General features: G+C 35.8%; 55 protein-coding genes (1 of these 55 running past the window's edge). 11 read left to right on the top strand and 44 right to left on the bottom strand.

Going from position 1 to position 57671, the window contains the following annotated elements; genetic code table 11:
• The 12 genes from C7B89_RS04535 to C7B89_RS04480 all read right to left on the bottom strand — a co-directional run.
• On the bottom strand, positions 1-322 hold the 5' portion of the coding sequence (locus tag C7B89_RS04535) for a hypothetical protein (RefSeq protein WP_115673229.1). Its footprint begins 269 nt before the window's first position; the window shows 322 of its 591 coding nt (coding positions 1-322); its start codon is at positions 320-322; its stop codon lies off the left edge, out of view.
• Between the two features lie 106 nt (positions 323-428).
• Complete coding sequence (locus C7B89_RS04530; RefSeq protein ID WP_115673228.1) at positions 429-698, bottom strand: Mor transcription activator family protein; 270 nt, start codon at positions 696-698, stop codon at positions 429-431.
• Between the two features lie 136 nt (positions 699-834).
• On the bottom strand, positions 835-2475 hold the full coding sequence (locus C7B89_RS04525) for a recombinase family protein (protein WP_244205567.1): 1641 nt from the start codon (positions 2473-2475) through the stop codon (positions 835-837).
• A 366-nt stretch (positions 2476-2841) separates the two neighbouring features.
• Positions 2842-3687: a tyrosine-type recombinase/integrase gene (locus C7B89_RS04520; RefSeq protein WP_115673226.1), complete on the bottom strand. Its 846-nt coding sequence runs from the start codon at positions 3685-3687 to the stop codon at positions 2842-2844.
• A 36-nt stretch (positions 3688-3723) separates the two neighbouring features.
• The gene (locus tag C7B89_RS04515; RefSeq protein ID WP_115673225.1) at positions 3724-5553 is read right to left on the bottom strand and encodes a DUF927 domain-containing protein; all 1830 of its coding nucleotides are present in this window, start codon (positions 5551-5553) and stop codon (positions 3724-3726) included.
• An 81-nt stretch (positions 5554-5634) separates the two neighbouring features.
• Positions 5635-6162, bottom strand: coding sequence for a hypothetical protein (locus tag C7B89_RS04510; RefSeq protein ID WP_115673224.1), 528 nt, complete (start codon positions 6160-6162; stop codon positions 5635-5637).
• Between the two features lie 830 nt (positions 6163-6992).
• Positions 6993-7283 (bottom strand): hypothetical protein, encoded by a 291-nt coding sequence (locus C7B89_RS04505; RefSeq protein WP_115673223.1) that lies wholly within the window; start codon positions 7281-7283, stop codon positions 6993-6995.
• Between the two features lie 80 nt (positions 7284-7363).
• The gene (locus C7B89_RS04500; protein ID WP_115673222.1) at positions 7364-7819 is read right to left on the bottom strand and encodes a JAB domain-containing protein; all 456 of its coding nucleotides are present in this window, start codon (positions 7817-7819) and stop codon (positions 7364-7366) included.
• A gap of 54 nt (positions 7820-7873) precedes the next feature.
• A complete protein-coding gene (locus C7B89_RS04495; protein WP_244205570.1) occupies positions 7874-8386 on the bottom strand; it encodes a DUF1643 domain-containing protein in 513 nt (170 codons plus the stop codon).
• Positions 8387-8493: 107 nt separating this feature from the next.
• The gene (locus C7B89_RS04490) at positions 8494-8724 is read right to left on the bottom strand and encodes a hypothetical protein (RefSeq protein ID WP_115673220.1); all 231 of its coding nucleotides are present in this window, start codon (positions 8722-8724) and stop codon (positions 8494-8496) included.
• Positions 8725-9055: 331 nt separating this feature from the next.
• Positions 9056-10333: a DNA cytosine methyltransferase gene (locus C7B89_RS04485; protein ID WP_115673219.1), complete on the bottom strand. Its 1278-nt coding sequence runs from the start codon at positions 10331-10333 to the stop codon at positions 9056-9058.
• An 86-nt stretch (positions 10334-10419) separates the two neighbouring features.
• Complete coding sequence (locus tag C7B89_RS04480; protein WP_167444821.1) at positions 10420-11316, bottom strand: hypothetical protein; 897 nt, start codon at positions 11314-11316, stop codon at positions 10420-10422.
• 102 nt (positions 11317-11418) lie between these two features.
• Here C7B89_RS04480 and C7B89_RS04475 point away from each other — a divergent pair, with 102 nt between their 5' ends.
• The gene (locus C7B89_RS04475; RefSeq protein ID WP_115673218.1) at positions 11419-12795 is read left to right on the top strand and encodes a PIN-like domain-containing protein; all 1377 of its coding nucleotides are present in this window, start codon (positions 11419-11421) and stop codon (positions 12793-12795) included.
• 81 nt (positions 12796-12876) lie between these two features.
• On the opposite strand, the gene rlmH is transcribed toward C7B89_RS04475, so the two are convergent.
• The 9 genes from rlmH to C7B89_RS04430 form a co-directional block, all read right to left on the bottom strand.
• Positions 12877-13356, bottom strand: coding sequence for a 23S rRNA (pseudouridine(1915)-N(3))-methyltransferase RlmH (rlmH, locus tag C7B89_RS04470; protein WP_004233392.1), 480 nt, complete (start codon positions 13354-13356; stop codon positions 12877-12879).
• A 90-nt stretch (positions 13357-13446) separates the two neighbouring features.
• Positions 13447-13611, bottom strand: coding sequence for a CxxH/CxxC protein (locus tag C7B89_RS04465; RefSeq protein WP_004233391.1), 165 nt, complete (start codon positions 13609-13611; stop codon positions 13447-13449).
• A 245-nt stretch (positions 13612-13856) separates the two neighbouring features.
• Entirely contained in the window at positions 13857-15152 is a 1296-nt protein-coding gene (locus C7B89_RS04460; RefSeq protein WP_103119039.1) for a S1C family serine protease, read from the bottom strand.
• A gap of 166 nt (positions 15153-15318) precedes the next feature.
• Entirely contained in the window at positions 15319-16107 is a 789-nt protein-coding gene (locus tag C7B89_RS04455) for an MBL fold metallo-hydrolase (RefSeq protein WP_048395252.1), read from the bottom strand.
• Positions 16107-16931: a two-component system regulatory protein YycI gene (locus C7B89_RS04450; RefSeq protein ID WP_048395249.1), complete on the bottom strand. Its 825-nt coding sequence runs from the start codon at positions 16929-16931 to the stop codon at positions 16107-16109. Before C7B89_RS04450 ends, C7B89_RS04455 begins: the two co-directional genes overlap by 1 nt.
• A complete protein-coding gene (locus C7B89_RS04445) occupies positions 16918-18243 on the bottom strand; it encodes a YycH family regulatory protein (protein ID WP_115673217.1) in 1326 nt (441 codons plus the stop codon). Before C7B89_RS04445 ends, C7B89_RS04450 begins: the two co-directional genes overlap by 14 nt.
• On the bottom strand, positions 18240-20105 hold the full coding sequence (gene walK / locus C7B89_RS04440) for a cell wall metabolism sensor histidine kinase WalK (RefSeq protein WP_048395245.1): 1866 nt from the start codon (positions 20103-20105) through the stop codon (positions 18240-18242). The genes C7B89_RS04445 and walK overlap by 4 nt, the downstream gene beginning before the upstream one ends.
• A 5-nt stretch (positions 20106-20110) precedes the next feature.
• Positions 20111-20824, bottom strand: a complete 714-nt coding sequence (gene yycF, locus C7B89_RS04435; protein WP_036077923.1) for a response regulator YycF — start codon at positions 20822-20824, stop codon at positions 20111-20113.
• Positions 20825-21038: 214 nt separating this feature from the next.
• Positions 21039-22499 (bottom strand): peptidoglycan DD-metalloendopeptidase family protein, encoded by a 1461-nt coding sequence (locus tag C7B89_RS04430; RefSeq protein WP_066038354.1) that lies wholly within the window; start codon positions 22497-22499, stop codon positions 21039-21041.
• Positions 22500-22876: 377 nt separating this feature from the next.
• Between C7B89_RS04430 and C7B89_RS04425 the strand changes: the two genes are divergently transcribed.
• A complete protein-coding gene (locus C7B89_RS04425) occupies positions 22877-23740 on the top strand; it encodes a YitT family protein (protein WP_181574674.1) in 864 nt (287 codons plus the stop codon).
• A 43-nt stretch (positions 23741-23783) separates the two neighbouring features.
• On the opposite strand, the gene C7B89_RS04420 is transcribed toward C7B89_RS04425, so the two are convergent.
• From C7B89_RS04420 to rpsF, 8 genes are all read right to left on the bottom strand, one after another.
• Positions 23784-25073, bottom strand: a complete 1290-nt coding sequence (locus tag C7B89_RS04420; RefSeq protein ID WP_004233375.1) for an adenylosuccinate synthase — start codon at positions 25071-25073, stop codon at positions 23784-23786.
• 244 nt (positions 25074-25317) lie between these two features.
• Positions 25318-26679, bottom strand: coding sequence for a replicative DNA helicase (gene dnaB, locus C7B89_RS04415; protein WP_004233370.1), 1362 nt, complete (start codon positions 26677-26679; stop codon positions 25318-25320).
• Between the two features lie 13 nt (positions 26680-26692).
• A complete protein-coding gene (rplI, locus tag C7B89_RS04410; RefSeq protein WP_004233368.1) occupies positions 26693-27139 on the bottom strand; it encodes a 50S ribosomal protein L9 in 447 nt (148 codons plus the stop codon).
• Positions 27139-29109, bottom strand: a complete 1971-nt coding sequence (locus C7B89_RS04405; RefSeq protein ID WP_004233367.1) for a DHH family phosphoesterase — start codon at positions 29107-29109, stop codon at positions 27139-27141. Before C7B89_RS04405 ends, rplI begins: the two co-directional genes overlap by 1 nt.
• Before the next feature lie 13 nt (positions 29110-29122).
• Positions 29123-30064: a YybS family protein gene (locus C7B89_RS04400; protein ID WP_048395235.1), complete on the bottom strand. Its 942-nt coding sequence runs from the start codon at positions 30062-30064 to the stop codon at positions 29123-29125.
• Positions 30065-30313: 249 nt separating this feature from the next.
• Positions 30314-30550, bottom strand: a complete 237-nt coding sequence (gene rpsR, locus C7B89_RS04395) for a 30S ribosomal protein S18 (protein ID WP_012296211.1) — start codon at positions 30548-30550, stop codon at positions 30314-30316.
• A 40-nt stretch (positions 30551-30590) separates the two neighbouring features.
• On the bottom strand, positions 30591-31157 hold the full coding sequence (gene ssb / locus C7B89_RS04390; RefSeq protein WP_054548816.1) for a single-stranded DNA-binding protein: 567 nt from the start codon (positions 31155-31157) through the stop codon (positions 30591-30593).
• Between the two features lie 43 nt (positions 31158-31200).
• Entirely contained in the window at positions 31201-31488 is a 288-nt protein-coding gene (gene rpsF, locus C7B89_RS04385; RefSeq protein ID WP_016992320.1) for a 30S ribosomal protein S6, read from the bottom strand.
• A 176-nt stretch (positions 31489-31664) separates the two neighbouring features.
• Between rpsF and C7B89_RS04380 the strand changes: the two genes are divergently transcribed.
• Positions 31665-32234, top strand: a complete 570-nt coding sequence (locus tag C7B89_RS04380; protein WP_103119041.1) for a DUF3267 domain-containing protein — start codon at positions 31665-31667, stop codon at positions 32232-32234.
• Between the two features lie 68 nt (positions 32235-32302).
• On the opposite strand, the gene C7B89_RS04375 is transcribed toward C7B89_RS04380, so the two are convergent.
• The 4 genes from C7B89_RS04375 to C7B89_RS04360 form a co-directional block, all read right to left on the bottom strand.
• Positions 32303-33343, bottom strand: coding sequence for an acyl-CoA dehydrogenase family protein (locus C7B89_RS04375; protein ID WP_115673216.1), 1041 nt, complete (start codon positions 33341-33343; stop codon positions 32303-32305).
• A gap of 85 nt (positions 33344-33428) precedes the next feature.
• Positions 33429-34529, bottom strand: coding sequence for a redox-regulated ATPase YchF (gene ychF, locus C7B89_RS04370; RefSeq protein ID WP_016994923.1), 1101 nt, complete (start codon positions 34527-34529; stop codon positions 33429-33431).
• A gap of 97 nt (positions 34530-34626) precedes the next feature.
• On the bottom strand, positions 34627-34827 hold the full coding sequence (locus C7B89_RS04365; RefSeq protein WP_048395226.1) for a DUF951 domain-containing protein: 201 nt from the start codon (positions 34825-34827) through the stop codon (positions 34627-34629).
• A gap of 1 nt (position 34828) precedes the next feature.
• Positions 34829-35701 (bottom strand): mechanosensitive ion channel family protein, encoded by an 873-nt coding sequence (locus tag C7B89_RS04360; RefSeq protein WP_048395224.1) that lies wholly within the window; start codon positions 35699-35701, stop codon positions 34829-34831.
• 91 nt (positions 35702-35792) lie between these two features.
• On the opposite strand from C7B89_RS04360, the gene yyaC reads away from it, so the two are divergent.
• Positions 35793-36425, top strand: coding sequence for a spore protease YyaC (gene yyaC, locus C7B89_RS04355; protein WP_048395222.1), 633 nt, complete (start codon positions 35793-35795; stop codon positions 36423-36425).
• On the opposite strand, the gene C7B89_RS04350 is transcribed toward yyaC, so the two are convergent.
• The 11 genes from C7B89_RS04350 to rpmH form a co-directional block, all read right to left on the bottom strand.
• Positions 36345-37058: a DUF554 domain-containing protein gene (locus C7B89_RS04350; RefSeq protein ID WP_048395220.1), complete on the bottom strand. Its 714-nt coding sequence runs from the start codon at positions 37056-37058 to the stop codon at positions 36345-36347. The genes yyaC and C7B89_RS04350 overlap by 81 nt on opposite strands.
• 78 nt (positions 37059-37136) lie before the next feature.
• Complete coding sequence (locus tag C7B89_RS04345) at positions 37137-37985, bottom strand: ParB/RepB/Spo0J family partition protein (RefSeq protein WP_115673215.1); 849 nt, start codon at positions 37983-37985, stop codon at positions 37137-37139.
• Positions 37978-38739, bottom strand: coding sequence for a ParA family protein (locus C7B89_RS04340; protein ID WP_048395216.1), 762 nt, complete (start codon positions 38737-38739; stop codon positions 37978-37980). Before C7B89_RS04340 ends, C7B89_RS04345 begins: the two co-directional genes overlap by 8 nt.
• A 223-nt stretch (positions 38740-38962) precedes the next feature.
• A complete protein-coding gene (noc, locus tag C7B89_RS04335) occupies positions 38963-39862 on the bottom strand; it encodes a nucleoid occlusion protein (protein WP_115673214.1) in 900 nt (299 codons plus the stop codon).
• A 179-nt stretch (positions 39863-40041) separates the two neighbouring features.
• Positions 40042-40758 (bottom strand): 16S rRNA (guanine(527)-N(7))-methyltransferase RsmG, encoded by a 717-nt coding sequence (gene rsmG, locus C7B89_RS04330; protein WP_066038358.1) that lies wholly within the window; start codon positions 40756-40758, stop codon positions 40042-40044.
• Positions 40759-40873: 115 nt separating this feature from the next.
• Entirely contained in the window at positions 40874-42766 is a 1893-nt protein-coding gene (gene mnmG / locus C7B89_RS04325) for a tRNA uridine-5-carboxymethylaminomethyl(34) synthesis enzyme MnmG (protein WP_048395211.1), read from the bottom strand.
• A 27-nt stretch (positions 42767-42793) separates the two neighbouring features.
• Positions 42794-44179: a tRNA uridine-5-carboxymethylaminomethyl(34) synthesis GTPase MnmE gene (gene mnmE / locus C7B89_RS04320; RefSeq protein WP_054548811.1), complete on the bottom strand. Its 1386-nt coding sequence runs from the start codon at positions 44177-44179 to the stop codon at positions 42794-42796.
• Positions 44180-44428: 249 nt separating this feature from the next.
• Complete coding sequence (gene jag, locus C7B89_RS04315; protein ID WP_115673213.1) at positions 44429-45229, bottom strand: RNA-binding cell elongation regulator Jag/EloR; 801 nt, start codon at positions 45227-45229, stop codon at positions 44429-44431.
• The gene (gene yidC / locus C7B89_RS04310; RefSeq protein ID WP_025115704.1) at positions 45226-45996 is read right to left on the bottom strand and encodes a membrane protein insertase YidC; all 771 of its coding nucleotides are present in this window, start codon (positions 45994-45996) and stop codon (positions 45226-45228) included. Before yidC ends, jag begins: the two co-directional genes overlap by 4 nt.
• A gap of 373 nt (positions 45997-46369) precedes the next feature.
• On the bottom strand, positions 46370-46714 hold the full coding sequence (gene rnpA, locus C7B89_RS04305) for a ribonuclease P protein component (protein WP_048395204.1): 345 nt from the start codon (positions 46712-46714) through the stop codon (positions 46370-46372).
• 100 nt (positions 46715-46814) lie between these two features.
• Positions 46815-46949, bottom strand: a complete 135-nt coding sequence (rpmH, locus tag C7B89_RS04300; protein ID WP_004233310.1) for a 50S ribosomal protein L34 — start codon at positions 46947-46949, stop codon at positions 46815-46817.
• A 590-nt stretch (positions 46950-47539) separates the two neighbouring features.
• Here rpmH and dnaA point away from each other — a divergent pair.
• The 7 genes from dnaA to C7B89_RS04265 all read left to right on the top strand — a co-directional run bounded on the left by dnaA (position 47540) and on the right by C7B89_RS04265 (position 57395).
• Positions 47540-48889, top strand: a complete 1350-nt coding sequence (gene dnaA / locus C7B89_RS04295; RefSeq protein ID WP_004233307.1) for a chromosomal replication initiator protein DnaA — start codon at positions 47540-47542, stop codon at positions 48887-48889.
• Positions 48890-49058: 169 nt separating this feature from the next.
• On the top strand, positions 49059-50195 hold the full coding sequence (gene dnaN / locus C7B89_RS04290) for a DNA polymerase III subunit beta (protein WP_004233305.1): 1137 nt from the start codon (positions 49059-49061) through the stop codon (positions 50193-50195).
• Positions 50196-50308: 113 nt separating this feature from the next.
• Entirely contained in the window at positions 50309-50533 is a 225-nt protein-coding gene (gene yaaA, locus C7B89_RS04285; RefSeq protein ID WP_004233303.1) for a S4 domain-containing protein YaaA, read from the top strand.
• A 3-nt stretch (positions 50534-50536) separates the two neighbouring features.
• Positions 50537-51652 (top strand): DNA replication/repair protein RecF, encoded by a 1116-nt coding sequence (gene recF / locus C7B89_RS04280; RefSeq protein WP_048395200.1) that lies wholly within the window; start codon positions 50537-50539, stop codon positions 51650-51652.
• Between the two features lie 93 nt (positions 51653-51745).
• A complete protein-coding gene (gene gyrB / locus C7B89_RS04275) occupies positions 51746-53680 on the top strand; it encodes a DNA topoisomerase (ATP-hydrolyzing) subunit B (protein WP_048395198.1) in 1935 nt (644 codons plus the stop codon).
• Between the two features lie 25 nt (positions 53681-53705).
• Positions 53706-56171, top strand: a complete 2466-nt coding sequence (gene gyrA, locus C7B89_RS04270; RefSeq protein WP_066038361.1) for a DNA gyrase subunit A — start codon at positions 53706-53708, stop codon at positions 56169-56171.
• 141 nt (positions 56172-56312) lie between these two features.
• Complete coding sequence (locus C7B89_RS04265) at positions 56313-57395, top strand: HD-GYP domain-containing protein (protein WP_054548809.1); 1083 nt, start codon at positions 56313-56315, stop codon at positions 57393-57395.
• Positions 57396-57671: the final 276 nt, after the last annotated feature.

Raw genomic sequence — 57671 nt, 5'->3', positions numbered from 1 at the left:
TTAGACCTTCTATAGCATCGCTAACATTTAAATTTAATTCATTATAATCATAGTTATTTAAAAAAGATCGCTCCCAATAGGTATTTTTAATATAGTCCATACTACTTCCTGCCTGCCTAAAAGCAACATCAAACACCTCATCATAATATTCTTTATCGCTCATCTCCGAAATATCTTTAGATAACCCTGTAATCTGGAAAAACTTTAGAAATTCTTGTTCTTGATTTTTTTGTTTTTCACTAATATCTGATTTCTTTTCATCTTCATTTCCACAAGCAACAAGCATTAAAGCTAACATAACTAAAGCGACAATTTTCTTCATAAAAAGCTCTCCTATTATTAGATATTTACACTGGTGAAGCATTAAAATCATAACATAAACCACTACCCAAAAAAGTATTAAATTACCTTAAAAAGTTACTCTATCCTTATTTACAAATGGCTTTCTTCTTTAATATCTTCCTAATCCAACTATAGGAATAATCATATTTTCTTGCTAATTCTTTAGCGTTTGTCCCATCGTATTCCTTTGCTATTTGTTCATACAAATATTGTTCGGATAATAATCTTTTCGGAAAGGTTACATATTGACCAGCAAAATAGCTATGTACCAACTTGGTATTTTGATACCCAATCAATTCTACAAATTCCTTATATGCCCCATTAAAACATGAACTATCTAACCTACTTGCATCCATTTGTTATCTCCTTTCTCTTTTTTTGTTGTTATAAATATGGCACTTTTTAATGTGACAAGCACTTTGACTATCAAATGGCTTTTCACAATGAAAATCCACTTCGTTTTTACCTATTCTTCCATTAAAATGAATAATTTTAAATTGCCACTAAAACAGAAAAAGGAGTAGAAGAAATGTCCGTAGACACTTCTCCTACTCCTAGTTGTAACTCTTCCAATACTTCATCATTTAGCTTGATTTGAATGCTTTCAATTTCTCTACCTTCATTAATAGTGATTTGATGAATCAATAAATGCAATAATCTTTTTCTTTGTTCCCTTGTCAATGCTTGTGTAAAGGCTTGATGGAAATTCGTCATAATCGCATGGATTTTTTCATAGGTGACTTCACTCGATACTGTTGACTGCAGTTGTCCTAGAATTGGTTCTATTTGTACTTTCAGATTGGTCATGGTTTCTTCCATACTTCGTGATTTTCGTTGGAACACCTCTTTGGAAATCACTTCATCTGTATAAGCATCTAACAAGTTGGCTAACTTTTTCTCACAGCGCTCTAACTCCTGTCGGTAATGCTCATATTCTCGCTGTAAAGGGGCAACTAACGATTGTTGCTTTGTATTAATGTTATCTACTAATTTTTTCGTCAAATGCTCGCTTTTCATCAATGCTTCCAGTTTATTCAACACATAATCATCCGCATATTCAGTACGTACTGAATTGGAACGACAAGCAACTGTTCCTTTATTCTTCCATGCACCACAAACATAATACTCTAGGACACGTTTCTCACCAGATTTTGTTCGATTTGTTGTACGTCCTATCACCATTCCTGCACCACACTGTGGACAGCGCATAATACCTGTGAGGGGAAACACACCCTCATGAATTCGATTGGGTTTACAGGAACGCTCTTTGTAAACCTTTTGCGCTATTTTCCATGTTTCCTCGGAAATAATGGGTGGATGCTCACCTTTCACAATGATTGGATTCGGATTGATATTATTACGACGCTTTTCATTCCAATCTCTTCGAACATTATAGCGAATATAGCCAGCATATACGGGATTTGTTACGATAGTTTTAATTGCATTCAATGAAAAGGTCTTATTCTTTTTTGTTCGATATCCATCCTGATTTATTTTATTGGCAATAGCCTTATAACCATGACCTGTTGTATACATTTGAAAAATTAAGCGTATAATCTTTGCCTCTTGCTCATTAATTTGTAAACCTGTCTGTTTTCGCTTTTTGTTCTCACTATCTTTTTCTACCACATCGTAGCCCATTACCTGACCACCATTCCATTGTCCATCCTTGGCACGAGCAATCATTCCCATTTTGACATTTTCGGCTATGTTGTTACGTTCATACTCAGCAATAGCAGCCATCATCTGAAAATGCAATTTTCCTGTAGGTGTTTCTGTTTCATACTTCTCTGTATAAGAACGAAATGCTATGTTTTTGCTATTGAGTTGTTCGACAATGTTCATCAAGTCTAAACTTTTACGAGCGAGACGATTCATCTTCCAAACAAGCACTATATCAAATTTCTTCTGTTCTGCATCAGCTAGTAATCTCTTAATAGCTGGTCGTCCTGTAATGTTTTTCCCACTAATCCCCCGATCTACATATTCATCATAGACACCATAGCCCTCCTTCTCACAAAACTCTTTGAGCACACGTATTTGTTCATCAATACTATATCCTTCCTCAGCCTGCTCTGTCGTTGAAACACGAGCATAAATTGCTACTTTTTTAGGACTCACTTGTTGGCTCATCTTCTTTTTCATCTCCTTGATTAGTCATATAGTTTTGGCACATTTCTGCAATAATGAGTAGTACTTCATTAGTTGATTCCATCATCATGCACTCCTTGTGAACAATTTTCTGAAATAGTTTTCTCGGTAATACTCATTGATAATATATATTTATAATCATTTTTCAATCCGAACTAAAATTCCCAGTTTCCCAAAAATTTTTTCAAGAGTGAACTTCCAAAAAACAAGACCAACTCAACTAAAAAAATATCTATCTCTCACATCAAAAAAAGTGGGAAATCGGGAAAAAAGATAATTGTACAAATCAACACTCTAAGAAATGAATATCGAATGCACTCTTCAAAATAAAAGGGAATTCGGGACGTTTCAAGTCAACAGATGTATCGCATCACTCATCACATCTTCGTCTAAGTGAATGTATGTTTTGGTTACAACACGATAATCTTTATGACCTAAAAGCTCTGCAACAGTTGGTACGTTCACGCCTTTTTTAACAAGGTTAGTAGCAAAACTATGTCTGAATGTATGGCATGTAATCCTTTGACTCCACGCTAACTTTTTCACTGTAAGAGCCATTATTTTATTCACATAAGTTGCCGAAATAGGAAATAAAAAAGTATCCAATTGCTTTTGTGTCGTATCTAAGGAACTAATATGAACCATTAAGCGTTTTTTCAGTTCTTCATGTAAAGGTAACTTGCGTACATGTTTCCCCTTACCATTACGAATAATTAGCTGATTACGCTGGAAATCTATATCCGAGATTATTAGCCCTAGGCACTCATTAATTCGTATGCCAGTGTACATCAGTGTGTAAAGTATTTTCTTTACAAGTGGATGGGTCACAGCATCTATATAGACCGCTAACTCTTCCTCTGAAAGAACCTCAACTCTTCTTTCAATGATGCTCTCTTTGGCTACAGATTCAAAAGGGTTTGTAGAGACATGTTTTTCTTGTACTAGGTATGCAAAAAAACTTCGTAGTGCGTATATTTTCACATTTATTGTAGCTCCTGTATTTCGTTTTACTTCTTTTAAGTGTTGAAGATACTTACAACTAACGGTATTGTCTACCTTTTGAAAAGTACTAATACCGAATTCATGCTTTAAAAAGGCTATAAACTGCTTACATGTATTCAAATAACTTCGTATAGTTTCGTTACTTTTTCTTTGATGCAAAAGATACAATTGATATTGTTGTATTAATTCCATTATTCTTTACTCCTAAACACCTTATTTTGTAAAACATCATTCATCTTCAAGCATTTCTTCAATCTCTTTTTGAGTATCTCTTTTTCTATCCAATAAAGAGCCTAATTTGCTATTTTTACTGATAGGTTTAGGCTTAGGTGAAGGTATAGCCTCATTATTACTTAAAGAACTTAATAATTCTTTATCTAGTCTCAACACCGCACAAATTTGTGTTTCATCATTTATCTTGCGTTTTCGAGTATGCTTATTTTTTTCAGCATCAAGGTATCCACTAGTTTTTAGTTGTTTCATAACCGTATCAAAACTAGAGAATCCCTGCGCCTTAAGTTCGGTTTCTAAAGTTGATTTAAGAATTCCTACTTCAAGGTACGTATCTTTGGTTTTAATTGTTCCATAGTATTCAAGACCTTGGTGGCTCTGCCCATCCCGTTCAAATCTCACTTGATGACGAACTACAAATTGCTTAATGACATCTATTGCTTTTGCATCTAATGTTCGAGTACCAGCCGTTTCTGAATCATTTTCGAGTACAAATTGAAATAATGCTTCTAAATTTACATCCAATTGATATTGTTTAAAACATTCATTAAATAATTCTGCTGTCAACAGAATTATGGCATACTTTTCTGCTAGTCTTCCTGAGAACTCATCTTTCACTATGAAATTCTCTTCGAACTCCTTTTTCCATTTTGTATACTTTTGTAGAATGTCTTCTTTTTGTTGAGCATGTGCTAAGAGAAATTTCACAAAAAATACACCTGAATGCCCATAATGTTCACTAACGCCTACTTTTAATGCTTGTGCATGGTCTGCTGATTCTGTCCATGTTTTATTTACAAATTCAGGTAAGCGAACAGTAATACCATTATTTTTTGCTGATTTTTCGGTTAACTTATGTTCAGCAGTAGAAATAATCGTAGTATTCCAAGTTGCTTGTTCCTTCATTTCCGATTCTTTTGTTAAACGTGATTTGTCCTGTCCTTCAGCTAACTGATAAATAATAGTGGTAAAATCACCCTGCGTTTTTGAGCTAGCTTCATCCAGTGTAATTGGAACACCAAAGTTATCTGCAACTAGCTTTAGTTGTGCATTCCCCGTACTATTCCAATTTCTAATCAATCCATTATGGTCTGGTTTCCCAAATGAAGAGACCGCAATACGTGTAGCAGTGGTTTTCCCTGTAGACGACTCCCCAGCAATATGCACCATTAAGACTTCCATTGGAGACCACATAGCTAATAAAGCATTCACAGGTGCTGAAAAACCAAGTATCATGGCAAATTCCAATGGTATTTTTCCTTGTACCTCTGCCTTCATTAAATCTATCCATCCCTCTAATGTTCCAGAAGGTTTTATATCTAAAAACCCATTGTATTGAGATGTCTGTTTACTAGCTGTAATGAAGCGGTAATGCTTAAAAGAGAGATTACCTGCTTCATCTTGTTCCCAACCAATAGTGTTATGAGAATATTCAATAGGCACACGCATATCGTCTTCGAGCATAGATAAAAAACTAATAATATGACCTACTTTTTTGGTAGGGACATCTACGCCAAATTCCGTTAATGCTTGAAGCTTTTTATCTGCAAACATACTTCTAGGAATAGTAATCTTAAAATATCTTTTCATATAATGGTAAATTAATTCCAGTTCCACTTGATTGGTTTCCTTATTAACAATAATTCGATTTAACCAAATCAGACGGCAAACATATTCATTGGTTACTTCTCCATCATCATCCTTTTTGAGGACATATAGACAGTTATTCTTCACGATAAAATAGTGAGTAGTTAATTCTTTGCTAAATCGATTTAAAATTGAATCCTTCTTATCAATCAAAGTTGCTTTCATATTTGTAGATACCATTTTAATTTACTCCTTTTAAGTAAGGTTCTGGGGCAGATGAGCTAAAACTGTTGCAACAGTTTTAGCTCCCTCCCTTTATGTTTATTGCGTTATTACAACATATGTCTTGCCCTGACAAATTCTTTGTTCTGCAAATCCAATACTCATAGATGAACGCTCCTGGAAATCCAACTGCCATAATTGTGTCAATTGATTTACACAATTTGAACTGTACACGATTGACTGATTATGTCCCTTTAGTACATGCGAAGATAAGTCTGCACTTGCACTGGCACAAGATGTTAAAATCAATGCATTTAGTTCTTTATGGATGCCAAATTTAATGGCATCAGGGTTTTCTAACAATGCAAGAACCTTTTTAGATAGCGTCACTCGTTTACCACTATCACTATTCACTATATTTAATGCTCCTGTAGTTCTCTCTGATTGAACAAATTCTACACCCTCAAGAAAATCCCCATCTCCCATTTCATTTCCAAACTCTTCTTCAAACATATCCATCCCGTTATTTTGATTGTCTGGTAATCTTTCTTCTAATTCCTCATCCAAAATCTGTTTTGTTTCTTTTTTTAAAACTCCTGACTTTCTAGGCAAAGGTTTCTTAATCATATTAAAATCACTCCAATTCATGAATTAAGATCTGAACTTCCTTCATGGTTAAGAGTTTAAACTCTTAATGATTTTTGCAATTCAAATCTTGAAAGTAATAGTATCAAAATCCGATTAAGTTTGCTGAGCATATAGATATATACAAAAAATATTTTTATCTTAATTTTATTTAAAAACGATTTAAAAAATCATTTTTTTATCATTTTAAACTTTCTCTGGAAAGTACGAAACACTTATCTATAATCATCGATGCTTGGGAAGGTACGATTCTCCTTTACTCCCGAGGACACTGTTTTTACATATATTACAAAAAATAAATTACTTAATGCTTATTTTCACTTATTCAATCAACGTTTATGAGAAATACGTTATATTTAATAAACGATTTAATTCTAATTCTAATTCCTTCTATGCACCTTTATAGTTATTCGCAAAAAAAGAATAATGTTCATAGTGAACATTACTCTTCTACTATTTCAAGCATCATTACAATTTATCTTTTATAATTACCTCAACGATGATGACTGAAAAAATCCCTATACATGTACCAACCACAAAATAATACATATTACTTCTCCTCTCTTTGTTTACTACTAAGCATCACTAAGATGGATATTCCAAAAAATACGCCTTGTTTAAATAATTCAATTGCATCTTGACTATCCTTTTTACAATCAGTCATCCACTCACCTCCTTTTAATCAAAATCTAACTTATAAGAATAAGCCTAGTGTAAAAAACATAGACTCTTCTCTGAAATCCTTATCAAAATTTTTAAATAACATAAAATTAGAAGAAAACTCTCTTCTTAACACAAAGTTATTTCTCTTTTTAGGAGTTAAAATTTGGAACCAATTTATCATTCACTAGCCAAACTTCATATAATTTTTCACCGCCTGTTTCTATTAGCATTAATGTAAAGTAGTTCCCTTCTATATCTGTATAGTTGGCACTATGACAAAGAATCGGTGCTTCTACAAAGGCAATCATATAAGGTGGTACAAGTTCCTCATCTATTTCCTCATGTGTAAAGCTCAGTGTCTCATAGCCTACTTCATGAGGCGGGATTTCCTTTCCTAATTTTCGTTCCAATACCTCTGTTAAACGTTGAATTGCTCTCATTTTCAATATCCTCCTCATTTTTATGAACATAAAAAGCCCTAACATCCATTTCAGATGTTAGAGCCTATTTATTTGAAATTTTATACATTTTCAATATATCCTTTCTCTTTCATTGATATATAACAATCATCACCCAGCACAATATGGTCAAGCATCTCCACCCCAATGATTAAACCCGCTTCAACTAAGCGTTTTGTGACTTCAATATCCTCTTGGCTTGGTGTAGGGTCGCCTGATGGATGTGGATGACAGCAGATGATGGAAGCCGCATTGCTTAAAATAGCTGTTTTTAGTACCTCTCTAGGATGAACGATTGAGAGATTCAAGCTTCCTATATGTGCAATCGTGATGTTTGTTGGCTGATTTTTCACATCAAGGCACATGACTACAAAATACTCTCGATCTACTTCGCCTAAAAATTCCTTGAACAACTCGTAGCAATCTTGTGGACTACGAATACGTCGATTTTTGTACAACATGCTTGCTTCTCTTACTAATTTGACAGATACAATGTCTACTCGTTTTGATGGTTTCATATGATTTCCTCCTAAAATGGATTCAATATATGTTCACATTTTTAGTTGAAACATTTAGTCAACCTGCTCTACAAGCGAAATTTCATAAGGAACTAACTTCCATCCATTTTTCACTGCTGGATAAAGTGGATGAAACCCCCGTCTCCCTTTAGGGCATTCTATTTGAAGAATAGTTGCCTTCTTATCAAGTAAAATAGCCATAATCATACGCAGTCGCTTTTGTGCTTCTTTATTTGTTTCAATGCCTGTACCAACTGCAATGATGACATCATCTACCTTTGTAACTTCTTCTTGAACAAATTTTAAGTTTTCAGTACCCGACCCATTCGTATCATTGCCTTCAAGTGTCGTAAACAAATTCATAATATCAACAGAACCATAGCCTAGCTTTGAGAGATTATTCATGACATACATTGTAGTTTGATCCTGTACAATTTCATCTGTTAAGCCAGCACTTTTCATAAGAATGAGTGCCTTTCTTTTGTTCTTGTCCCACTCCTTTTTAACAACGTACTTATTTTTCATTTCGTCATCATACGTGACCTCTGTTCTAATTGTGCCCTTCATTATTTTCACTGTTTTTGCCCCTTTCAGATATAGCATCTTCCATCCAAACAAACAAAAACCTAAGTATCACTAACGATACTTAGGTTTAAAATATAAATATTCAACATTCAGTTGTGATTAAACTCGTCTACCTCTGCCTGAGCTTCTATCTCCGTTTTAAAAATCCAGCTTCCAAAGAAATCTGAGCTTACCTGAGTTAAATCGTAATCTATTCCTTCATCCAAACCAACAAACACTTCTTTAACGGTCTCTCTTCCATCTTCTACTTGTTCAGCTTTCTCTTTATCTATGAATAATACATCATAAATACGCCACATTCTTTGTACATATTTCTTCATTTCAATATCTCCTCTCTAAATTATATAATGCGCTTTTAAAGTATACTTTATTAACCACTAAACAATAGATGATGATATTTAGGTACTTCCCACGATACCACTTCATCTATAAACTATCTCAGTATGTCATAGCTATGCTTTGTACTGCTGATATTATGATTATTGTACATTAAGCTCAACTCTTTTACAGATGCAATATTTACTCGTTTTGGTGATTCCATCACCCCACCCCTTTACATAAATAAAAGTCCAAGTACTAATATTAGCACTTGGACTTCAATTATTTGAATTCATTATAATAATATATATTCAAAAATACACTCGATACAGATTAAAATAAACTCATTTGTAATTTTTGATCCTTATTAGGACTCTGTTCTAAATGTTTTTTTGCAAACTCTGCAATAGGCTTTGCAATTTCTTTAGCTAACATTACGGGAACGGCATTACCAATTTGCTTATAACACTTGTCTAATCGTCCACTTTCAGACATTTTGTCATTTCCACCATCACTAAATTCAAACCAATCTGGGAAGGTTTGAATACGTGCAATTTCTTTTACAGATAATCTACGATTTTCTCCAACGAGTTCCCATCTATTTTTTTCAATATACTTCATCGGTTCCCCACCTGGATGCAATGGAGCTTGTCTACCAGAAGCCTGAATTGTAAAACTTTGTTCTTCCCACGTTTTTTTACGATTACGAGATAAATAAATTGGTGAATAAGAACCTTCAAAATATGGTCCCGGGGATTCTTTTAAATCACCAATTGCATCTCTTAAAGTTACATATGGTTTCAAACCTTTACCATGTGTAGGTTGCGGTTGTGGATATTTAAATCCATACTTTTCAACAATCTTTTCTTTATGAACACCGATTAAAAACACACGCTCACGTAATTGAGGTACACCGTAATCCCTTGAGTTTACTAAATAAGGTGTAACCTCATAACCAGCAGAAGAGAAGTCTTCCACAATTTGACGTAAAACTTCTCCCTTCCCTAAAGTCATCATTCCTTTTACATTCTCCGCTACAAAAAATTCTGGTTGCGATTGCATTAAAGCCCTAATAAAATGGATGTACAAGAAGTTACGTTCATCGTCGATTAATCGCGGACCTGCTTCTGAAAATCCAGGACACGGGAAACCTCCTAACATTAGATTACACATTGGGAAATTGGCTACTTTACGAATATCTTTTTGATGCTGAACTACATGTTCTGGGAAATTTAATTTATAAGTTTCATTCGCTTCCTTAAACATATCATTAGTATAAACTGTATTGAATACACTCTGATGTCTAATTTTATTAAATTCATCTTTATTCTTGAATGCTTCTAATGCTGCTTCTTCACCTATTTCAGCTATTAAGCCCGCTAATTCAAACCCTAAATCTAATCCTCCACAACCTGAGAATAGTCCAACTAAATTGTATTTATTCGATTTATACTGAACTTGCTTTAAAACCTCTAAATCTTTAGGATCATCTATAATTAAAGATTTTTCTTCATTAATTTTATTTAACAAGACACTTTTAACTGTTTCTCTATCTAAATCCGGAGCAGGTTTAAACTTACCTCTCCCTTTTTCCATACCTTTAATATCCATAAAATCTCTCCCTTAATATATAGATAATTATATCATTTTTTATATTAAAAAAGCGATTGGACAAAGTCCAATCGCTTTTATGTATATTAATTAACAAACTGCAATGAAGCAATGTTGTTTTCATTTATATCACATGTATTGTTTATTCCAAGTAAACTAATACTTTGTTTGAGCTTATCTCTAACAGCGTTACCTTTAACTAAAAGCGGATTAGATAATACTAAATTCGGTACTAATTTCCCACCAACAGCTTCCCAATTAATAAATACTGATAAAGATCGGTTACCTTCAATTTTATCATCAAAACTGCGATAGTTAAGAGCCTTACATACAAAATAAACATCGGGATTATTTTCAGCAAATTCTTCAATTGAAATAATGTTGTCTACCGCATCTTGAATGGAAGGCAGACTCGAGACATTACAATTAATCATGCAATTTGCAACACCTGAGTTAGGAATAATCTTACCATTTACACTTGCATTTTTCTTTTTCACATCCAACTTATTACCAGCATAAACCTCTAAAACTTGTTCAGGAGTTAAATTTGCTAAACCTGATAAATCTCCACCAGGCTTATTCACTAGTTCAAAACGCCAACCTAATGTAATACTTCCAGCTGATGTTCTTCCTTCAGAGTTTTTAAACACATAATTACGATTAGCAAATTTGTGCTCAATTGAAGAAGTAAAAGATTGAATTATAGATTGCCAATTTGGACCAAAAATTTGTTCTGCTCGTTCTGCCGTCATCTTATTTTCTAAGAAATCTGCATTCTCTTGTTTAAAAGATATCTTAAACTCCAACTCTGATATATTATCTAATGACACACTTTTAACATAGATATCTGTTTTAGGCTCTCCCTTAGAAGTCATAGGTTTGCCTGATTCAACAACTTTGAATCTTTCACCGTCATATTCAAATTCATGACTAGGTGAAAATAACGATAAAACATGACTTTCACTTTGAGTAAATTTAACCAAGGAAATCCCTCCAATTTATAATCTATAGATATTATAGACTGTAAATTGGAAATTGTCCCCTGAAATGATATAATTAATTATAAATTTAAAAGGAGGAATAATATGATCCAAGAACATTTTGGTATATATACTGAGCCTCAAAATGAAAATTTAAAAGCATTTTGGTCTGAAGGTATATTTATTTTTGATACATCTGCATTATTATCTCTTTACTATTTACCTAAAGAGCTTAGAAAAAATATTTTAGAAAAAACTTTAACACCTATTAAAGATAGAATATGGATTCCTCAACATGTTCTCTATGAGTTTTTAAAAAACCGAGAAAGTAAAATAAAGGAACCTATTGAAAGAAAATATAAAGATGCATGGAAGGAAAATATCGATCCAATTAATAAACTTTTAAAAAGCTTAGAAAATCATTTAACCTCTTTTCAAAATGCAACTCAGAAAAAAGACTCCCATCCATACATAGAAAATGAGTTCAACCAAAACTTTATGGATAATTTTTCGGAATTTAAAAATGCATATTTAGATTATGAAAAAAATATTAAAAGTGAGTTCACTAAAAGAAAAGAAGAGATATTATCTGTCCTTGAAAATGATGATGTGCTAGAATTTATAACTTCAAATTTGAAAATTGGTGAAGGTTTTACTTTTGAAGAGATAATGGATATTGTTAAAGAAGGCGAACTTCGTTATCGTAATACAATTCCACCAGGTTATAAAGACTTAAAGAATAAAGAAGGTACTCAAATATATGGTGATTTAATTGTTTGGAAGCAAATTCTACAACATACACAAACATATAAAAAACCTGTTATTTTCATTTTAAATGATGTTAAAATTGATTGGTGTTACTCCATTAAACATCGAGGTGAAGATAGAATTGTTCATCCAAGACATGAGTTAATTAAAGAGCTTTACGATTCAACCAATTGTAAACTTTGGATGTACACTTTTAATCAATTTTTATATAACTACTCCAAATTAATGGATCTCCCTGTAGAACAATCACTAATTGATGAAGCTACATTGATGATTACGGAAAATCAACCTGAATTCGAACTATTATTAGATACAGGTTCGACTAACGAAGCAATTGATTTTGTAACTAAAAACCGAGAAAATATTGGGAAATTAAAATACCTTAACCATTATAGAGATATGGATAAAATTGAATACGAAACAACATTAATTGGTGAAAAAGGTTCTCTAAAAATCAAAGGGGGCTTAACTTCAGGTTATGCTGGAGCAGGTCCTAACGGGTTTATTAAGTTACTTACAAGTTTAGGTTTAGATAAAGATGTTGCTCACATGTATGTTAAAGGGAACCACGATAAAACGTACTCTTTTGAAATTAATTTCAATGATTTGCACTTAAACTCTCATAAATATGGAATTCAAACGTGCCCAGTTTGTGGAAATAACAATTGGAATGGAGTTCTTTGTTTATCATGTGGTTCAATGTGTGATGATTAACAACTAATTATAAAAATGGAGAATTGGTTTGAAATCCAATTCTCCATTTCAATTTACTTTAAATATCTAAAAAAACCTCACTTACTTATGATACGGTTCACCCTTCATAATCCTAAAACTACGATAAATCTGCTCGACTAGCACAAGCTTCATGAGCTGGTGAGGAAGTGTCATCTTACCAAAAGATTGCTGCTCATCTGCACGCTTTAACACATCTTCATGTAGACCGAGGGAGCCACCGATGACGAAGGCGATTTTGCTTTTGCCGTAGGTCATGAGGGATTCGATGTCGGCAGCCATTTGTTCGGAGGTTTTCATTTTGCCGTTGATGGCTAGGGCAATTACATAGGCATCTGGACTGATTTTCGTTAGGATGCGTTCGCCCTCTTTTTTCTTGACGATATCCATTTCAGCTTCACTTAGTTGTTCAGGTGCCTTTTCGTCTGGCACTTCAACCAAATCCATTTTTGCATAGCCGCCAAGACGTTTTACGTACTCATCGATCCCCATTTTTAAGTACTTTTCTTTTAGCTTGCCGACTGATACAATCGTTATATTCACACGTTATCCACCTTTACAATTCATTTACAAACAAATTATCCACAAAAGTTATCAACATATCCACAAGCACTCTCTATATATTGTGTAAAGTTATTTACTTGATACAATATATTCTGCTGCCTGTTCACAGTAGCTACACTTTGTGGATAACTTTTTATCCTCTTCGATTTTATCCATAATTGGGAACACTTTTTGCTCTGCTACAAACATGTCTAAAGCGTGATCTATATGGCTTTCACAGCTGTACTTTTCCATTTTTTGATGTCTCCTTATTTTCCGAAATTTCCACAAACTTATTCACAAATCAGTCTATGTTATCCACAATCTATTGTAACAAAGTAATAGCATGTATGGAAGAAGTGCCTTTTACTCCCGATTTGCTGTGCGGAATTAGTATTCACAATTTTCTAGTTATCCACAATATTTCATAAAAGTATTTTCTCCATCCTCATAAAAAAAGCGATGGAGATTGATTAGATCTCCATCGCTTTTCATCTTCTTTACAATGTATTACCATTTGTTAATGTTAGTGATAGATCGACTAATTTACCTTGACGGTACACTTTTAATGTTAGTTTATCACCAATTTTTTTGTCATTATATAAATGTTTGCGTAAATCAATAGTTGTTTCAATTTTTTGACCATCCATCTCTACAATAACATCGTATTGTTGAACCCCTGCTTTTGAAGCTGGTGAGTTATTCATGACATCTGTTACAACAACACCTGTTGTCACCTCTGCAGGTAATTTTAATGTTTGTTGTTGATAGAATGATGGCACATCTGTTAAATCTGCAAGTGAAACTCCCATTGTTGGACGTTTCATTTCTCCATTTTTCTCTAATTCCTCGATAATTGGAATAGCTGAATTAATTGGAATAGAGAACCCTAAACCTTCCACTGAGGATTCAGCAATTTTCATGGAGTTAATTCCTACTAATTCTCCAGCTAAGTTCACAAGTGCTCCACCACTATTCCCTGGGTTAATCGCAGCATCTGTTTGCAATACTTCTTGTTGCCAATCTTCTGTGCCATCACCATTTAAGTCTACCGGTACAGAACGGTCTTTACCAGAAACAACACCAGTTGTAACAGAACCATAGAAGTCTAAACCAAGTGGGTTACCAATGGCAATCACTGTTTCGCCTTGTTTTAATACATCCGAATTCCCGAATGTCGCAACTGTTTTAACATTTTTAGAGTTAATAGAAATAACTGCAAGGTCCGTCCAAACATCGTGACCCACTAATTGAGCTGGTTCTTTTGTTCCGTCTGGCATTGTGACCTCTAACTGCTTTGCCCCTTCAATAACATGGTTATTTGTGATGATAAAGGCTTTGTCACCTTCAATTTTATAAACGACACCTGAACCGCTTCCCGCTTCTTTTGTTGTCGTTGATGGTGGGCTCCAAAAACCTCCGCTTGTGACTTCTTGAATATTTGTGATACCAACAACTGCTTGTGAGGCTTTATCAACTGCAGTTGTCACATCTGTCGTTACTTCTGTAGCTACCTGATTAATTGTTGTGTTATTTTTTCCTGTATTACTTGTTGTTGTTCCAGGCATTTGATTGACAAGTCCCGGTAGCATAAGCCACACAAGTAAAGCACCTATAATGACACCGACCAGACCACTAAAGAAATAGCCGCCTTTACCTCCTCCACCTTTCTTTTTCATGCGCTTAGTCTGCATTTCTTGCTCCTCGCGCTCTAGTCTTTCTTGAAGAGGTGATTTCGGTACTTCATCATTTTTAAGGAAATCACTGTTTTTATCATCATCTTGGAAATAGCTCATGTTCGTCATCCTTTCCTTTGAGTGCTATCTAATTAGTTGTTACCCTAATCTTACGATTCAAACATTAAAATCAGATGAAAAACAAATAAAATAGGCATAAAAAAAGCTGCTCAATGCATTTTTTTATGCGTTGAACAGCTTCAAATTTTGTCTAAATAGCCTATGATTAAACCGTCACCAATTTTGTTGGTTCTTCTGCATCCGTATCAAATAGATGAACATGCTCACCAACAAGGATGCCACAAGATTGTAAGGTTTGTGCGACACTCATACGTGCTAGCTCTTTCATATTATTATCTTTACTTAAATGTGAAAGATAAATATTGGTCGTCTTATCAAATACAACCTCACTCATTGCAATTGCTGCATCCTCATTAGACACATGTCCTACATCACTTAAAATACGACGTTTAATAGACCAAGGATAGCGTCCCATTTGCAGCATATTGACATCATGATTACTTTCAAAGACAAAAGAATCAGCGCCTCGAATAATTCCTTTCATACGATCACTGACATAGCCTGTATCTGTAATAATAACAAGCTTGCGATCATTTTCATGAAAAGTATAGAACATTGGATCTGCTGCATCGTGTGAAACAGCAAAGGATTCAACAGCTAAAGAACCAAAATGCTTCACTGTATCCATTTCAAATTCAAAACGTTGCTCTACAGGAATGTCCCCAATAAGCCCATCCATTGCCTGCCACGTTTTGGCATTTGCGTAAATTGGTACATTATATTTCCGTGCCAGTACACCAATTCCTTTAATATGATCACTATGCTCATGTGTAACAAAGATACCACTGAGCTGCTTCATATTACGGTCGATTTTTGTAAATAACTGCTCCATCTTTTTCCCACTAAGACCCGCATCAACGATAAAAGCATGATCGTCATTCTCTACATAAATCGAATTCCCTGTACTGCCACTTGCTAAAACACTAAATCGCATTATTCAACTCCCCAGTCTTCTTCTTCGCTCTCTTGCTTGTCCTCCTGGATTTCGATGACTTTACCTTCTACTGCATTCACAAAGTACTCCTCTTTTGTCCCATCAGATAATTTCACTTGAACTTCCCATGTTGGCACCAATACCTGAGTACGTGTCAATTTAACAAGCGTTGAGTAACCTAGTTTCATTTGTGTAATGCGAGAATCTGGCTTGAGCGGTCCCTTTGCATACAAAGTTTGAATAATTTGAAGTGGAGGAATAACTGTTTCCTGCTGTTCCATTTCTTCAATATTATCAATCATTGTTTGCTCATACATTGTTACTTCGTTATTAGCATTCCATTTTATTTTTAATGAACCACTATAATAGAACATTCGATTGTTTGTCTTTTGGAAAAAAATTGCGACTCGTTCTTCGCGGTCTATTTTCCATAAAGCATAAGATGCACCTTCAATGATGTTTGCTAGGACAAAATCTGTAAAGCTTGCGTCATCACTTACATTACGTAATTTAACAGGCCTCATAAAGATAACACGAGCCTTTGTATTATTATCATCCTTAAATTTAACTTGCTGGTTACTATTATTAAATTCGGCTGGTGTGAATTTATGCACTTGAGCTGTCATATACGAAGCAGATTCAATATTATTTGGTAACGTGCCATACGTAATATTATCATCCTTTAAACGAGCTTCTATTGTTCTTTCACCTGGTACCTCAATATCTTTTGCTTCATTATAGCGATTGACATAAAGTGAATACAAGAAGATGTTCAGTATTAAAAAAACGAATATAAAAATAGATTTTGTTCTATTCCAATCCATTTTTAACACCTCCTAATACTTCAGGAGTCAGTTTAGTCCATGTACCATTACGAATAACAAACCAACAAGGTTCAAATATAAATATATTCTGTTCTTGATTTTGTGTTAAATAATAGCCTAAGACGATTTCATCGATATCAGACAGAGGAATACTGTTAGCGCTTTTTAATCTCTCTGCGATTTCCGCACCTGATGCTAACTCTTTGATTTCTTTCTCCAATGATATATCCATATCCAATGAGAAGTATGGGCGCTTATAATGGAAAATTCGACTATCTCCCCAAATCGTTGTCATTCGTGTAATGACATGATTGCTATAGACAGGGAAACCTTGCAAATACATTTGATAATCTATTTGATTTTTATTGGTATTGGATGAAGCATAGCGGAAATCTGCGGTAAATCCTCCATGCTCATTAATAAATTCAAAGCTATCCTTTAAAAGCTTGGATGGCTCGACTCTAATACTACTTTCTGCAGCAGGATAAACATAGTTTAATGATTTAAGATTTGTTTCTAAGGTCATTAACGACATACCATCTGTATATTTTTCAGAGGATGCACTTTCCACATTCCGCTGCACAATATTTGGATCTGGGAATAATACATTTTTAAATAGTTCTGGCGTAATATCCTCAATAAAATACGTATATTTTACAGATTCAATATTACTGTTCGCCAAATAAAGAGATGTATGGCCTTCTCTTTCTACTTCTTTAAAAACCTCATATTTTTTGGCAGGCTCTATGACTTCCTGTATAAATTGATTCATGTTTGGCACACTGACATGTGAGCGGAATAATGATTGGTTATTACCACTAATGTAATACAACATCAATTCTTTGCTATTGTAATTACTCCAATCTATAATCATACGATTGAACGTTGTTTCTGGTAATTCCTTATCAGTGAACTGAAAGGTTGTGTTAAAAGCTGAAAATGGAATCTCTCCTGTAAAAAATATTGTCATTCGATGATCAGCGCCAATAATTTGATTCACATAGTTTGCAGAAAGATTATTGTTTACAGGCACCAAATCTAAAACATTCCAGCCTTTAAATACTTTCATCATGTCTTTCATAGCTGCATTAGACACTGTGCCTGTAAACTCTTCTTCAGAACGGAAAATAGCCTTGTATGGTCGAATAATATCCTCCATATCCTTTTGCGGCTTAATTAAAATTTCCTCTCCCTCTGTTTTTTCAATATATTTATAATCAGGTGTATAGGTCCAAATTAAAAAAGTTAAAATCACACTCAGCATAACAAGTAGAAATAATACAACAGATTTAACTGGCTCTATATATTTCATTCCCACTCACCTGCCTCACCAAATTCATCTGCATCATATGGTAATGTGAAGAAAATTGTTGTACCCTGTCCTTCTTCACTTTCAGCCCAAATCTTACCGCCGTGTGCTTCAATCATTTCCCGCGCAATAGCTAGTCCCAAGCCTGTTCCCCCCATGGAACGAGCGCGTGCACGATCCACACGATAGAAGCGATCAAAAATACGGCCTACATTTTCTTTAGGAATACCCATGCCATCATCTGAAATCATGACTTTCAACATGTCATCCTGTCCCGTAAAGCCGAAGCGAATATTGCCACCATCTGGAGAATATTTAATAGCATTGGAAATGATATTATCAATAACTTGTGTGATTTTATCCGTATCAATTTCTACATAAAAGGAGGTTTCAGGGAATAATCGTTCAAAATGTACCTTGTCAGACTTAGACATTTCAAATCGGTCTATAATGCGGTTAAAGAATGAATTAAATAAGACAATATCTTTATTCAACTCGTAATCTGAACTATCCATTCTTGATAACTGCAGTAAATCATTTACTAGACGAATCATACGCTCTGTTTCGGTTTGTGTCACATTTAAAAACGTAGGAGCAATATTTTCATCTTTCCATGCACCATCTGCAAGTGCCTCTAAATAACTACGCATTGTTGTTAATGGCGTTCTTAACTCATGTGATACATTCGATACGAATTCCCGACGATCCATTTCAATCTTTTCTTGCTCTGTTATATCGTGCAAAACAGTAATCAGACCATTAATAAAGCCTGTTTCTTTTTGAATAACAGAGAAATTAGCACGAAGTATATAGGGAGCATCTGCTGTACTGAAGTTTAAATTCACGGCATCATTCATATGAATTAAGTCTTCAAAACTATATTCCTGATCAATCCCCAATACAGAGGCGATAGGACGCCCTAATGTAATATCTCTTGAAATATGCAGTAATTCCAATGCAGGGTCATTGATGAGAATAATACGTCCCTTACGATCTGTTGCAATTACACCATCTGTCATATTACTCAGAACTGAATCTAGCTTTCGACGTTCAGCTTCTGTGGTCGATTGTGCTTCCTGCAAACGGTTGGTTAGATGATTAAAGGTAATGGCTAGCTGGCCGATTTCATCTGTACCATATACACGTACCTTTCGAGAATAGTTCCCCTTCGCCATTGCCTGAGCCTGCTTTCGCATATCAGCAATAGGCTGTGTAATCGTTCTTGCCACAAGAATACCTAAGAAGATGGTAATGACCAAGGACATTGCCGTACCACCAAGGAAAATCTGATTAATATCATTCATTTGTTCAAAAACTGATTCAATATTGGCTTCAATATAGAGTACACCAATGATTTCATCATCTGGTCCTGCACCCGCACGAATGGGATTCGCTAAAACCCACACACGATTTCTCGTCTTATTGTCCAGCTTAATAATATCAAACAGTGTTTCGGCAGAGATCGCTCGACGTACAAGATCAGTATTAGAGCGCTGACCTATTAAATTCTGGTTTTCAAGCTCAGATGTTGCAAGTATTCTTTGTCTATCGTCAATGACACGAATTTCTAAAATATCACCATTTGAAACATCCCTTAAACCAGTAGAAAACTCCATAACAATTGACTTTAGGCTCTCCTCTAGTTTAGGCATGCTTTCATCGCGTTCCTTTAAAATTTCCTCACGAAGACTATATTGCATCAAGTCAACTCGCTGAAAAATGGAATCTTGGAAGTTGCTCTTCAAATTTCTTTCTAATTCACGAGCGAAATAGATACCGATAATTTGTAAAGCAAGCAATATTAATAAAATATAAATCAGCACTAGTTTGACATGAATGGATTTAAAGAAGCTCACTTTCTGCATTCCTATTACTCCTGTTCAGGATTTCGTAAATAATAACCTACACCACGTCGTGTGACAATCCAAGCGGGATGACTAGGATTATCCTCAATTTTTTCACGTAAACGGCGAATTGTTACATCAACAGTTCGTACATCACCAAAGTAATCATAGCCCCATACTGTTTGTAGGAGGTGCTCCCGTGTCATTACTTGTCCAATATGTTTCCCTAAATAATGAAGTAACTCAAATTCTCGATGTGTCAATTCAATTGCTTCATCACGCTTCATTACTAAATAAGCATCTGGTTGAATAACAAGCGAACCTACGACAATCTCATTCGACTCCTCCTCAGCCTCTTCTGCTGCTGGAGCGACTACTTGTAAACGGCGCATATTGGCCTTTACACGTGCAATCAGCTCTCTTGTACTAAATGGCTTTGTGACATAATCATCTGCACCCATCTCTAATCCTAATACTTTATCAATTTCAGAGCCTTTAGCTGTTAGCATAATAATCGGAAAATCATATTTTTTACGTACTTCTCTACAAACTTCCATCCCATCACGCTTTGGCAGCATAATATCTAAAAGCATTAAATCTGGTTGCTCTTCCTCTACTTTCTTTAATGCCTCATCACCATCATAAGCACAAATAACTTTATAGCCTTCTTTTATTAAATTAAATTGCAAAATATCTGCGATTGGTTTCTCATCATCAACAACTAAAATTGTTTTATTCATACATACTCTCCCTTTCGCTTCTTATCTATTCTTAAACAATGTGTATTTGTAAATTCACTACTCTTAACTCTATCATGCTTTCGGATTCTATGCATTAATCGATATTCAATCCCTCTAATACTGTGACAAAAAGCGATGTAATTCAACAATTATTTCTCGGGAAATAATAGAAAAAGACAGTCCATTATTCGGACTGCCTTCTATTCAACATGTTTTATCGGCCTACATAAGATAACGGATTTTCTAATGAACCGTTCTTTTCAACTTCAAAGTGCAAATGTGTACCTGTCGAATTTCCAGTGGAACCCATAATACCAATCACAGAACCTTTTTCCACTACTTGTCCGACTTCAACATTAATTGAAGATAAATGTCCATAAAGTGTTGTAAAACCATTATTGTGATTAATAACAATACGATTACCATAGGTGCCAGAAGTGCCAGCAGCAACAACTACACCATTATCAGCAGCTAAAATATTATAGTTACTTGGTCGAGCGATATCAATACCACGATGGAAGGCTCCCCAACGTTCACCCATACCACTTGAAATATAGCCCCCGACTGCTGGCCATGCAAATTCTCCAGTTCCACGTGAAGAAATAACCTTTGTACCAACTACTTCAATTTCATCTACTGGTTGTTGAAGTATTTTTTCCTCTAAGGCAACTTTTGATGTCTGTGTACCATTTTCAGATGTTAATGCATAAGTTGTTTCTTTTTTTCCATTAACACCTTCTTGCTTGATGACCTTTTCACCTTTATACATAGTAGGATCTTCTTCAATTACTTTTTTAAACGGAATGACTTCCGCAACTTTCTTTTCCTTTTTTACTTCAAGTGTCACAAATGGCTTTGCCACAGTAACATTTAATTCTTGTCCAATTTGTAAAACTGTATCTACTGTGATATCCGGATTTAGAGCTAGTAGTTCACTTGTTGTTAAATTATGTTTTTTAGCAACTGACCCTAACACGTCTCCTGATTCAATTTTATATGTTTCTTGCTCAAGATAGCCTGTCATTAAAAACTTCACGGCTTGCTCAGGTGATAATATATCAGTGGGTGTCACTTTTTGTGATAACCCTGAAACTCCTTGTTTAAAGGAAACATTTAGAAGTCTAGACTCACCATCTTTTAATTCTGGTAGATTATTGCTAGCTTGGCGTTTTGATAAGTTATCTAATTCTTGCTGAGAAACATATTGTAGCTTTAACATTTGAACAGTTTTCTCATAAGCTTCCGTATTCTTTAGTGATACTACTGGTTTGTGATTTACTAATAATGTAAAGGCATCTGATTTGGCCACTAAAGATTGCTTAAGTTTTGATAATGTTTCTGCATCTTTTGTTTCATTTGTAAATACTTGTTCTGGGATTATTTTAACAGCTGAGCTAGCATCAATGGATAAACCTTTGAATTGCTGACTTGCCACTTTTTCTTTTGATGCAATTATTTCTTGAATTGCTTTCTCATCAGATACTGCACCAATATATTCATTCCCCACATATACGTGGTAAATTTTATTTAAGTTTTCTTTGTTATATTCCTTAGCAAATCCCATGTTAATCGTTAGGCTTGTCATTAAAACTACAATGATTGAAGCCTTTTTAAAAGAAGAAAAATTGTAGGTGAATCTATTGTTTTCTTCTTTTCTTTTCCAAAACGAATTCATCAATAAAGCCCCTTCCAACTTTACCCTACTGTAGGATGATTTACCCACAAGGATTTTTTGCACCCCTATAATGTACCATAAAGAAAATGACGTTTGAACGATTTCACTCTTTTGTAATGTAAATGTATTATTTATCTACTTATTGTTACATAGAATATATTTTATATAGTTTATAAATACTGTAATTTTATTCATATATTGGTTCTTAAAATTCAATTTAACTATCATCGGTATACTATTCTCAAATTTTTTCAAGTGAATTTTGACTTAATACTTTTTACTTTTTTAATATTCCGATAAAATATATATAGAAGGTACACTATTTGATTGGAGCGATTAAATTGAGTGATTCACAAACCTCTGAGATCACAACAAAGATGTTGAGACCTCAGAAAAATAGCATACGTAAAGTTTTTGCAAGAATTATTATGGTTTCGCTAGGCGCGATTATAATGGCATTGGGCTTGGAACTGTTTTTAGTACCCAACCACATTATGGATGGTGGCATCGTAGGTGTTTCCATTATCACATCTCATTTATTAAAATTACCCCTTGGTATTTTCATCTTCATTTTAAACTTACCTTTTATTTTTTTAGGCTATAAACAAATTGGTAAAACCTTTGCATTGTCCACAGGTCTAGGTATTACCGTACTCTCATTTTCAACACTCGCCTTACATAATATCCATCCATTTACGGAAGACACATTATTGGCAACAGTCTTTGGAGGAATGATTTTAGGAGTTGGTGTCGGAATTGTCATTCGTTATGGAGGTTCATTGGATGGAACTGAAATATTAGCTATTTTAGCTAATAGCAAAACACCTTTTTCAGTTGGAGAAATCATCATGTTCTTCAATATCATTATTTTTACGGTGGCAGGATTTATTTTTAATTGGGAGCAAGCCATGTACTCCATCATTGCATACTATATTGCCTATAAAATGATTGATATTGTTATTCAAGGATTGGAAGAATCTAAATCGGTTTATATCATAAGTGATGACATTGATGAAATTGGACAAACGATTATGGATCGACTTGGTCGTGGCGTTACTTTCCTTCACGGAGAGGGAGCTTATACGGGGAATGACAAGAAAGTCATATTTACCGTTATTACTCGTTTAGAAGAATCTAAATTGAAAACAATCGTCGCTGAAATAGATGACAATGCTTTTCTAGCCATCGGTAATATCGCCGAGGTAAAAGGTGGTCGCTTTAAGAAGAAAGATATTCACTAAAAAAGGGCATGCCGCATTTGGCACGCCCTTTCATTTTATTTTATTATGCTTCCCAAACGTCCACTAACACGTTTGTTTGCTCACGTGCAGGTCCAACAGAGAAAGTAGCAATTTGAATGCCCGTTAGTTCGCTGATACGCTCCACATAGCGGCGTGCATTTTCAGGTAGCTCTTCTAAAGTTCTGCAGCTTGTTACATCTTCAGACCAGCCTGGAAGCTCCTCATAAATCGGCTCACATTGTTCAATAATATGAAGGTTTGCTGGATACTCTGTGATTGTTTCACCTTTATAGTTATAGGCTGTACAAATTTTTACTGTTTCTAAGCCCGATAAAACATCGATAGAGTTAAGAGCAAGATGAGTAATGCCACTTACACGGCGTGAGTGACGAACAACGACTGTGTCGAACCAGCCTACACGACGTGGACGACCTGTTGTTGTACCATATTCGCGACCAACCTCACGAATTTGTTGGCCTACTTCATCGAACAACTCCGTTGGGAATGGTCCATCTCCTACTCGAGATGTATAGGCCTTAGATACACCAATAACGCTTGTTACGCGTGATGGCCCAACACCTGCACCAATCGCTACTCCCCCAGCAACAGGATTTGAAGATGTTACATATGGATACGTACCTTGATCGACATCAAGTAAAATTCCTTGTGCACCTTCGAATAGCACTTTACCGCCCTCATCAAGGACATCGTTCAAAATTTTAGACGTGTCCGTAACATACTTAGCAATTTCTTGTCCGTAACCATAGTATTCCTCGAAAATTTCTTCGAATGTTACGCCTTCAACTTCATAGAATTTCTCAAATAACTTATTTTTAATGGCTAAATTATGACGTAGTTTTTCCTCAAAGATTTCCTTATCAAGTAAGTCAGCCATACGGATCCCAATACGTGCTACTTTATCTTGATAACAAGGTCCAATACCTTTACAAGTTGTGCCGATTTTATTGTCTCCACGACTTTCTTCATCCGCAATATCTTGTTTAATATGATAAGGCAAAATCACATGTGCACGATTAGAAATACGTAGATTATCTGTATTAATACCACGCTCTTGTAAACCTTTAAGCTCTGTTACTAATGATTTTGGATTCACAACTAATCCATTACCAATTACTGAAGTTTTATCTTTATAGAAGATCCCTGATGGAATTAAATGTAATTTATAAGTTTCACCATCAATTTTAATGGTATGTCCTGCATTATCTCCACCGGCAAAACGAGCGATGGCATCGGCTTTGTGCGAAAGGAAATCTGTAATTTTACCTTTTCCTTCGTCTCCCCACTGTGTTCCTACAACTACTACTGATGTCATAATCAGCACCTCCGTTAGATACCTTTGTATCTCAATTTTCAAGCCTCAATTATTGTAACAATGATAGAAACAACTCGTCAATAAAAAATAGCGAAAAAACACGAACATAAAATCAAAAAATCTGATTCAACGTTCGTGTTTAATAACAGAATGGTATGAATATTATCGAACATTCAGATTAATTTAATCTAAGGGTAATATTTCATTACTAATAGGCAACTTATCTGAATGACGAGTAACTTGACTAATCACGTGGCGGTGGAGGTGGCATTTGTGACCAATCCACATTAATGAATTTATTGAATTCTTTTTTAAAGGCCAATGTAACAGTTCCTGTTGGACCATTACGTTGTTTCGCAATGATAATTTCGATCATATTTTTATTCTCAGATTCTTTATCGTAATAATCATCACGGTATAAAAACGCAACAATATCAGCATCTTGCTCAATACTTCCCGATTCACGTAAGTCACTCATCATTGGCCGTTTATCTTGTCGTTGCTCAACACCACGAGATAACTGTGATAACGCAATAACAGGTACCTTTAATTCACGGGCTAATCCCTTTAAAGAACGGGAAATCTCTGATACCTCTTGCTGACGGTTTTCTCCTGGCTTGCCGCTCCCCTGAATCAACTGTAAATAATCAATTAAGATCATTCCTAGTCCATTCTCCTGAGCTAAACGACGACATTTTGCACGGATTTCATTGATACGTACACCTGGAGTATCATCAATAAAAATCCCTGAATTCGATAAACTACCCATTGCCATAGTTAGTTTACCCCAATCTTCTGTAGTTAAAGCACCTGTACGTAAAACTTGTGCATCTATATTTCCTTCTGCACAAAGCATACGCATGACCAGTTGCTCTGCACCCATCTCTAAAGAAAAGATTGCAACATTTTCACGAGCTTGTACAGCAACACTTTGCGCAACATTCAATGCAAAGGCTGTTTTCCCTACAGATGGACGAGCAGCAACAATGATTAAATCATTGCGTTGAAAGCCTGCAGTAATGTTATCTAAATCACGGAAACCAGTCGGGATACCTGTTACTTCTCCCTTTTGTGATTGCAGTTGCTCAATATTATCGAAAGTTTCCACTAGCACATCTTTAACATGCTTAAAGTCACCTGCATTCTTTCGATTGGCAACCTCCATCATTTTCTTCTCTGCCTCGCCTAATAATGCCTCTACTTCGTCTTCACGGGTATAGCCGTCCTCGACAATTTTCGTAGCCACTCGAATCAATCGACGTAAGAGGGCCTTTTCCTCAACGATTTTGGCATAATGAGCGACATTGGCAGCTGTAGGGACAGCATTGGCGAGCTCTAGTAAATAAGAAAGCCCGCCAACGTCCTCAATCTCTTTTTTAGCTGATAATTCTTCTGTAACTGTTACAACATCTATCGCTTTTCCTTGATCACTCAAGCGCAACATCGTTTCGAAAATTTTCTTATGGGCATTTAAATAAAAATCATCTGCCAATAAAATTTCTGATGCTGTTATTAATGCCTGTGGCTCAAGGAAGATAGCACCGATAACCGATTGCTCCGCCTCCCGGTTATGCGGTGGAACGCGGTCCATCATCGGTTCACTCATGGATTGTCGCTCCTTATTCTTCCGTTACATGTACTTTTAACGTTGCTGATACTTCATGATGTAGTTTTACAGGAACATTTGTAAAGCCAAGTGAACGAATCCCATCAGGTAAAGTCATTTTACGTTTGTCAATTTTAATGCCGTGCACTTTTTGTAATGCATCAGCAATTTGCTTTGTAGATACTGAGCCAAATAAGCGGCCACCATCACCTGATTTTGCTTTTAGCTCAACTGTTAGTGCTTCTACTTTTTCCTTTAATGCTTGTGCTTCAGCTAATTCGGCAGCAGCATTTTTGGCCTCTAATTTCTTTTGCCCCTCTATTTGGCTTAAAGCTTGCGCATTTGCTTCCGCTGCATAGCCATTCTTGATTAAGAAATTTTGTGCATAGCCATCAGCTACGTTTTTAATTTCACCTTTTTTTCCTTTTCCTTTAACGTCTTTTAAAAATACTACTTTCATTAGTCAGAACTCCCTTCAAAGACCTCATTTATGGCCTCTTCTAAATGTTTTTTCACACCATCGATGGATTTAGCATCTATTTGGCAGGCAGCATTCGTTAAATGTCCACCGCCGCCAAGCCTCTCCATAATTAGCTGTACATTGACCTCGCCAAGTGATCGTGCACTTATACCAATTTTGCCATCTGCCCGATGTGCAATGACAAAGGATGCACTAACATCCTTCATCGTTAGTAATATATCGGCTGTTTGCGCAATTAAGACAGAGTCATACACTTTTGATTCCTCACCTACAGCAACAGCTACTCCTGGTTTTACGAACTTAACTGTTTGCACAATTTTGGAGCGCTCTATATATGTGTCCACGTCCTCCTTCAAGAGACGTTGGACCAATACTGTATCGGCACCATTTGTTCGTAAGTAAGAAGCTGCTTCAAATGTACGTGCTCCTGTTCGAAGTGTAAAGCTTTTGGTATCAACGATAATACCCGCTAGTAATGCAGTAGCTTCTAGCATATTAATTTTTGCACGCTTCGGCTGATATTCTAGTAACTCTGTCACTAGCTCTGCTGTGGATGACGCATATGGCTCCATATAAACGAGTGTAGGATTTTCGATAAAGTCCTCACTTCGACGATGATGGTCGATTACAACCACCTTTTCAGCTAATTTCAATAGGTGTGCATCAATTACTAAATTCGGCTTATGTGTATCAACAATAACGAGCAACGATTTCTCAGTCATTTTACCAGCGGCTTCCTCTGGTGTAAGGAAATTTTCATAGAAATCTGATTTACTCTCTATTTCATTCATTAATCGTGTAACGCTACCATTTAATTCATCAAAATTGATAATGACATAACCCTTTACATCATTCATTTGTGCCATTTTCCGTACACCTACAGAAGCACCAATGGAGTCCATGTCAGGATTTTTATGTCCCATAACAAACACTTGGTCACTGTCTTGAATTAAATCGCGTAATGCATGTGAAATAACGCGCGCTCTAACACGTGTACGTTTTTCGACTGGATTTGTTTTTCCACCATAGAATTTAAGTTTTCCAGTAGGTTGCTTTATCGCTACTTGGTCTCCACCCCGTCCTAATACAAGATCAAGACTGGATTGTGCCAACTCACCAAGCTCCACTAATGAGGATGATCCAGCTCCTACACCAATACTTAATGTTAATGATAAATTCTTTTGAGCTGTTTTTTCTCGAATGGTATCTAATATAGCAAATTTTTTCTTTTCTAGCTCCGTTAAAATGGATTCATTTAAGACTGCTAAGAAACGATCTGATGATATTCGTTTGACAAATACACCATGCTCTGCAGCCCATTCATTGACAATTGAAGTAACCATTGTGTTGGTTAAACTACGTGGTTGATCGTCCATGGCTTGCGTGATTTCATCGTAATTATCGACAAACAATATAGCGATTACTGTACGGTCTGCATAGTATTGCTTTTCAATGGCAATCTGTTCAGTTATATCAAAGAAATACAGTAGTCGTTCCTCTTTTTTATAATAAACACGATATTTCCGATCACGTAGTGTAATCGTCGCCTCATTAGTCTCCTCGGTCTTCATTAATACATAGATGTCATCAGATATATTTACAATACCTTCTCCAACTAATGATTCCATATTTAAAATGCCTTGCATATATGGATTAGACCATTCGATTTCATACTGCTCATTAACCAGCAGTATCCCAATTGGCATTTCAAGCAGTGCCTCTTCCCCTACTTTTTTCATACGGAAGGAGATAGATTCAATGTGCTTTTCTGTTTCCTCAAAAGCTATCTTCTCTACTTTCCATGTGTAGGCCATCAGTAAAACAAAACCTACACCATAACCGATACCTATCCCGATATTCCAAATACATAGAAGCACGAACGTCACAGTTCCAAATATGGAAAGAACAAAAAGCGGATAGCGAATTGGTCGTTTTCTAAATGTCCCCATTACAATCAGCCCCTTATTCTTTAGTCTTCCCCTTTACAAGTGAACGTACGTCAAAACCTAAATCAACAATACCGAGTAAGATCATAAAGGATGATAATGGAATTGCTAATAAAGTTGCTACCCATTTAACTCCATTTGGCATCCCCTTTTTAGAGATAAAATAATGGATAAAAGATATTCCTTGTAAAATCAGTAACAACCATAAAATATAAGAAACATTTAATACAATAATATCTAGCGTAGAGCCAGCCTCAGGACGCATGAATAAATTAATACATAAAATGATCATGTAATACCATAAAATAGAGCGTGGTAATCTCATATTTTGGAATGGAGCAAATTTTGGAACATCTACCCCTAGTCGTTTTAGAGCTGGTAAATTGACTGTAATGATAATAAATGCAGCAAAAAATGCTGAGATTGTTATCGTTGCAGGCATAGTCAGTTCAATTGTTTTAAACATTGCCTCAAGCTGCTCTGGATTAATGGCTACTTGGCCTGTTACATTCTTCGCAAATTCATTAGATTGCTCATAATTTTTACGTGCCATCTCTAAACTCATGCTTATGAAGTCAATCCCTGAAAGCTTTACATAAGCAACATAAACAATTGCCATCGAAAGGAGATTAGCAATCCCCGTTGACATAAATAAATAAAGCTTACTCTTCTTCAAATAAATGGCGTTACCCATAACGACACCTACTAGCCCTAAAATAAAGGCAAATGGCAGCATGGATATTCCACTCGTTATAGTGGTTAGGATACAGCCTACTATTGCTACGAGTATTGATGTGGAACGCTTGTAATTTGCGCTATACCAAGCAATCGGTAGTGGAGCGAATAATAAAGCTACTATAAAGATGAATGGTACATATGCAGAAATTAGCATCAAAATTGTAAAAAGTGCAACCATCATTGAGCCTTGTACAAGCGCTTTTGTTTGATTATTCGGCATTGAAAACCTTCCTTTTTTTCAGTCAAACTTACTACCCTTTATTGTACCATTTTTTCATAGTATTGAACAAAAATCACTTAGATCACTATGTACATTGTCATTATTTTTTCAATTTTAATTCGAACTTTTACCTAACTAGCTGATAATTTTCTTTTTAACCATAACAAAAAACCAGCATACCGATACGAATATCGTAATATGCTGGTAGTTAAAATTGATGTAAGGTCAGTTACCTTAACGTCATCAATCTTATTTATCTTCTGCTACGAATGGAAGTAATCCCATGATACGAGATACTTTGATAGCTGAAGTTAATTTACGTTGGTACTTAGCGCTAGTGCCAGTTACGCGACGTGGTAAAATTTTACCGCGCTCAGAGATGAATTTTTTTAATAAATCTACATCTTTATAGTCGATATGCGTAATGTTATTAGCAGTGAAGTAGCAAACTTTACGGCGTTTGCGGCCTCCGCGACGTGGTGCCATAGTGTGTCTCCTCCTTATCTTTTTTTATCATTTAGAAGCATTAGAATGGAAGATCATCCTCAGATACTTCTATTGGCCCTTTGCTATTCGCAAATGGATCCTCATCTACACGTGTATAATTCGGCTGATTCATAGGTGGTTGATTTTGCTGATACGAATCGCCGCCATAGGAACCCTGCCCTGGCATAGCGCCACTAAACTGTTGTTGTGGTTGACCACCGCCATATGACGGTTGGTTATTACCGTAAGTTTGTCCACCATATTGAGGAGCAGGAGCACCGCTACCATTACGGGGTTCTAAAAACTGTACGCTATCCGCCACGACATCTGTTGTGTATACTCGCTTACCATCTTGTCCTTCATAACTGCCTGTCTGGATACGACCTTCTACCCCAATTAAACTTCCTTTTCGCATGAAGTTCGCTAGGTTTTCAGCCTGTTTACGCCAAGCAACACAGCTAATGAAATCAGCTTCGCGTTCACCTTGTTGATTTGAGAATGCACGGTTTACAGCTACTGTAAATCTTGTAGACGCAACTCCATTCGGTGTATAACGTAGCTCAGGATCTTTTGTTAGTCTTCCAACTAATACGACACGGTTAATCATCAGAATACAACCTCCTTTTCAGCGTTTTGTAAAAAATTAATTATTAAGCTTCTTCGCGAACTGCAATGTGGCGAATGATGTCTTCGCTGATGTTAGCAAGACGTGTATACTCGTTGATTGCATCTGAAGTAGCGTTTACTTTTACGATTTGGTAGTAACCTTCGCGGAAGTCTTGAATTTCATAAGCTAAGCGGCGTTTGCCCCACTCTTTTGATTCGATGACTTCTGCACCGTTAGAAGTTAACATTTCGTTGAAACGTTCAACTAAAGCTTTCTTCGCTTCGTCTTCAATGTTCGGACGTACGATGTACATTAATTCGTATTTTCTCATCTGTTTACACCTCCTTATGGACTTAGGCTCTCCTAATTAAGGGAGCAAGGAGCAAGTAATTAATTATTACTCACATCAATGAATTGTAACATATAGGTACATGTCTTTCAAGTCACAAACTAATAATTCGTTATATAATGGCAGTATATTTCATTATCTATGAAAGGAGTGCCTTCATGTTAACCAACGATAAGGAGCCTATCGTTATCGAATTAGATTTAAAGAAGTTAATGATCGACAATTTTGTGATTACAAGTGGTCTTGTCATATTATTTATTGCCATTCAATATATTTGCTTTAAAGATTTCCATTTTTCTTTTTGGAAGATGATTGGTGGCACAGCACTATTTGTTGTGCTGTATATAATTTTTATTATCCTACACGAGGCTTTTCATTTAATTGGCTTTATGATTTTTGGCAGAGTTCCCTTTAAAGCTTTAAAATATGGCATAAATTTAGAGCAAGGTATTGCCTATGCAACTACTGAGCAACCTCTCCCCAACCATGCTATGAAAAAAGCTTTATTACTGCCATTCTGGACGACTGGAGTACTTCCAACCATTGTTGGGTTTTATCTTAACAGTACTGTTTTAATATTGATAGGGGCGGTGTTAATAGCTGGAGCTGTAGGCGATTTTGCCATGTATAAAGAGCTACGTAAATATCCACGTAATGCTATCGTACAGGATGATCCTAAATTACCAAAGCTGTATGTTTATCTATTGCAGGAAAAGGATCATCATTAAAATAAGACTACATAATTAAATAGAATCTGTAGATTAGAAATGAACAACTACAGATTCTATTTAATACTTTAAGGAGTTAAAAATCCATGCTGGGCTGCTGTATATAAATTTCTCCAAATACGGTTAATCATAGATGTTTCTGTAATAGCATCCATACCAAGACAGCGTATTAAATTATTCGCTATCTCTAAGCAAGCAGCAGCTATATCCTTAGCCAATTGAGTAAATTGTGATAATTCCTCTTCCGTTAATTGTTCACCTTTTTGATGCTGTTGCCAAAAGACAGATAATGTTGCATAAAACTGTTCCTCGCATTGCTTGAAACGTTTATGCTGCTGCATCAATAAAAATTGGAAGGCTCCAATTCGCTCAGTTCTGCTTCCATCATGATTTCGTTGCTTTATTAAAGCAAAAGCTTCTTCTAAAAAATTCTCTGTCATCCCAAGACAAACGCCTAAAAAAGAAGCCTCTGCAAAAGTGGTAAATGGAAAGCTATGTACTGAATTGCCATAATCATTTCTGATGACCCCTAATTGAAAAGTAGCTTCCTGTGGTACCCAAACATTGTTTACACGGATTGTATGACTAGCTGTTGCCTTTAAACCCATTGCAGACCAATCATTCAAAATTTCTACATCATGTGGATTTACTGAGCAGCTAATAATTTTTTCGGTTTTGATACCATCTTCTTCAATTAAACAATTCATCGTAAATGTTGATGCATAATTAGAACCACTACAATACTTCCATTGCCCTGTTACATAATAGCCTCCAATTGTTTTTACAGCTATCCCTGTTGGATATCCACTACCTGCTATAACTGCTTCTTTAGGAGAATAGATTTTTTCACAAATTTCCTTACTGAATGTTGGAATAAATGCGTTTCCACCTGTACCAATAGTAATGAGCCATCCAAAATTGCCATCAAGTGCAGACATCTGTTGAAATATCTTTACACCTTCTACTAAATTTAAATCCATACCACCTAATTCTCTTGGAGTGAACAATTTGAATAATCGTTGTTCATAAATATAATCTAAGACATCTTGTGGTAACATCCCCAGTTGCTCAAACTCTAAACCACGTTCCTTAATTTGCACAGGATTCATTCATAAGTCGCCTCCATACATTAAAAATTCTGATAACTAAGCAATCGAAAAAGGGCAACCATTTTAGATTGCCCTTGTAAGTTTTTTATACATTAAAGCGGAATAACATAATATCGCCATCTTGTACTTCATATTCTTTACCTTCAAGACGTACTTTACCAGCTTCCTTAGCCGCTGCTTGCGAACCTGCCTCAAGAAGATCATCATATGCCACTGTTTCTGCACGAATAAAGCCGCGCTCAAAGTCAGTATGAATAATACCTGCACATTGAGGTGCTTTCATTCCTTTACGGAACGTCCAGGCACGTACCTCCTGTACACCTGCAGTGAAGTAAGTAGCTAGTCCTAATAAGTCATAAGAAGTACGAATTAGTTGATCTAAACCAGATTCTTTAATTCCTAATTCTTCTAAGAACATAGCTTTTTCTTCATCATCTAACTCAGAAATTTCTTCTTCGATTTTTGCACAAATAGTAATGACCTGTGCACCTTCAGCGGATGCATACTCACGTACTTTTTTCACATACTCGTTGTTGTCTGCATCTGCTACTTCATCTTCTGAAACGTTTGCTACATAAAGCATTGGTTTAATTGTTAGTAGATGAAGACCTTTAATTACCTTTAATTCATCATCTGATAGCTCAGCTGCTCTAGCTGGTTTACCGTTTTCTAGTTGCTCTTTAATTTTTAGAAGCACTGGCTCTTCTATCATAGCCTCTTTATCTTTTTGTTTCGCCATTTTGCTAACTCGTTGTAAACGTTTATCCACAGATTCTAAGTCAGCTAGTGCAAGCTCTAGATTAATAACTTCAATATCGTCAATTGGATCTACTGCACCAGAAACGTGAGTAATGTTTTCGTCTACAAAACAACGTACTACCTGACAAATTGCGTCTACTTCACGAATATGAGCTAGGAACTTATTTCCTAATCCTTCACCCTTGGAAGCACCTTTAACAATTCCAGCGATATCTGTAAATTCAAATGCAGTTGGCACAGTTTTTTTCGGTACCACTAATTCTGTTAATTTATCTAAACGTGCATCAGGTACTTCAACTATACCAACGTTTGGATCAATCGTTGCGAATGGATAGTTTGCAGCCAATGCGCCCGCTTTTGTTATTGCGTTAAATAATGTTGATTTTCCAACGTTAGGTAAACCAACGATTCCAGCTGTTAATGCCATGGATGGACACAACCTTTCTATACTCAGTTCAAATTTTCTCTCTTATAACCTTATCTATTATATTGATTCACCCAGAAAAAGTCTAATATGCCTGATGTTACGACTCTTCCGCAGAAAATAAAACCTTTTTCATTTTTTTCTCAAATTCACGACGTGGAATCATGACACTATGCTGACATCCTTCGCATTTGATACGTACATCCGCCCCCATACGAATAATTTTCCATTTATTAGTACCGCATGGATGTTGTTTTTTCATTTCAACAATATCGTTTAAACCAAATTTTTTTGCCTCCATCTTACACACTTCTCCCCTCATCTTTGCCATAGAACATCATTTTTGGATAGACCATTGGTATATTATTTTCTTCAAAGAGTTTCGTAATATCGCGGCGTATGGTACGTGCTACTCCATATTGTTGCTGCGGTAATGTTTCAGCAGCTATACGAATGGTTACTTCTGTCCCTTTAACATTTTGCACACCTAGAAATACCGGAGCTGCAATTAATTCTTTATGCATCTTAGGCAATGTCTCTAAATACTTATTAATAACCCCTTCTGCTTTCTCAAAATCAGCATCCGTGGCCATTTGTAAATCTATAAAGATTTTGGAGTTGTTAACAGAATAATTGACGACTTCGCCTATGGCACCATTGGGAATGATGAACTGTTCACCAGTAGCACCATTAATTTTTGTTGTACGTAAGCCAATTTCTACAACTGTACCTTCTGCAGCATTTATTTTTATATAATCCCCTACACCAAACTGGTCTTCAAAAATAATAAAGAATCCAGTAATAACATCCTTTACTAAGCTTTGAGCACCAAAACCTATTGCTAAACCAACAATTCCTGCACCCGCTAATAAACCTGCTACCTTTATATTTAAGGAAGAAAGTATACCAATGATTGCAGAGAAATAAACGACATAGGAAATCACGCTTTGTAATAATCTTGAAATTGTTCGTTGGCGTCGCTCTGAGTGGCTCAATGGTGAACGCATACGGATTAAAAACACCTTTTTAATAAATTTTTTACCTAATCTTACAGCGATCCACGATACTAATAGAATGAGCAAAATTTCTATAGATGCATCAATAACCTTTTCCCAAAGATCCTCAGATGTGAGCTTGTCCCAGTATTTTTCCATTAACTTTTTATTCTTTTCCATCATTACCACCTCTTGAATAACTTGCTAAAAATTTGCGTATACTGCATAAAAATTGAGCACTTCTAAAAATAAAAAGAAAGTGAGTTTTTTTATGAATACTATACCAAATTTGTTACTACCTTATTCCCTTCATCATGAGAGTAAAAATGCTGTTTGGCAATTAAGTACATTATTTTTAGAACATATACCGTTTCATCATGAAAGACTAATTTTTTGTTGTATTGGCAGTGACCGATGTACGGGTGATACACTTGGTCCATTAACTGGTAGCTTTTTAAAAAAATCTGTTAGCTTTCCTTATGAAATTGTAGGTTCCTTAGAAGACCCTTTACATGCTCTAAACCTAGATTCTACAATGCAACAGCTACACAATCATACTACAAAACCATTCATTATTGCGATTGATGCCTGTCTCGGCAGTGAGCAAAATGTTGGTCATATTTCAGTTCAAAGTGGACCCATTTTCCCTGGAAAAGCTGTAAAAAAAGAATTACCCCCAATTGGAGACATTTCCGTGAAAGGAATCGTCAATATTGGAGGCTTTATGGAAATGCTTGTTTTACAAAATACCAGACTTCATATTTCTTATGCAATGGCTGAAAAGCTTTCAAGAGCATTATTACTGGCTGCTCATCGTTATTCACTAAAAAATGTAGAAGATAGCCACCATAATACCAACAATGACGATACCTGGAAGCAAGTTAGCAGCTTTGATCTTAGCTAAGCCTGCAATGTTTAACCCTATTGCCATAATCATAACCCCGCCAACAGCTGTCATTTCTGTAATGAACATTTGTAGTGCGGCATCAGGGATAAAGGAACTTATAACACCTGCAAAAAGAGCTATTAATCCTTGATAAACAAAGACAGGTACAGCGGATAGCATTACACCTATACCTAATGTCGAGGCTAGAATAATGGATGTAAATCCATCTATTAATCCTTTAGTAATGAGTACATTATGATCATTACGAAGACCACTATCAAGAGCACCTATAACAGCCATTGATCCTACAACAAAAATTAGGGAGGCAGTTACAAAGCCCTCTGCTATGCTAATTTGATTTTGGTCATCCCGTTTTGTACGAAATAAACTCTCTACCCATTTACCTAGACGATTCATTTGTTTATCTAAATCTAACCACTCACCTATTACTGTACCTACCACTAAACTTACTACCAATATAATAAAATTATCACTTTCAAAGCCCATTTTTATCCCTAATAATGTGACGGCTAAACCAATAATAGAAAGAACCGTAGATTTCATAGATTCAGGAAGATTTTTAAAAATGCGCCCTACTAATGCTCCTACTATAATTAACACAGCATTTATTAATGCCCCTAGTAATACCACACTTAAGCCTTCTTTCTCTCTAAAAAATAGAGAGCGCCTATTTGCTTGGCGCTCTGATTAAGTTATAGAAATATTATTTTATTCTTCTTGTATGTTTAATATTTCCAATATTCGTTCTAAATCATCTTCAGAATAAAATTCAATTTCTATTTTCCCTTTATTGCTTGTTTTCTTTATTTGAACATTTGTTCCAAAGTAGTCTCGTAATTGTGACTCCTTTGCCGTTACAAAGATATCTTTTTTCTTAGGAGGGATTGTTTCACGTGAAACTTCTTCATTTAAGTTTTGCACTAATAATTCAACTTGACGTACGTTCAATCCTAAATTTATTACCTTATTAGCCACTTCTGATATTCTTCTTTTATTTTTTAAGCCGAGTAATGCCCGTCCTTGCCCCATCGATAAAGTTCCATCATTCATCAGTTTACGTACATCTTCTGGTAATGCCAGTAGCCGAACGTGATTGGCAATATGTGGTCTACTTTTTCCTAATCGCTTCGATAACTCTTCCTGAGTTAAATGTAAGTTTTCCATTAAACTCTGATAGGCTTCTGCTTCTTCAATAACAGTTAAATCCTCACGTTGGAGATTTTCTAAAATAGCAAGCTCCATCATTTGTGCATCTGTTAGCTCTTTTATAATGACAGGAATAACCTCGAGGCCAGCTAATAGACAAGCTCTGTAACGACGCTCTCCCGCAACAATTTCAAACTTGCGTGCTTTTTTACGCACAGCAATTGGTTGCAAAATTCCATGTTCTTTAATAGAATCAGCTAATTCTTGTAAACTTTCTTCATCGAAAATTTTACGTGGCTGAAATGGGTTCGCAACAATTAAATCTAATTGGATTTCTTCCACTTGACCACTGTGTTCTAAAGACTCTCCTGGAAATAATGCCCCAATACCCTTTCCTAGACCTTTAGCCATTTTTAATCACTTCCCTCGCCATCTCTAAATAAACTTCTGCACCTCTAGATTTTGCATCATAAGTGATGATTGGTTGACCATGACTTGGTGCCTCACTTAATCGCACATTACGGGGGATTATTGTTTTATATACTTTATCTTGGAAATATTTTTTCACTTCCTCAATAACTTGTAAGCCTAAGTTTGTGCGTGCATCTAGCATTGTTAATAAAACGCCATCGATGTAAAGCTGTTGATTCAAATGCTTTTGAACGAGGCGAACTGTTGATAGTAATTGACTTAATCCTTCCAATGCATAATATTCACATTGTACAGGAATAATAAGCGCATCTGAAGCTGTTAACGCATTGATTGTTAAAAGCCCTAAAGATGGTGGACAGTCAATAATTATATAATCGAAATCCTCTTTCACATTTTGTAAAGCATGTTTTAAACGTACTTCTCTGGAAATAGTCGAAACCAATTCAATTTCTGCACCTGCAAGTGAGATAGTTGCTGGCACGATAGATAAATTTTCAACATTTGTTTTTTGAATGACATTTTGAACATCTTCATCATCAATGAGCACATCATAAATACAACCCTGTATTTCTCCTTTATTAATACCAAGTCCACTTGTTGTATTCCCCTGCGGATCAGTATCAATTAAAAGCACTTTCTTACCTAAGTATGCTAGGCAAGCGCTCAAATTGACCGAAGTTGTTGTTTTACCTACGCCACCCTTTTGATTGGCGATTGCTATAATTCTACCCATTTAAAAGCACCTGCTTTCATCTATCAAAGTTTACTTTGACAAATCATTTGTAAAATCACTATTTAATCCGCTATCTAACTTTCATTCTATCAAAAAATTTGAAGAGAGTTGTATAAAATATTAAGAATAAATACAAAAAAGGAGATATCTCTATTAATCTTCTGAGATATCTCCCCTGTACAGTGATAAATTTGATCATAAATTATTTTTCTAAAATAATTTATTACACTTTTTTCTTTTTAGGAATCTTCACTGTAATTTGATAGTATTCTTCTGTATCTTCTTCTTCAGTTTTCACCGTAATCCCACTTTTCGTTACCATCGTTAAAGACTGTTTGATGGTATTCAAAGCAATACGTACATCTTTACTTATAGCTTTACGTTTCGGTTTAGCTTTCTTTGGAATTGATTCTTCCTGCTCATCAACTATAGGATGTAATATAGCCTGGATTTGCTCCTCTAACTGTCGCACATTCCAATCATTTTCAATTGCTAGCTGCAAAATTTCTAGTTGCAATGGTTGATCTTTAATAGCAATTAATGCACGTGCATGTCGTTCAGATATTTTTCGCTTCAAAATAGCTTGCTGTACTTCATCTGGCAGCCTTAATAAACGTAATTTGTTGGCTACAGTGGATTGTCCTTTTCCAAGTCTTTGGGCAAGAGCTTCCTGTGTTAGCTCATGAAGCTCTAATAATTTTTGATAGGCTACCGCTTCTTCAATAGCAGTTAACTCCTCACGCTGCAAGTTCTCTATTAACGCAATAGATGCTGTTTCCTTATCAGTTAAATTACGTACAATAGCAGGGACTTCTGTCCATTGTAGCTTTTTCATCGCTCGATAACGACGCTCACCAGCGATAATTTCATATTGATTGTCTGATATTTTACGTACAACAATTGGCTGAATCACACCATGTGTATGAATGGTTCTTGATAATTCTTCAATTTTTTCATCATCAAAAATAGTACGTGGCTGAAAACGGTTAGGTACAATTTGATCAATAGGCAACTTTATGACTTCTTCCGCTGCATGAACCGCCTCTGCTTGTTCTACTTCATTTTTCACAATAGGCTCTGTTTTACTTCCGCCTCCAAAAAAACGTGAAAAAGGACTTTTCATCCAAGTGGCACCACCTTTAAGTAACTATCTTGCTCTGTGTCATTCTATTATTATTTATTATATTTCTTTAAATGTATATAGTTCATAGATGTCTTTTGCGTGAACCATCCATAACTAGTATGTATGCTCAAAATAGAAAAAATATTTTCCACTTTGAGAAGTTTCACATGAAACACTAATTATTGAATCGGTGTTTTATTTGGTACACCTGGCTTACGCGGATATTTTTTCGGTGTTCCTTTTATTTTATCAAATATATATAAAATGCGTTCACTTTCTTCAACAGGTAGCTTGAAAGAAAATTCCTCTCTCAGTTTAACACCCAATGTTGTTAAAGCTTTTTTAGCATCCTTTAGTTCTTCTGCCCCAGCTGCGGCTTTTAAAGCAACAAAATATCCATCTTGTTTCGCTAAAGGTACACATAACTCTGCTAGAACGGATAAACGAGCTACAGCTCGTGCTGTTACCACATCAAATTGTTCGCGGTATTTTAAATTTTGGCCAAACTCTTCCGCGCGAGCATGTACAAAATGCATATTCTCTAATTGTAACTCATCACTTAAATGATTTAAAAAGGTAATTCTTTTATTTAAGGAGTCGACAATTGTAACTTGTAAATGTGGGAAACAGATTTTAATTGGGATACTTGGGAAACCAGCTCCTGCTCCAACATCACAAACAGTTATGACTTTTGAAAAATCAAAGTAAAATGAAGGACTAATCGAATCGAAGAAATGCTTTAAATACACGCCTTCTAAATCTGTAATGGCAGTTAAATTCATCTTTTCATTCCACTCAACAAGTAATTCAAAATACTTTTTAAATTGAGCAATCTGTATATCAGAAAGTTCGATACCTTTCTCTTTCAGAGCCTCAATAAATTGTTGTTCGTTCATGTAAAGTCTCCTTTGTTGATCTAGCTATACAACTCCAACTAATAGTATAGCTTTAAAAATAGGAAGCGGGCACAATGGTATGCCCGCCTCTTATTCACTTTACTGTTGTTGATGATCAGCTGCTTACTTTCGCAATTTTACCTTGTTCAATATAAACAAGCAGAATTGAAATATCAGCTGGATTAACACCAGAAATACGAGAGGCTTGCGCAATAGATAGAGGTGTAACTTGTTTTAATTTTTGACGCGCTTCTGTTGCTAAACCTGAAATAGCATCGTAATCAATATTCTCAGGAATTTTTTTATTTTCCATTTTGTGTAGTTTCTCTACCTGTTGCAATGCTTTTTCGATATAGCCTTCATATTTAAGCTGGATTTCAATTTGTTCTTTCACTTCATCCGCCAATTCGATTTCTGCCGGAATTAAAGAAGAGATTAACTCATAGTGCATTTCAGGGCGTTTTAATAAGTCTGCACCACGTATACCGTCTTTTAATTCACTACCACCAACAGAACGAATAACAGATTGTGTCGCTTCATTTGGCTTAATAATGACTTCACGAAGACGTGCAATTTCATTTTCAATCAGCTCTTTTTTCTCATTGAAACTAGCATATCTTTCTTGTGGAATCATCCCCATATTGTAAGCTAACTCTACTAATCGTAGATCTGCATTATCGTGACGTAATAGTAAACGATATTCTGCACGAGATGTTAATAAACGATATGGCTCATTTGTTCCTTTTGTCACTAGGTCATCGATCAAAACGCCAATATAAGCATCCGAACGGCTCAAAATTAATTCGTCTTTACCTAGTACATTAGCAGCAGCATTCATGCCCGCCATTAAGCCTTGCGCGGCAGCTTCTTCATAGCCAGATGTGCCGTTGATTTGACCCGCTGTATATAAGCCTTTAATACGTTTTGTTTCTAAAGTTGGCCATAGTTGTGTTGGCACAATTGAATCGTATTCAATAGCATAACCAGCGCGCATCATTTCCGCATTCTCTAAGCCAGGTATAGATTTTAGTAAACGTGTTTGAACATGCTCTGGTAGGCTTGTTGACAAACCTTGAACATAAACCTCACGTGTATTGCGGCCTTCTGGCTCTAAGAAGATTTGGTGTCTTGGCTTATCATTAAAACGTACAACTTTATCTTCAATAGATGGGCAATAACGTGGACCTGTCCCTTTAATCATCCCTGAATACATCGGTGAAAGATGTAAATTTGCTTCAATAATTTCATGAGTTTCAGGGCTTGTATATGTTAACCAGCAAGGTAGCTGATCCATGATGAATTCAGTCGTTTCAAAACTAAATGCACGTGGAACATCATCACCTGGTTGAATCTCTGTTTTGTCATAATCTATTGTTCGATTATTCACACGTGGTGGTGTACCTGTTTTAAATCGAACTAGATCAAAACCTAGCTCTTTTAAATTATCAGCTAAGCGAATTGACGGTTGTTGGTTATTAGGACCACTTGAATATTTAATATCACCAATAATGATTTCACCACGTAGGAAAGTACCTGTTGTCACGACAACTGTTTTAGCACGATAAACGGCACCAATTTGTGTAATGACCCCTTTTACTTCCCCATCCTCAATAATTAACTCTTCAACCATCCCTTGATGGATTGTTAAGTTTGGTGTTTCTTCTAATACTCGTTTCATTTCTTGCTGATACAAAACTTTGTCCGCTTGTGCGCGCAATGCACGTACAGCTGGGCCTTTCCCTGTATTCAACATTCGCATTTGAATATGCGTTTTATCTATCACTTTCCCCATGACGCCTCCTAAAGCGTCAATCTCACGTACGACAATTCCTTTGGCAGGACCACCAATAGATGGATTACATGGCATAAATGCAATCATATCTAAATTGATTGTTAGCATTAATGTGTTAGCACCCATTTTAGCTGCGGCATGTGCAGCTTCTGAACCTGCATGACCAGCACCAATCACAATCACATCAAACGTGCCTGCCTCATATTTTGTTGGCATGCTCGTACCTTCCTTTCTTTCTGAAAATTATTTTCCTAAACAGAACTGAGAAAATAGTTGATTGATGAGGCTTTCTTGAACAGTATCACCAATGATTTCGCCAAGTATTTCCCATGTTCTTGTTACATCAATTTGTACCATATCAACTGGTACACCATCCTGTGCAGCTGCTATTGCATCTTCTACCGTTGCTTGTGCTTGGTGTAGAAGGGCAATATGTCTTGCGTTTGAAACATATGTTAAATCGCCCGCTTCGATTTGTCCCTCAAAGAACAATGCAGCAATGGCTTCTTCTAGCTCTGTAATACCTTCCTCTTGTAGCAGAGAAGTTGTTACAATGCGATGGTCACCAGCTAATTCCTTGACACGAGCCAAATCAATTTTTTGCGGTAAATCTGTTTTATTGACAATAACGATGTAATCCATCGCTTCAATTGTTTCGAATAGACGCTCATCCTCAGCAGTTAATTCATCTGCATAGTTTAATACAAACAGAATTAAATCAGCTCCACGAAGAGCTTCCCGTGAGCGTTCTACTCCAATTCGTTCAACAATATCTTCTGTTTCCCGAATACCCGCTGTATCCACTAAACGAAGTGGAACACCTCGGACATTGACGTACTCCTCTATAATATCACGAGTAGTCCCTGCAATATCTGTCACTATGGCCTTATTTTCTTGTACTAAGCTATTTAATAGTGAAGATTTCCCTACATTCGGACGACCTAAAATAACTGTTGATAATCCCTCACGTAAAATTTTTCCTTGAGAAGATGTTTGCAAAAGTTTTATAATTTCATTTTTTACCCATGTACATTTCTCTACTAATACAGGTACAGTCATTTCTTCTACATCATCATACTCTGGATAATCTATATTAACCTCTACTTGGGCTAATGTCTCTAGTAAAGCTTGGCGCAAATCACCAATAAGTCTCGATAATTTTCCATCCATTTGACCCAGAGCCACATTCATCGCACGATCTGTTTTAGCTCTTATCAAATCCATTACTGCTTCAGCCTGTGATAAATCAATACGTCCGTTTAAAAAGGCACGTTTTGTGAATTCACCTGGCTCAGCTAACCTTGCTCCATTTGTTAAAGCAAGTTGCAACACGCGTTTGACTGAAACTAATCCACCATGACAGTTTATTTCAACTACATCCTCACGTGTGAATGTTTTTGGCCCACGCATCAGCGATAGCATTACTTCCTCTACTACCTCATTAGTTTTAGGATCGACTAAATGTCCATAATGAATAGTGTGCGAATCTTTGGTTGTTAAACTTTTTCCCCCGGGTGATTTGAATATTTTGTCTGCAATCGTCACAGCCTCGTCTCCACTTAAACGAACGATGGCTATGGCACCTTCACCCATCGGTGTGGATATCGCAGCAATTGTATCGAACTCCATTTAATGACCTCCTCAACGTTATCCACATGTGGATAATCAAAACCGACCAATACTTACTAACACCTTAGACTAACATATTTTCAGCAAAATCTAAAGTAAGGATCATTTCCAAATGTGGATAAAATCAATTTTTCGCTAATCATATTTTCGACAAAATTTGCTACGTTTCATTAAAAAAGGTCATTTTATCTAAAAGATAAAATGACCTTTCAAAATATATTGTCTGTATGATTATGTGAAACAGTCTAATTATTTTTTTACGGGTTCTATTACTAAATAACGATTAGGCTCCGTACCTTCTGAATACGTTTCAAGATCTAGACGATTTGCTAATTGATTATGAATTATCTTTCGTTCGTAAGACGGCATTGGTTCAAATGCCACACGTTGATTTAAGCGTAATGCCTTATCCGCCATTCGATCCGCAAGTAATTCTAAAGCTACTTGTCGACGCTCGCGATAGTTTTCTACATCTAGTTTCACCATTAAGAACTGCTTTGCGCTTTTATTTAATACGAGTTGTGTTAATTGCTGTAAGGAATTTAATGTTTGACCTCGTTTCCCTATAAGCAGGGCAGCTTTCTCACTTTTTAGTTGAAATAATACATATTTCCCTTCGCGTGTCGTAGCAATCTCAAGATCATGAATAGCCAATTGTTCAGCGATATTACTTAAATAAGCCTTTGCCTCTTCAATTGGATTTGCTAAGTCTCCATCCTCATCTTGTTCTTTAACGACTTGTTGAACTTCTTCCATTTCACTTGGTTGTTCAGAAACTTGTGAACTTAGTGTTTCAACATCATCTACTTCTATTGGTTCATATAATTGAGTTACTACCTGCAATTGCGCATTGTCGCTTTCAATTGTCGGAACCTGAACTTCTTTTACTGTTACACGTACCTCTGCAGAACGTGCACCAAAACCTAAAAATCCTTTTTTACCTTCTTGTAAAACTTCAACATCTACTTGTTCACGGGTTTTGCCAAGTTTCTGTAACGCCAATGAGATCGCTTCTTGTGTTGTTGCGCCTATTTGCGTAAGTTGTTTCACTTTTTAGCCCCTCCATTTTGAGCAGGTTGTGTTTTATCTTTATTCCAAGGTTTATAAATGTACAAGTTTTGGAAAATCGAAATAATGTTTCCGATTACCCAGTATAATGATAATGCAGCTGGTAAGGCCATACCAAAACCAATAATCATGAATGGCATAATATACATCATAATTTTCATTTGAGGATTATCCATTGCTGGTCCTGTACGTAACACGATAAATTGCATTAAGCCAGCTGTAATAGCTAATGCAGGTGCAGGATCTGCTAGCGGGAAGATAAAGAAATTCCCTAAATCAAATGTTGATGTTGCATTCATACGGCTAATTGCATGATAGAAACCAATTAAGATTGGCATTTGAATGATTACTGGTAAGCATCCTGCAAGTGGATTTACTCCAGATTCACTCATTAACTTCATCATTTCTTGCTGATATTGTTGTTGTGTCTGAGCATCCTTAGAAGCATACTTCTTTTGCAGTTCCTTCAATTTTGGTTGAATTTCTTGCATCTTTTTAGAACTCTTTGTTTGTTTGATCATCAATGGCAAAATTGCTAAACGAATAATAATCGTTACGGCAATGATCCCCCATGCATACGTACCTAGCAGATCAGCAAAGTATTTTATTGCTGATACCAACGGCCAAACAATGAATTCATTCCAGAAGCCTGTGCTATCTTTGGAAATTGGTTCATTGAATTCTGTACAACCAGAAAGTAGTAAGGCTACCGATACTAGTGACAAAATTACCCAATGTTGTTTTTTCAACCTTCTTCCCCCTACAATTACTATTCACTTTTTCTTATTCTATATGGTTCTTTTTGTACCGACAGTTTCCTATCACATAATCGGTTTAACGTCAGTAGCCTTATCTTTATTTCAGTCCACTTTTGAGAGTCCTCGATGAAGATAAAGTTATCAGTTATTTTATCATGCCTATAACATTCACTCTACTAAATATTCTAACTACACACGCTTATTCTTAAGATAAGTTGTGAATTTTACATATTTTTAAGCGAAAACTCTCGCCACAAATACCCCCGTGTGTATAATTCTCTTACATATAATTTTATGCAAAATCACATATTATTTATTCTATTGCTAACAGTACAGGCGTAATTTCACCACTTGGTTGCATACATTACACTTTTTTCATTACCTTTGCGATTCGTAGTACATGCTGCAAACTTTGTTTCACTTCATGAAAATCCATAGTGGCCGCCGGATGTCTGGCGATAATAACATAATCCATATTCGGCTTTAGCTCATCTTTTAATTCATGAATACTTTGTCGAATATAGCGTTTTACTTGGTTGCGTGTTACCGCATTCCCAAGCTTCTTACTAACTGATAAACCTACACGAAATTCCGTTTGTCCCTCTTTTACTAAAAAATAAACAACAAACTGACGATTAGCGAAAGATTTACCTTTTTTAAACACCTTTTGAAAATCATCATTCTTCTTCACTCGTTGGCGTTTTTTCATTTCTTTCACCTGCTATTAGATAATATCTTTTGATCCTCATTTCTAGGTTTACCAAAAATAAAGAAAAAAAAGACCACTGATGTGGCTCAGTGGACTTATTTTATGCTGATAAAACTTTTCTTCCTTTACGACGACGAGCAGCAAGAACTTTGCGACCGTTTTTCGTGCTCATACGTGCGCGGAAACCGTGTACTTTGCTGTGCTTACGTTTTTTTGGTTGGTAAGTACGTTTCATTTATATAGACACCTCCTGATATGAGTTGAATTTTTCAACATACAGACTCGAATATTATATAAAGTATCTAGTTATTTTGTCAATGAATTTCACAAATTTCTTTTAATCCGTCCAACTATCTATTTATTCTATTCTCAATTTTCTAGTGTTTGGAACTCTACTAGAAATATTTTTTCTACATAAACATAAAAATATTTATCCACAGAGTACTTGTTTTTTTTACACAGAGTTGTGTATAGTATTTTTTGCATTATTTTTTATCCACAACAATTATCTACAGGTTTCTCACATAAGCAGTGCTTGTGGACAACTATAAAGTGCATAACTGTAAGTTATGTGGATAAGTTTCACAAACTATTGAAATAGCTTTGTTTTTCTGATACGATTACTGTGCTTCACTTTGTTGAAAACTAAAACGAACATTTTAATTATCCACAACTGTTAATATGCTGTGGATAATTTTTATCACAGCCTTTGGTTAACTTTTATCCACAACTTGTGATTATGTGGACGAGTTATAAAATGAACGTATTTACAATTCTATAAATGCGATTTTTTTTGTATTGAACACTGTAAAGGAGATTAGCAGCTTGGAACATTTAGAAGAACTATGGAACAATGTCCTGGCTCAAGTTGAACAAAAAATTTCTAAACCAAGCTTCGAAACGTGGCTAAAGTCTACGAAGTTACTATCTTACAATGGTAGTGGGTCCACTGTGACAATTGCTGCGCCAAATTCGTTTGCTCGAGACTGGCTTGAAAATCATTATATTCATTTGATTACAGGTATATTAACGGAGCTAACAGGCGAAGACTTGCTTATTAAATTTGTTGTTCAAAAAAACCAGGATTCGGACGATTTTGATTTGCCAGCGCCGATTATCCAAGCAAAAAATAATGAACATCATGATATTTCACCAGGTATGTTAAACCCGAAATATACTTTTGACACGTTTGTTATTGGCTCTGGTAACCGCTTTGCACATGCAGCTTCGCTAGCTGTAGCTGAAGCACCTGCTAAAGCATACAATCCATTCTTTATTTATGGGGGAGTAGGGCTAGGTAAAACGCACTTAATGCACGCTATTGGTCATTATGTATTAGAGCATAATCCAAATGCTAAAGTAGTGTACTTATCATCCGAGAAATTTACAAATGAATTTATTAACTCAATTCGTGATAACAAAGCACTTGATTTTCGCAATAAGTACCGCAACGTGGATGTACTGCTAATTGATGATATTCAATTCCTTGCTGGAAAAGAATCAACTCAAGAAGAATTTTTCCACACTTTTAATACTTTACATGAAGAATCCAAACAAATTGTTATATCAAGTGACCGACCTCCTAAGGAGATCCCAACTTTAGAAGATCGGCTCCGTTCACGTTTCGAGTGGGGGTTAATAACTGATATTGCGCCACCCGATTTGGAAACTCGTATCGCTATTTTGCGTAAAAAAGCAAAAGCAGACGGTCTAGAGGTACCAAATGAAGTAATGCTTTATATTGCGAACCAGATTGACTCCAATATTAGGGAGCTTGAAGGTGCGCTTATTCGCGTCGTTGCCTACTCATCTCTTGTAAACAAAGATATTACAGCGACATTAGCTGCCGAGGCATTGAAGGATATCATTCCAAATTCAAAACCGCGAACAGTGACAATATTAGACATTCAAAATGCAGTAGGGGAACATTTTAGTATACGTTTGGAAGATTTCGCTGCTAAAAAACGTACTAAATTAATTGCTTTTCCACGTCAAATCGCTATGTACTTATCGCGCGAGTTGACAGATTTTTCGCTGCCCAAAATTGGCGAAGAATTTGGTGGCCGCGATCATACGACTGTCATCCATGCGCACGAAAAAATATCTTCTATGTTGAAAAATGACGTTCAACTTCAACAAGATGTTAAACAAATTCGTAGTATGCTAGGCAAGTAATTGCTGTGGACAAACTAACTATTTAAACACAAACTTATACACAGTCTATCTACATGTGGATAGACTGATTTTATTCATAAAAATATACTTATCCACAAATCCACAGGGCCTATTACTATATCTTTTTATTTTATATAAATAAATAATATAAATATGTGAGGGAAAACGAATGAAATTTGATATTTTACGTGACCGTTTATTAGAAGGTTTAAATGATGTCATGAAAGCAGTAAGTTCAAAAACAACTATTCCGATTTTAACTGGTATTAAAATTGACGTAACAGAGGAAGGGATCCGCTTAACTGGTAGTGATGCTGATATAACTATTCAAACATTTATTCCAGTAGAAGAAGATGGACAACAAATTATTCACATTACAGAAACAGGTTCAATTGTTGTACAAGCACGTATGTTTAATGAAATCGTACGTAAATTACCAACAAACGATGTTGAAATTCAAGTAACACCAGGTTTCCAAACGCATATTCGTTCAGGGAAATCGGAATTCCATTTAATTGGCTCAGATGCAGCAGAGTATCCTTTATTACCAGAGCTTACAGAAGATCAAAAATTTACTATTCCTGCTGATCTCTTAAAAACAATTATCCGTGAAACAGTATTCGCTGTTGCCACTTCAGAAAGTAGACCCGTGTTGACAGGTGTAAACTGGCAGATCAAAAATGAAACATTAATCTGTGTTGCAACAGATAGTCATCGTTTGGCAAGACGTAAAGTGCAACTCGAAAATTTACCAGAAGTTGAACATAGTGTAGTAATTCCAGGGAAAAGTTTGAATGAATTAAATAAAGTACTTGAAGATTCTACAAATCTTGTCCAAATCGTTATTACAAGTCAGCAAGTATTATTTAAAACTGGTGATGTATTATTCTTCTCTCGCTTACTGGAAGGAAATTATCCTGACACAACTCGTTTAATTCCTGAAGAGTATCAAACAAATGTAACAATTAATGGTAAATCTTTATTACAAGCTATTGACCGTGCATCACTAGTTGCACGAGGAGATCGTAATAATGTTGTCCGTTTTGAAATTTTAGATAACCAAGCAGTTGAGGTTTCTTCTAATTCTCCTGAAATCGGAAAAGTACAAGAAGAAATTCCTGTGGAAGCATTAGAAGGGGAAGGTTTGAAAATCTCATTCAGTGCAAAATATATGATGGAAGCATTAAAAGCAATAGATGGACAAGACGTAGTTATTCAATTTACTGGGGCAATGAGACCGTTTATTTTACGTTCCGTTCATGATGATGCTATTTTACAATTAATTTTACCTGTACGAACTTACTAAAGAATATAAGATCTGTTAAGATAGTCGCTCATTGTGACTATCTTTTTTTACTTATGGCGTAATTTTAGGTATGATAGAGAGATAGACAGTCTGTATTCGGAGGGGAACACACTATGCAGGACATTAAAATTGATGAGGAGTTCATCACGTTAGGGCAACTTTTAAAAATTACTGATGCCATTAGTTCAGGTGGTATGGCCAAGTGGTTTTTACAAGAACATGCTGTATATGTAAACGGAGAAGTAGACGATCGTCGAGGTCGTAAATTACGTAACGGAGATATTGTAAATATTCCTGGATGTGGTCGTTTTCAAATTATAGGACCAACTGGACAATAAATTATGTATATTGAGCAAATAAAACTTACAAATTACCGTAACTATGATGCCTTAGCTTTAAACTTCTCTCCAAAAATTAATGTTTTCATTGGTGAAAATGCACAAGGAAAAACAAATGTTATGGAGTCCATCTATGTTTTAGCAATGGCTAAGTCCCATCGAACAACGAACGATAAAGAATTGATACGTTGGGATTCAGACTATGGTAAAATAGAAGGGGCCGTTAAAAAAAGGCATGGTATTTTACCGATCGAACTTACGATTACAAAGAAAGGTAAAAAGGGCAAGATAAATCATATAGAGCAAAGTCGCCTTAGTCATTATATTGGTCAAATGAATGTCGTTATGTTTGCGCCAGAGGATTTGAACGTTGTAAAGGGAAGTCCGCAAATACGTCGGCGTTTTATTGATATGGAGATTGGGCAAATTTCGCCTGTCTATTTACATGATTTATTAACCTTTCAAAAAGTTTTAAAACAACGTAACCATTTTTTAAAAATGAACCAAGGCAAGTCCATGCCAAATGATGTGATGTATGAGGTCTACAATGAACAATATATTCACGCTGCTACCCAAATTATTCGTAAAAGATTTCAATTTATGGATTTATTGCAAGAGTGGGCGGAACCCATACACGCAGGTATATCGCAAGGTAAGGAAACACTGGTTATAAAATATCGTACGGTAGCTGGTATTGAAAAAGAACACTCTACTAGTGAAATTGAAAATACTTTACATCAAAAATTAATTGAAGCGAGAGAACGTGAATTTGATAGAGGCGTGACATTAGTTGGTCCACACCGAGATGATTTACAATTTTTAGTGAATGGCTATGATGTTCAAACTTATGGTTCACAAGGACAGCAGCGTACTACTGCATTGTCTTTAAAGCTTGCTGAAATTGAATTAATTAAACAAGAAACAAATGAAACACCCATACTACTTTTAGATGATGTTTTATCGGAACTCGATGATTATCGCCAATCGCATTTATTAAATACCATTCAGGGTGAAGTCCAAACCTTTGTTACAACCACAAGTGTGGAAGGAATTCATCATGAAACGATGGAACAGGCTCAACTGTTCCACGTGAAACAAGGTGCGATTGAAAGAAGTTAGCCAGGGTAGTTTTTTAGATTACAAAAAGAATGGTAATAGTCAGCTCGGTTGACTGTTCATTCATTTACACACAATGATGTTATGAAGGAGTAGATGAAAGCCGTGGCTATAGAGAACGAAGGTTTACAAAACCAAGCTTATGAGGCCGATCAGATACAGGTATTAGAAGGTTTAGAAGCAGTACGTAAAAGACCAGGGATGTATATCGGTTCAACTAGCTCTAAAGGGCTTCACCATTTAGTATGGGAAATTGTTGATAATAGTATCGATGAAGCACTTGCAGGATTTTGTACAGATATCAAAGTAACAATTGAAAAAGAAAACTGGATTCGTGTAGAAGATAACGGTCGTGGTATTCCAGTTAGTATTCAAGAAAAAATGGGTAAGCCTGCTGTTGAAGTTATTATGACTGTTTTACATGCTGGTGGTAAATTTGGCGGTGGAGGCTATAAAGTTTCTGGTGGTCTTCATGGAGTTGGAGCATCAGTAGTAAATGCACTTTCTGTGGAAACAATTGTTCAAGTACATCGTGAAGGTCATATCCATGAAATAAAATTTGAACGTGGAAAAACAGTTCAAGAGTTAATGGTTATCGGTGACACAGATCATAATGGTACAACAACGCGTTTTAAAGCTGACCCAGAAATATTTAAAGAAACTACTGTTTATGAATATGATATTTTAGCTCATCGTATTAGAGAATTGGCTTATTTAAATCGTGGTATTAAGATTACGATTGCTGATGAACGAGAAGAAGAGATTCGCTCAACAACATACCACTATGAAGGTGGTATTCGCTCTTATGTTGAGCATTTAAATCAATCCAAAGAGCCAATCCATGATCCAATTGATGTTCTTGGGGAGAAGGATGGCATCACAGTAGAAATTGCTATGCAATATAATGCTGGATTCTCTTCTAATATTTTTTCATTTGCTAATAACATTAATACGTATGAGGGCGGTACACATGAGTCAGGGTTTAAAACAGCCCTTACACGCGTTATTAATGACTATGCACGAAAAAGTGGATTACTAAAAGAATCTGACGCTAATCTTACAGGTGAGGATGTACGAGAAGGGTTAACAGCTATAGTTTCTGTTAAACACCCAGATCCGCAATTTGAAGGACAAACAAAAACAAAGTTAGGGAATTCAGAAGTAAGTCAAATTACCAATTCTTTGTTCTCAGATGGCTTTGAGCGTTTTATGTTAGAAAATCCAACGGTTGCACGAAAGATTGTGGAAAAAGGATTAATGGCAGCCCGTGCTCGTGTAGCTGCGAAAAAAGCACGTGAGTTTACTCGTCGTAAAAATGCCCTCGAAGTATCTAGCTTACCGGGTAAATTAGCTGACTGTTCTTCTACTAACCCAGCTGATTGTGAAATTTATATTGTTGAGGGTGATTCTGCCGGTGGTTCTGCTAAATCTGGACGTGATCGACACTTCCAAGCAATTTTACCTTTACGTGGTAAAATCCTTAACGTTGAGAAAGCTCGTCTAGATAAAATTTTATCAAATGCGGAAATCCGTGCGATGATAACAGCATTCGGCACTGGTATTGGTGAGGAGTTTAATTTAGAGAAAGCTCGTTATCATAAAATCATTATCATGACAGATGCCGATGTCGATGGGGCACATATTCGTACATTACTTTTAACATTCTTCTTCCGTTTCCTTCGACCACTTATAGAAGCTGGCTATATTTATATTGCACAGCCACCACTTTATCAAGTGAAACAAGGTAAACATATTGAGTATTGCTATGATGAAGAGACATTAAAAGAAATTTTAGAACGGCTACCAAAAATGCCAAAGCCAAATGTGCAGCGTTATAAAGGTCTTGGAGAAATGAACGCTGAGCAGCTTTGGGAAACAACAATGGATCCTGAGTACCGCACATTATTACAAGTAGAATTAGATGATGCAATTAAAGCAAACCAAGCATTTGAACGTTTAATGGGCGATGAAGTTGAACCTCGTCGTCAATTTATCGAGGAAAATGCCGTATACGCTAATTTAGATATCTAATTTTTCTTGAGAGGAGGTCTACACTTTGTCAGAACAAGAACGCTCCGGTGTTAAAGGAGTTAATATAACAGAAGAAATTGAAACATCCTTTCTTGATTATGCAATGAGTGTAATTGTATCACGTGCATTACCTGATGTACGTGATGGATTAAAACCAGTTCATCGTCGTATTTTATATGGGATGCAGGAATTAGGTAATACAGCAGATAAAGCCTACAAAAAGTCAGCACGTATCGTTGGGGATGTAATGGGTAAGTACCATCCACATGGTGACTCTTCCATCTATGATGCAATGGTACGTATGGCACAAGATTTTAGCTATCGCTACATGCTTGTTGATGGTCACGGAAACTTTGGTTCTGTTGATGGTGATGGCGCAGCAGCCATGCGTTATACAGAATCACGTATGTCTAAAATAGCAATGGAAATGCTCCGTGATATTAATAAAGATACAATTGACTATACAGATAACTATGATGGATCAGAAAAAGAACCAATAGTTTTACCAAGTCGCTATCCAAATCTTTTAGTCAACGGTGCAGCAGGGATTGCTGTAGGTATGGCAACAAATATTCCACCACATCAATTGGGCGAAACAATTGATGCTGTTATAGCACTTTCTGAAAATCCGGCCATTACGACTGAAGAGCTGATGGAAATCATTCCTGGCCCTGATTTTCCTACTGGTGGATTAATTTTAGGACGTAGTGGTATTCGTAGAGCCTATGAAACTGGTCGAGGTTCCATTATCATCCGTGCGAAAGTGGAAATTGAGCAAAAGGCAAATGGTAAGGAAACTATTCTTATTCATGAATTGCCTTACCAAGTGAATAAGGCTAAGCTTATTGAAAAAATTGCAGAGCTTGTACGTGATAAAAAAATAGATGGAATCACAAATTTACGTGATGAATCAGACCGTCGTGGTATGCGTGTAGTGATTGAAGTTCGTAAAGATGCAAATGCTAATGTTGTACTGAATAATTTATATAAACAAACAGCTATGCAATCTAGCTTCGGTATCAATATGCTATCTTTAGTAAACGGTCAGCCTAAAGTATTAGGCTTAAAAGAAATGCTATACCATTATTTAGAACACCAAAAAGTAATTATTCGTCGTCGTACAGAGTTTGATCTTCGAAAAGCTGAAGACCGCGCTCACATTTTAGAGGGCTTACGAATCGCACTCGATCATATTGATGAAATAATCGCTATTATACGTGGTTCACGTAGTGGTGAAGAAGCAAAACCTCAATTAATGGAACGCTTTAGCTTATCGGAGCGTCAGGCTCAAGCTATTTTAGATATGCGCCTCGTTCGATTAAGTGGTTTAGAACGTGAAAAAATTGAAGCAGAATATCAAGAGCTTCAAGTTCTTATAGCTGAATTAAAGGCAATATTAGCAGATGAAGAGAAAATTGTAGATATTATTCGTACTGAAATCTTAGAGTTGAAAGAACGTTTTAATGATACGCGCCGTACTGAGATTACATCAGGTGGAATTGAAATGATTGAGGATGAGGATTTAATTCCTGTTGAAAACTCAGTTGTTACTTTAACACATAATGGCTATATCAAGCGTTTAGCTGCGAATACATATCGTAGTCAAAAGCGTGGTGGTCGTGGTGTACAAGGAATGGGTACAAATGAAGACGACTTTGTAGAGCATCTAATGAATACTTCTACCCACGATACAATTTTATTCTTCACGTCTAAAGGTAAAGTATTTAGAGCAAAAGGATATGAAATTCCTGAGTTCGGTCGTACTGCTAAAGGGTTACCAATCGTAAACTTGCTTAATATAGAAAAAGGCGAAAAAGTAACAGCTATGATTCGTGTTGCGTCGTTTGATGAAGATGCTTACTTTATCTTTACCACAAAAACAGGTATTACAAAACGTACCCCTGTATCACAATTTGCTAACATCCGAACAAATGGTTTAATCGCAATCAGCTTGAGAGAAGACGACGATCTTATTTCGGTACGTCTTACAGATGGAGAGAAACAAGTGATTATTGGTACTCGCGATGGTATGCTCGTTCGTTTCCAAGAAGACGACATTCGATCTATGGGCCGTACAGCTGGTGGTGTTCGAGGCATTAAGCTACGTGATGGTGATGAAGTAGTTGGCATGGAGATTGTTGAACCAGGGCAAGAAATATTAGTAGTAACTGAAAAAGGTTACGGTAAACGTACTTCTGAAGAGGACTATCGTTTACAAAGTCGTGGTGGAGTAGGACTGAAAACTATTCAGATTACAGATAAGAATGGTCCAATGGTGGCTGTAAAAACCGTCGATGGTTCTGAGGATTTAATGCTTATAACTATTAATGGTATGCTTATTCGTATGGATGTAAATGATATTTCATTAATTGGACGCAGTACGCAAGGTGTACGTTTAATTCGACTAGGAGATGACGAATTGGTTGCAACTGTCGCTAAAGTGGAAAAAGCAGAAGAGTCTTTTGAAGACGAAGAGGAAGTCGAAGAATAATATAATCCGATGACGACATTATTGAATGTCGTCATCGGTTTTTTTACGTAAATAATGAAAAATAAGTAATTATTTTGAATTCCATGATAAAATGATAATACCTTATTTTGAAGCAAGAAATAGTGGAGAGGTGTTCATTCTGTGGAAACTATACATGTTCCAATTTCAGAGCTAGGTGTTGGCAAGGTAATTTCTGAAGATATATTTGCTAATACACAGTATCCGATTATTTTCAAAGATACAATGATTTCTTATGTACACTTGCAAGTTTTTCATGCATTTAATATTTTCACCGTCCCCGTTTATAAAAGTGAAAATGATATGCGTGTAGAAAAGAATGAAAGTGATGTCGAAGTTATAATAGAAGAACTTCCGACTTTTAGGAAAATCTATAATCATTCTGTTGAACAGTTTAAAAAAGAATTTAAAAACTGGGAAGCGGGCGCCAAGGTAGATATTGCAAAGGCCAGAACAATTATTTTACCTTTAGTAGAGATGGTACTAGAAGATCGTACTATTATTTTTGATTTAAATGAGTATTCAAATCCAAAAGACTACCTGTATCATCATTGTGTAGCAACTGGTCTGATTGCCTCAGTTATTGCTCAAAAACTTGGTTATGATAGAGGAACCACTATTCAAGTAGCCATCGGTGGTTTATTGGCTGATTGTGGTATGGCTAAAGTACATCCTCGTATCAGGGATAAGAAGACACCATTAACAGAGCAAGAATATGATGAGATATATAAACACCCGATTTATAGCCATAATATGGTGAAAGATTTGACTATATTAAAAGAAACGATGAAAGAAGCAATCTTCCAACATCATGAACGTTTAAATGGTAGTGGATATCCGAAGAACGAAAAGATCGCCAATATTTCTATATTTGCACAAATCATTGCTGTTGCAGACGTTTTTCATGCTATGACATGTGAACGAGTATATAGAACGAAACAATCTTCATTTAAAGTAATTGAAATGATTAATGAATCTGAGTTTGGTAAATTTGATATTAAAGTAGTACGTGCATTAATTGATATTGTTGCAGATCTTCCGATAGGTACAATTGTAGAACTTTCTAATTTAGAACGTGGGGAAGTAATGTTTGTAAATAAATTTGCCCCAACACGACCACTTATTAAATTAATTCATTCAGGGGAAATTTTTGATTTAGGGAAAAATCGCAGTTTTTATATTTCACGTATCATAACTAATTTATAGATAGACGGGCAAACTATATTATGTGGTTTGCCTTTTTTTACTAGGTAAGAGATGTACTCTACGCAAGTGCTAATATAATTTTTTCTTAACAAACACTTCGCAATAATAGTAATCAATTAAATAGTGAGCATTTTAACCATAATTGTTGTTTGAAACATTTATATATTGTATTAAAATATTTTTGGAGAAACTGTTGACTTTGTTTTGGAATCTTGATATTATAAATGAGTCGCCAAGAGGTGACAACGAAATAAACAAAATGAACCTTGAAAACTG

It is taken from the genome of Lysinibacillus capsici (assembly GCF_003367505.1).
GTDB lineage: Bacteria > Bacillota > Bacilli > Bacillales_A > Planococcaceae > Lysinibacillus > Lysinibacillus capsici.
This window is presented reverse-complemented; position numbering and strand designations above follow the sequence as displayed.

What these genes read in the sequence shown, in the direction of transcription:
- C7B89_RS04345 (WP_115673215.1), bottom strand. Translation starts at nt 37,985, where the DNA reads ATGGCTAAAGGTCTAGGAAAGGGTATTGGGGCATTATTTCCAGGAGAG.
- rsmG (WP_066038358.1), bottom strand. Translation starts at nt 40,758, where the DNA reads ATGAACGAACAACAATTTATTGAGGCTCTGAAAGAGAAAGGTATCGAA.
- noc (WP_115673214.1), bottom strand. Translation starts at nt 39,862, where the DNA reads ATGAAAAGTCCTTTTTCACGTTTTTTTGGAGGCGGAAGTAAAACAGAG.
- C7B89_RS04505 (WP_115673223.1), bottom strand. Translation starts at nt 7,283, where the DNA reads ATGAGAGCAATTCAACGTTTAACAGAGGTATTGGAACGAAAATTAGGA.
- C7B89_RS04485 (WP_115673219.1), bottom strand. Translation starts at nt 10,333, where the DNA reads ATGGATATTAAAGGTATGGAAAAAGGGAGAGGTAAGTTTAAACCTGCT.
- C7B89_RS04445 (WP_115673217.1), bottom strand. Translation starts at nt 18,243, where the DNA reads ATGAAATATATAGAGCCAGTTAAATCTGTTGTATTATTTCTACTTGTT.
- C7B89_RS04365 (WP_048395226.1), bottom strand. Translation starts at nt 34,827, where the DNA reads ATGGAGGCAAAAAAATTTGGTTTAAACGATATTGTTGAAATGAAAAAA.
- C7B89_RS04495 (WP_244205570.1), bottom strand. Translation starts at nt 8,386, where the DNA reads ATGAAGGGCACAATTAGAACAGAGGTCACGTATGATGACGAAATGAAA.
- C7B89_RS04490 (WP_115673220.1), bottom strand. Translation starts at nt 8,724, where the DNA reads ATGAAGAAATATGTACAAAGAATGTGGCGTATTTATGATGTATTATTC.
- C7B89_RS04500 (WP_115673222.1), bottom strand. Translation starts at nt 7,819, where the DNA reads ATGAAACCATCAAAACGAGTAGACATTGTATCTGTCAAATTAGTAAGA.
- rpsR (WP_012296211.1), bottom strand. Translation starts at nt 30,550, where the DNA reads ATGGCACCACGTCGCGGAGGCCGCAAACGCCGTAAAGTTTGCTACTTC.
- C7B89_RS04525 (WP_244205567.1), bottom strand. Translation starts at nt 2,475, where the DNA reads ATGAGCCAACAAGTGAGTCCTAAAAAAGTAGCAATTTATGCTCGTGTT.
- rnpA (WP_048395204.1), bottom strand. Translation starts at nt 46,714, where the DNA reads ATGAAAAAACGCCAACGAGTGAAGAAGAATGATGATTTTCAAAAGGTG.
- walK (WP_048395245.1), bottom strand. Translation starts at nt 20,105, where the DNA reads ATGCAGAAAGTGAGCTTCTTTAAATCCATTCATGTCAAACTAGTGCTG.
- C7B89_RS04515 (WP_115673225.1), bottom strand. Translation starts at nt 5,553, where the DNA reads ATGGTATCTACAAATATGAAAGCAACTTTGATTGATAAGAAGGATTCA.
- C7B89_RS04475 (WP_115673218.1), top strand. Translation starts at nt 11,419, where the DNA reads ATGATCCAAGAACATTTTGGTATATATACTGAGCCTCAAAATGAAAAT.
- C7B89_RS04460 (WP_103119039.1), bottom strand. Translation starts at nt 15,152, where the DNA reads ATGAGCTATTTCCAAGATGATGATAAAAACAGTGATTTCCTTAAAAAT.
- rpsF (WP_016992320.1), bottom strand. Translation starts at nt 31,488, where the DNA reads ATGAGAAAATACGAATTAATGTACATCGTACGTCCGAACATTGAAGAC.
- C7B89_RS04530 (WP_115673228.1), bottom strand. Translation starts at nt 698, where the DNA reads ATGGATGCAAGTAGGTTAGATAGTTCATGTTTTAATGGGGCATATAAG.
- C7B89_RS04425 (WP_181574674.1), top strand. Translation starts at nt 22,877, where the DNA reads ATGTTGAGACCTCAGAAAAATAGCATACGTAAAGTTTTTGCAAGAATT.
- rpmH (WP_004233310.1), bottom strand. Translation starts at nt 46,949, where the DNA reads ATGAAACGTACTTACCAACCAAAAAAACGTAAGCACAGCAAAGTACAC.
- C7B89_RS04465 (WP_004233391.1), bottom strand. Translation starts at nt 13,611, where the DNA reads ATGGAAAAGTACAGCTGTGAAAGCCATATAGATCACGCTTTAGACATG.
- C7B89_RS04360 (WP_048395224.1), bottom strand. Translation starts at nt 35,701, where the DNA reads ATGGAAAAGAATAAAAAGTTAATGGAAAAATACTGGGACAAGCTCACA.
- gyrB (WP_048395198.1), top strand. Translation starts at nt 51,746, where the DNA reads ATGAAAGCCGTGGCTATAGAGAACGAAGGTTTACAAAACCAAGCTTAT.
- C7B89_RS04400 (WP_048395235.1), bottom strand. Translation starts at nt 30,064, where the DNA reads ATGCCGAATAATCAAACAAAAGCGCTTGTACAAGGCTCAATGATGGTT.
- yycF (WP_036077923.1), bottom strand. Translation starts at nt 20,824, where the DNA reads ATGAATAAAACAATTTTAGTTGTTGATGATGAGAAACCAATCGCAGAT.
- dnaN (WP_004233305.1), top strand. Translation starts at nt 49,059, where the DNA reads ATGAAATTTGATATTTTACGTGACCGTTTATTAGAAGGTTTAAATGAT.
- C7B89_RS04375 (WP_115673216.1), bottom strand. Translation starts at nt 33,343, where the DNA reads ATGAATCCTGTGCAAATTAAGGAACGTGGTTTAGAGTTTGAGCAACTG.
- ychF (WP_016994923.1), bottom strand. Translation starts at nt 34,529, where the DNA reads ATGGCATTAACAGCTGGAATCGTTGGTTTACCTAACGTTGGAAAATCA.
- C7B89_RS04520 (WP_115673226.1), bottom strand. Translation starts at nt 3,687, where the DNA reads ATGGAATTAATACAACAATATCAATTGTATCTTTTGCATCAAAGAAAA.
- C7B89_RS04510 (WP_115673224.1), bottom strand. Translation starts at nt 6,162, where the DNA reads ATGATTAAGAAACCTTTGCCTAGAAAGTCAGGAGTTTTAAAAAAAGAA.
- dnaB (WP_004233370.1), bottom strand. Translation starts at nt 26,679, where the DNA reads ATGAGTGAACCGATGATGGACCGCGTTCCACCGCATAACCGGGAGGCG.
- mnmE (WP_054548811.1), bottom strand. Translation starts at nt 44,179, where the DNA reads ATGGAGTTCGATACAATTGCTGCGATATCCACACCGATGGGTGAAGGT.
- yaaA (WP_004233303.1), top strand. Translation starts at nt 50,309, where the DNA reads ATGCAGGACATTAAAATTGATGAGGAGTTCATCACGTTAGGGCAACTT.
- C7B89_RS04340 (WP_048395216.1), bottom strand. Translation starts at nt 38,739, where the DNA reads ATGGGTAGAATTATAGCAATCGCCAATCAAAAGGGTGGCGTAGGTAAA.
- C7B89_RS04405 (WP_004233367.1), bottom strand. Translation starts at nt 29,109, where the DNA reads ATGGGGACATTTAGAAAACGACCAATTCGCTATCCGCTTTTTGTTCTT.
- C7B89_RS04420 (WP_004233375.1), bottom strand. Translation starts at nt 25,073, where the DNA reads ATGACATCAGTAGTAGTTGTAGGAACACAGTGGGGAGACGAAGGAAAA.
- C7B89_RS04450 (WP_048395249.1), bottom strand. Translation starts at nt 16,931, where the DNA reads ATGGATTGGAATAGAACAAAATCTATTTTTATATTCGTTTTTTTAATA.
- yyaC (WP_048395222.1), top strand. Translation starts at nt 35,793, where the DNA reads ATGAATACTATACCAAATTTGTTACTACCTTATTCCCTTCATCATGAG.
- rplI (WP_004233368.1), bottom strand. Translation starts at nt 27,139, where the DNA reads ATGAAAGTAGTATTTTTAAAAGACGTTAAAGGAAAAGGAAAAAAAGGT.
- mnmG (WP_048395211.1), bottom strand. Translation starts at nt 42,766, where the DNA reads ATGCCAACAAAATATGAGGCAGGCACGTTTGATGTGATTGTGATTGGT.
- C7B89_RS04455 (WP_048395252.1), bottom strand. Translation starts at nt 16,107, where the DNA reads ATGCGATTTAGTGTTTTAGCAAGTGGCAGTACAGGGAATTCGATTTAT.
- C7B89_RS04380 (WP_103119041.1), top strand. Translation starts at nt 31,665, where the DNA reads ATGTTAACCAACGATAAGGAGCCTATCGTTATCGAATTAGATTTAAAG.
- recF (WP_048395200.1), top strand. Translation starts at nt 50,537, where the DNA reads ATGTATATTGAGCAAATAAAACTTACAAATTACCGTAACTATGATGCC.
- C7B89_RS04430 (WP_066038354.1), bottom strand. Translation starts at nt 22,499, where the DNA reads ATGAATTCGTTTTGGAAAAGAAAAGAAGAAAACAATAGATTCACCTAC.
- ssb (WP_054548816.1), bottom strand. Translation starts at nt 31,157, where the DNA reads ATGATTAACCGTGTCGTATTAGTTGGAAGACTAACAAAAGATCCTGAG.